At 55.5% G+C, this 57,671-nt stretch carries 52 protein-coding genes, 2 tRNA genes, 1 pseudogene and 1 other annotated feature (2 of these 56 only partly in view); of the genes and pseudogenes, 39 read left to right on the plus strand and 16 right to left on the minus strand.

Going from position 1 to position 57,671, the window contains the following annotated elements:
- The 19 genes from cpsB to ET34_RS0107600 all read left to right on the plus strand — a co-directional run.
- Positions 1 to 537: the final stretch of a mannose-1-phosphate guanyltransferase gene (gene cpsB / locus ET34_RS0107515; RefSeq protein WP_031520848.1), read on the plus strand. The gene continues 909 nt to the left of window position 1, outside the view; only the last 537 of its 1,446 coding nucleotides appear in the window; its start codon lies off the left edge, out of view; its stop codon occupies positions 535 to 537.
- Between the two features lie 41 nt (positions 538 to 578).
- Positions 579 to 1,949 carry a colanic acid biosynthesis phosphomannomutase CpsG gene (cpsG, locus tag ET34_RS0107520; RefSeq protein WP_031520849.1) on the plus strand — a complete coding sequence of 457 codons (1,371 nt, stop codon included), beginning with the start codon at positions 579 to 581 and terminating at the stop codon, positions 1,947 to 1,949.
- A 139-nt stretch (positions 1,950 to 2,088) separates the two neighbouring features.
- A complete protein-coding gene (wcaJ, locus tag ET34_RS0107525) occupies positions 2,089 to 3,483 on the plus strand; it encodes an undecaprenyl-phosphate glucose phosphotransferase (RefSeq protein WP_031520851.1) in 1,395 nt (464 codons plus the stop codon).
- Between the two features lie 11 nt (positions 3,484 to 3,494).
- Entirely contained in the window at positions 3,495 to 4,973 is a 1,479-nt protein-coding gene (wzxC, locus tag ET34_RS0107530) for a colanic acid undecaprenyl disphosphate flippase WzxC (RefSeq protein ID WP_031520853.1), read from the plus strand.
- 39 nt (positions 4,974 to 5,012) lie between these two features.
- Positions 5,013 to 6,293, plus strand: coding sequence for a colanic acid biosynthesis pyruvyl transferase WcaK (gene wcaK / locus ET34_RS0107535; RefSeq protein WP_031520854.1), 1,281 nt, complete (start codon positions 5,013 to 5,015; stop codon positions 6,291 to 6,293).
- Positions 6,290 to 7,510 (plus strand): colanic acid biosynthesis glycosyltransferase WcaL, encoded by a 1,221-nt coding sequence (wcaL, locus tag ET34_RS0107540; RefSeq protein ID WP_031520856.1) that lies wholly within the window; start codon positions 6,290 to 6,292, stop codon positions 7,508 to 7,510. Before wcaK ends, wcaL begins: the two co-directional genes overlap by 4 nt.
- A 15-nt stretch (positions 7,511 to 7,525) precedes the next feature.
- Complete coding sequence (wcaM, locus tag ET34_RS0107545; protein WP_031520858.1) at positions 7,526 to 8,950, plus strand: colanic acid biosynthesis protein WcaM; 1,425 nt, start codon at positions 7,526 to 7,528, stop codon at positions 8,948 to 8,950.
- Between the two features lie 228 nt (positions 8,951 to 9,178).
- Positions 9,179 to 10,174 (plus strand): NAD-dependent epimerase/dehydratase family protein, encoded by a 996-nt coding sequence (locus ET34_RS0107550; protein ID WP_031520860.1) that lies wholly within the window; start codon positions 9,179 to 9,181, stop codon positions 10,172 to 10,174.
- A 217-nt stretch (positions 10,175 to 10,391) separates the two neighbouring features.
- Entirely contained in the window at positions 10,392 to 11,285 is an 894-nt protein-coding gene (galF, locus tag ET34_RS0107555) for a UTP--glucose-1-phosphate uridylyltransferase GalF (protein ID WP_031520862.1), read from the plus strand.
- Positions 11,286 to 11,624: 339 nt separating this feature from the next.
- On the plus strand, positions 11,625 to 12,449 hold the full coding sequence (locus tag ET34_RS0107560) for an ATP-grasp fold amidoligase family protein (protein ID WP_236633819.1): 825 nt from the start codon (positions 11,625 to 11,627) through the stop codon (positions 12,447 to 12,449).
- Positions 12,437 to 13,762, plus strand: a complete 1,326-nt coding sequence (locus ET34_RS0107565; RefSeq protein WP_236633820.1) for a flippase — start codon at positions 12,437 to 12,439, stop codon at positions 13,760 to 13,762. Before ET34_RS0107560 ends, ET34_RS0107565 begins: the two co-directional genes overlap by 13 nt.
- The gene (locus ET34_RS0107570) at positions 13,759 to 14,661 is read left to right on the plus strand and encodes a glycosyltransferase family 2 protein (RefSeq protein WP_031520868.1); all 903 of its coding nucleotides are present in this window, start codon (positions 13,759 to 13,761) and stop codon (positions 14,659 to 14,661) included. Before ET34_RS0107565 ends, ET34_RS0107570 begins: the two co-directional genes overlap by 4 nt.
- Positions 14,658 to 15,779, plus strand: coding sequence for a hypothetical protein (locus tag ET34_RS20885; protein WP_081826911.1), 1,122 nt, complete (start codon positions 14,658 to 14,660; stop codon positions 15,777 to 15,779). The genes ET34_RS0107570 and ET34_RS20885 overlap by 4 nt, the downstream gene beginning before the upstream one ends.
- Entirely contained in the window at positions 15,776 to 16,612 is an 837-nt protein-coding gene (locus ET34_RS0107580; protein ID WP_031520872.1) for a beta-1,6-N-acetylglucosaminyltransferase, read from the plus strand. Before ET34_RS20885 ends, ET34_RS0107580 begins: the two co-directional genes overlap by 4 nt.
- Positions 16,612 to 17,349 (plus strand): glycosyltransferase family 2 protein, encoded by a 738-nt coding sequence (locus ET34_RS0107585; RefSeq protein ID WP_031520874.1) that lies wholly within the window; start codon positions 16,612 to 16,614, stop codon positions 17,347 to 17,349. The genes ET34_RS0107580 and ET34_RS0107585 overlap by 1 nt, the downstream gene beginning before the upstream one ends.
- Before the next feature lie 3 nt (positions 17,350 to 17,352).
- Positions 17,353 to 17,949, plus strand: coding sequence for an acyltransferase (locus ET34_RS21640; protein ID WP_072001986.1), 597 nt, complete (start codon positions 17,353 to 17,355; stop codon positions 17,947 to 17,949).
- A gap of 328 nt (positions 17,950 to 18,277) precedes the next feature.
- The gene (gene gndA / locus ET34_RS0107590; RefSeq protein ID WP_031520875.1) at positions 18,278 to 19,687 is read left to right on the plus strand and encodes an NADP-dependent phosphogluconate dehydrogenase; all 1,410 of its coding nucleotides are present in this window, start codon (positions 18,278 to 18,280) and stop codon (positions 19,685 to 19,687) included.
- 160 nt (positions 19,688 to 19,847) lie between these two features.
- Positions 19,848 to 20,837 carry an LPS O-antigen chain length determinant protein WzzB gene (gene wzzB, locus ET34_RS0107595; RefSeq protein ID WP_413783767.1) on the plus strand — a complete coding sequence of 330 codons (990 nt, stop codon included), beginning with the start codon at positions 19,848 to 19,850 and terminating at the stop codon, positions 20,835 to 20,837.
- A gap of 234 nt (positions 20,838 to 21,071) precedes the next feature.
- Entirely contained in the window at positions 21,072 to 22,079 is a 1,008-nt protein-coding gene (locus ET34_RS0107600) for a Wzz/FepE/Etk N-terminal domain-containing protein (RefSeq protein WP_031520877.1), read from the plus strand.
- 40 nt (positions 22,080 to 22,119) lie between these two features.
- Here ET34_RS0107600 and hisIE read toward each other — a convergent pair whose 3' ends face one another.
- From hisIE to hisL, 9 genes are all read right to left on the minus strand, one after another.
- Positions 22,120 to 22,728: a bifunctional phosphoribosyl-AMP cyclohydrolase/phosphoribosyl-ATP diphosphatase HisIE gene (gene hisIE / locus ET34_RS0107605; protein ID WP_031520878.1), complete on the minus strand. Its 609-nt coding sequence runs from the start codon at positions 22,726 to 22,728 to the stop codon at positions 22,120 to 22,122.
- Positions 22,722 to 23,498, minus strand: a complete 777-nt coding sequence (gene hisF / locus ET34_RS0107610) for an imidazole glycerol phosphate synthase subunit HisF (RefSeq protein ID WP_031520879.1) — start codon at positions 23,496 to 23,498, stop codon at positions 22,722 to 22,724. The genes hisIE and hisF overlap by 7 nt, the downstream gene beginning before the upstream one ends.
- The gene (gene hisA / locus ET34_RS0107615; protein WP_031520880.1) at positions 23,480 to 24,217 is read right to left on the minus strand and encodes a 1-(5-phosphoribosyl)-5-[(5-phosphoribosylamino)methylideneamino]imidazole-4-carboxamide isomerase; all 738 of its coding nucleotides are present in this window, start codon (positions 24,215 to 24,217) and stop codon (positions 23,480 to 23,482) included. The genes hisF and hisA overlap by 19 nt, the downstream gene beginning before the upstream one ends.
- Complete coding sequence (gene hisH / locus ET34_RS0107620) at positions 24,218 to 24,808, minus strand: imidazole glycerol phosphate synthase subunit HisH (protein ID WP_031520882.1); 591 nt, start codon at positions 24,806 to 24,808, stop codon at positions 24,218 to 24,220. It lies immediately after the preceding gene.
- Positions 24,808 to 25,875 (minus strand): bifunctional histidinol-phosphatase/imidazoleglycerol-phosphate dehydratase HisB, encoded by a 1,068-nt coding sequence (gene hisB / locus ET34_RS0107625; protein WP_031520884.1) that lies wholly within the window; start codon positions 25,873 to 25,875, stop codon positions 24,808 to 24,810. Before hisB ends, hisH begins: the two co-directional genes overlap by 1 nt.
- Positions 25,872 to 26,954 (minus strand): histidinol-phosphate transaminase, encoded by a 1,083-nt coding sequence (gene hisC / locus ET34_RS0107630; protein WP_031520885.1) that lies wholly within the window; start codon positions 26,952 to 26,954, stop codon positions 25,872 to 25,874. The genes hisB and hisC overlap by 4 nt, the downstream gene beginning before the upstream one ends.
- The gene (gene hisD / locus ET34_RS0107635) at positions 26,951 to 28,255 is read right to left on the minus strand and encodes a histidinol dehydrogenase (RefSeq protein WP_031520887.1); all 1,305 of its coding nucleotides are present in this window, start codon (positions 28,253 to 28,255) and stop codon (positions 26,951 to 26,953) included. Before hisD ends, hisC begins: the two co-directional genes overlap by 4 nt.
- 3 nt (positions 28,256 to 28,258) lie before the next feature.
- On the minus strand, positions 28,259 to 29,158 hold the full coding sequence (gene hisG, locus ET34_RS0107640; protein WP_031520889.1) for an ATP phosphoribosyltransferase: 900 nt from the start codon (positions 29,156 to 29,158) through the stop codon (positions 28,259 to 28,261).
- An 88-nt stretch (positions 29,159 to 29,246) separates the two neighbouring features.
- Positions 29,247 to 29,370: a sequence feature (His leader region), on the minus strand.
- A complete protein-coding gene (hisL, locus tag ET34_RS23125) occupies positions 29,346 to 29,480 on the minus strand; it encodes a his operon leader peptide (protein ID WP_330217959.1) in 135 nt (44 codons plus the stop codon). Its footprint overlaps the feature before it by 25 nt.
- 143 nt (positions 29,481 to 29,623) lie before the next feature.
- Between hisL and ET34_RS0107645 the strand changes: the two genes are divergently transcribed.
- The 5 genes from ET34_RS0107645 (at position 29,624) to tsuB (ending at position 34,987) form a co-directional block, all read left to right on the plus strand.
- The gene (locus tag ET34_RS0107645; protein ID WP_031520891.1) at positions 29,624 to 30,448 is read left to right on the plus strand and encodes an SDR family oxidoreductase; all 825 of its coding nucleotides are present in this window, start codon (positions 29,624 to 29,626) and stop codon (positions 30,446 to 30,448) included.
- Positions 30,449 to 30,651: 203 nt separating this feature from the next.
- Entirely contained in the window at positions 30,652 to 31,950 is a 1,299-nt protein-coding gene (gene gabT / locus ET34_RS0107655; RefSeq protein ID WP_031520893.1) for a 4-aminobutyrate--2-oxoglutarate transaminase, read from the plus strand.
- 186 nt (positions 31,951 to 32,136) lie between these two features.
- Positions 32,137 to 33,504 carry an APC family permease gene (locus ET34_RS0107660; protein ID WP_031520895.1) on the plus strand — a complete coding sequence of 456 codons (1,368 nt, stop codon included), beginning with the start codon at positions 32,137 to 32,139 and terminating at the stop codon, positions 33,502 to 33,504.
- 182 nt (positions 33,505 to 33,686) lie between these two features.
- Positions 33,687 to 34,742 (plus strand): thiosulfate utilization transporter TsuA/YeeE, encoded by a 1,056-nt coding sequence (gene tsuA, locus ET34_RS0107665; RefSeq protein ID WP_031520897.1) that lies wholly within the window; start codon positions 33,687 to 33,689, stop codon positions 34,740 to 34,742.
- Between the two features lie 17 nt (positions 34,743 to 34,759).
- Positions 34,760 to 34,987 (plus strand): thiosulfate utilization sulfurtransferase TsuB/YeeD, encoded by a 228-nt coding sequence (tsuB, locus tag ET34_RS0107670; protein WP_031520899.1) that lies wholly within the window; start codon positions 34,760 to 34,762, stop codon positions 34,985 to 34,987.
- A gap of 1,074 nt (positions 34,988 to 36,061) precedes the next feature.
- Here the strand turns inward: tsuB and sbcB are convergent.
- The gene (gene sbcB, locus ET34_RS0107675) at positions 36,062 to 37,498 is read right to left on the minus strand and encodes an exodeoxyribonuclease I (RefSeq protein ID WP_413783766.1); all 1,437 of its coding nucleotides are present in this window, start codon (positions 37,496 to 37,498) and stop codon (positions 36,062 to 36,064) included.
- Positions 37,499 to 37,693: 195 nt separating this feature from the next.
- On the opposite strand from sbcB, the gene sbmC reads away from it, so the two are divergent.
- From sbmC to ET34_RS0107690, 3 genes are all read left to right on the plus strand, one after another.
- A complete protein-coding gene (sbmC, locus tag ET34_RS0107680) occupies positions 37,694 to 38,167 on the plus strand; it encodes a DNA gyrase inhibitor SbmC (RefSeq protein WP_031520903.1) in 474 nt (157 codons plus the stop codon).
- A 222-nt stretch (positions 38,168 to 38,389) separates the two neighbouring features.
- Complete coding sequence (locus ET34_RS0107685; protein ID WP_031520904.1) at positions 38,390 to 39,448, plus strand: FUSC family protein; 1,059 nt, start codon at positions 38,390 to 38,392, stop codon at positions 39,446 to 39,448.
- Positions 39,449 to 39,626: 178 nt separating this feature from the next.
- Positions 39,627 to 39,965 carry a DUF496 family protein gene (locus tag ET34_RS0107690; RefSeq protein WP_031520906.1) on the plus strand — a complete coding sequence of 113 codons (339 nt, stop codon included), beginning with the start codon at positions 39,627 to 39,629 and terminating at the stop codon, positions 39,963 to 39,965.
- A 95-nt stretch (positions 39,966 to 40,060) separates the two neighbouring features.
- Here ET34_RS0107690 and ET34_RS0107695 read toward each other — a convergent pair.
- Positions 40,061 to 40,136 (minus strand) — tRNA-Asn (locus ET34_RS0107695).
- A gap of 220 nt (positions 40,137 to 40,356) precedes the next feature.
- Here ET34_RS0107695 and ET34_RS0107700 point away from each other — a divergent pair.
- Positions 40,357 to 41,814, plus strand: a complete 1,458-nt coding sequence (locus ET34_RS0107700; RefSeq protein ID WP_236633828.1) for an EmmdR/YeeO family multidrug/toxin efflux MATE transporter — start codon at positions 40,357 to 40,359, stop codon at positions 41,812 to 41,814.
- A 21-nt stretch (positions 41,815 to 41,835) separates the two neighbouring features.
- On the opposite strand, the gene ET34_RS0107705 is transcribed toward ET34_RS0107700, so the two are convergent.
- Complete coding sequence (locus ET34_RS0107705) at positions 41,836 to 43,083, minus strand: mechanosensitive ion channel family protein (protein WP_031520910.1); 1,248 nt, start codon at positions 43,081 to 43,083, stop codon at positions 41,836 to 41,838.
- Positions 43,084 to 43,242: 159 nt separating this feature from the next.
- Between ET34_RS0107705 and ldtA the strand changes: the two genes are divergently transcribed.
- The 4 genes from ldtA to ET34_RS0107725 all read left to right on the plus strand — a co-directional run bounded on the left by ldtA (position 43,243) and on the right by ET34_RS0107725 (position 45,583).
- Positions 43,243 to 44,193: a L,D-transpeptidase gene (ldtA, locus tag ET34_RS0107710; RefSeq protein WP_035890960.1), complete on the plus strand. Its 951-nt coding sequence runs from the start codon at positions 43,243 to 43,245 to the stop codon at positions 44,191 to 44,193.
- Positions 44,194 to 44,345: 152 nt separating this feature from the next.
- Positions 44,346 to 44,645, plus strand: coding sequence for a SymE family type I addiction module toxin (locus ET34_RS0107715; protein WP_051640491.1), 300 nt, complete (start codon positions 44,346 to 44,348; stop codon positions 44,643 to 44,645).
- Between the two features lie 84 nt (positions 44,646 to 44,729).
- On the plus strand, positions 44,730 to 45,212 hold the full coding sequence (locus ET34_RS0107720) for a cold-shock protein (RefSeq protein ID WP_031520916.1): 483 nt from the start codon (positions 44,730 to 44,732) through the stop codon (positions 45,210 to 45,212).
- Between the two features lie 125 nt (positions 45,213 to 45,337).
- Positions 45,338 to 45,583 carry a DUF2543 family protein gene (locus ET34_RS0107725; RefSeq protein WP_031520918.1) on the plus strand — a complete coding sequence of 82 codons (246 nt, stop codon included), beginning with the start codon at positions 45,338 to 45,340 and terminating at the stop codon, positions 45,581 to 45,583.
- Positions 45,584 to 45,728: 145 nt separating this feature from the next.
- On the opposite strand, the gene ET34_RS0107730 is transcribed toward ET34_RS0107725, so the two are convergent.
- The 3 genes from ET34_RS0107730 to ET34_RS0107740 form a co-directional block, all read right to left on the minus strand.
- Positions 45,729 to 45,804 (minus strand) — tRNA-Asn (locus ET34_RS0107730).
- Between the two features lie 115 nt (positions 45,805 to 45,919).
- The gene (locus ET34_RS0107735) at positions 45,920 to 47,707 is read right to left on the minus strand and encodes an aminopeptidase P family protein (RefSeq protein ID WP_031520919.1); all 1,788 of its coding nucleotides are present in this window, start codon (positions 47,705 to 47,707) and stop codon (positions 45,920 to 45,922) included.
- 22 nt (positions 47,708 to 47,729) lie between these two features.
- A complete protein-coding gene (locus ET34_RS0107740) occupies positions 47,730 to 49,184 on the minus strand; it encodes an AMP nucleosidase (protein ID WP_031520921.1) in 1,455 nt (484 codons plus the stop codon).
- 414 nt (positions 49,185 to 49,598) lie between these two features.
- Here ET34_RS0107740 and ET34_RS0107745 point away from each other — a divergent pair, with 414 nt between their 5' ends.
- Positions 49,599 to 50,807, plus strand: coding sequence for a diguanylate phosphodiesterase (locus ET34_RS0107745; protein ID WP_031520923.1), 1,209 nt, complete (start codon positions 49,599 to 49,601; stop codon positions 50,805 to 50,807).
- Between the two features lie 34 nt (positions 50,808 to 50,841).
- Here the strand turns inward: ET34_RS0107745 and ET34_RS0107750 are convergent, their stop codons facing one another.
- The gene (locus tag ET34_RS0107750; protein ID WP_413783768.1) at positions 50,842 to 51,705 is read right to left on the minus strand and encodes a glucose 1-dehydrogenase; all 864 of its coding nucleotides are present in this window, start codon (positions 51,703 to 51,705) and stop codon (positions 50,842 to 50,844) included.
- Between the two features lie 291 nt (positions 51,706 to 51,996).
- Here ET34_RS0107750 and hprR point away from each other — a divergent pair, with 291 nt between their 5' ends.
- The 6 genes and pseudogenes from hprR to ET34_RS21250 form a co-directional block, all read left to right on the plus strand.
- The gene (hprR, locus tag ET34_RS0107755) at positions 51,997 to 52,668 is read left to right on the plus strand and encodes a response regulator transcription factor HprR (RefSeq protein WP_031520927.1); all 672 of its coding nucleotides are present in this window, start codon (positions 51,997 to 51,999) and stop codon (positions 52,666 to 52,668) included.
- Entirely contained in the window at positions 52,669 to 54,030 is a 1,362-nt protein-coding gene (locus ET34_RS0107760) for a heavy metal sensor histidine kinase (protein ID WP_031520929.1), read from the plus strand.
- A gap of 285 nt (positions 54,031 to 54,315) precedes the next feature.
- A complete protein-coding gene (gene hcp1 / locus ET34_RS0107765) occupies positions 54,316 to 54,834 on the plus strand; it encodes a type VI secretion system effector Hcp1 (RefSeq protein ID WP_024550886.1) in 519 nt (172 codons plus the stop codon).
- Between the two features lie 144 nt (positions 54,835 to 54,978).
- Positions 54,979 to 57,015, plus strand: a complete 2,037-nt coding sequence (locus tag ET34_RS0107770) for a type VI secretion system Vgr family protein (RefSeq protein ID WP_031520931.1) — start codon at positions 54,979 to 54,981, stop codon at positions 57,013 to 57,015.
- A 9-nt stretch (positions 57,016 to 57,024) separates the two neighbouring features.
- Positions 57,025 to 57,414: pseudogene (locus tag ET34_RS21645) on the plus strand (PAAR domain-containing protein); the annotation flags it as partial.
- Positions 57,415 to 57,486: 72 nt separating this feature from the next.
- Positions 57,487 to 57,671, plus strand: the beginning of a protein-coding gene (locus ET34_RS21250; RefSeq protein WP_051640493.1) for a hypothetical protein. 2,191 nt of this gene lie beyond the right edge of the window; 185 of the gene's 2,376 nt are visible here — the first part of the coding sequence; the start codon lies at positions 57,487 to 57,489; the stop codon falls past the right edge of the window.

The raw sequence follows: 57,671 nt of genomic DNA on the forward strand, positions 1-57,671 counted from the left end.
GGCGACGTCATCAGCCATAAGACCGAAAACAGCTACGTCTACGCCGAATCCGGCCTCGTGACGACGGTTGGCGTAAAGGATCTGGTGGTGGTGCAGACCAAAGATGCGGTGCTGATTGCCGACCGTAATCACGTCCAGGACGTGAAAAAGGTGGTGGAGCAGATCAAAGCCGACGGTCGCCATGAGCATCACATCCACCGCGAAGTGTATCGCCCGTGGGGCAAGTATGACTCCATCGATTCCGGCGACCGCTATCAGGTGAAGCGTATCACCGTGAAGCCGGGTGAAGGGCTGTCGGTGCAGATGCACCATCACCGCGCCGAGCACTGGATTGTGGTGGCAGGCACCGCGAAGGTGACCATCGATGACGAGATCAAACTGCTGGGCGAGAACGAGTCGATCTACATCCCGCTCGGTGCCACCCACTGCCTGGAAAACCCCGGCAAGATCCCGCTCGACCTGATTGAAGTGCGTTCCGGCTCGTACCTCGAAGAGGACGACGTGGTGCGGTTTGCTGACCGCTACGGGCGCGTATAACTGACGTTTTTCCGATAAAAAACGACGTAAGAGATAAAAAAATGGAAAAGTTAACCTGTTTCAAAGCCTATGACATTCGTGGCCGTCTGGGCGAAGAGCTGAACGAAGATATTGCGTGGCGGATTGGCCGCGCCTACGGCGAGTTTCTGAAACCAAAAACCATCGTGCTGGGCGGCGACGTGCGCCTGACCAGTGAAGCCCTGAAGCTGGCGCTGGCGCGCGGTCTGCAGGATGCCGGCGTGGACGTGCTGGATATCGGCCTGTCCGGTACCGAAGAGATCTACTTTGCCACCTTCCACCTCGGCGTGGACGGCGGCATTGAAGTCACCGCCAGCCACAACCCGATGGACTATAACGGCATGAAGCTGGTGCGCGAAGGCGCGCGCCCGATCAGCGGCGACACCGGGCTGCGCGACGTGCAGCGCCTGGCCGAAGCCAACGACTTCCCGCCGGTGAACGAGGCTGCGCGCGGCAGCTATAAGCAGATTAACCTGCGTGACGCCTATATCGACCACCTGCTGGGTTATATCGACGTCAGCAACCTGACGCCGCTGAAGCTGGTGATCAACTCCGGGAACGGCGCGGCCGGCCCGGTGGTGGATGCCATCGAAGCGCGCTTCAAAACGCTGGGCGTGCCGGTGGAGTTCATCAAGGTGCACAACACCCCGGACGGTAACTTCCCGAACGGTATCCCTAACCCGCTGCTGCCGGAGTGCCGCGACGATACTCGCAACGCGGTGATCGAGCATGGGGCAGACATGGGCATCGCCTTCGACGGCGACTTTGACCGCTGCTTCCTGTTCGACGAAACCGGTCAGTTTATCGAGGGCTACTACATCGTTGGCCTGCTGGCCGAAGCGTTCCTCGAAAAACACCCTGGCGCGAAGATCATTCACGACCCGCGTCTCTCCTGGAATACCGTGGACGTGGTAAACGCCGCGGGCGGCACCCCGGTGATGTCGAAAACCGGCCACGCCTTCATTAAGGAGCGCATGCGCCAGGAAGACGCCATCTACGGCGGCGAAATGAGCGCCCATCACTACTTCCGTGATTTCGCTTACTGCGACAGCGGCATGATCCCGTGGCTGCTGGTGGCCGAGCTGCTGAGCCTGAAAGGCCAGTCGCTGGGCGAGCTGGTGCGCGACCGCATGGCGGCGTTCCCGGCCAGCGGCGAAATCAACAACAAGATTGCCGCGCCGGCAGAGGCGATTGCCCGCGTCGAGCAGCACTTTGCCTCCCAGGCGCTGTCGGTAGACCGCACCGATGGCATCAGCATGGCGTTCGTGGACTGGCGCTTTAACCTGCGCAGCTCGAATACCGAGCCGGTGGTGCGTCTCAACGTTGAGTCGCGCGGTAACACCGAACTGATGCAGGCGCGCACCAAAGAGATTCTGGCACTGCTGACGCAGTAATTACCTCGGGTCGGCGCTCCCGGCCCGTCGTAACACACGAATGGAAGGTGAGGCGAGACGCGTATGGCGTCCCTTACTGTGAAAAGGACCAGACGACGCCGACCGTCTACACTGCGCTTTGGCGCTTACAGGTACAACGATGACAAATCTAAAAAAACGCGAACGGGCGAAAACGAATGCATCGTTAATTTCAATGGTGCAACGATTCTCTGATATCACCATCATGTTCTTCGGACTGTGGCTGGTATGTAAGTTTTACGCGCTGCCGTTTTTCTACATCCATTTGCTGATGGCCCTGATGACGCTGGTGGTGTTCCAGATGATCGGGGGGATCACCGACTTCTACCGCTCCTGGCGCGGGGTGAAAATATCCACCGAACTGCTGTTGCTGCTGCAGAACTGGACGCTGAGCATCATCTTCAGCGCCGGGTTAATGGCCTTTAACAGCGATTTTGATGCCTCGTTTGGCCTGATTTTCGCCTGGTACTTCCTCAGCAGCGTCGGGCTGGTGGTGTGCCGTTCCTTTATCCGCTTCGGGGCGGGTTGCCTGCGTAATCTCGGGTATAACACGCGCCGCGTGGCCATCGCCGGTGCGCTGCCGGTGGGTAGCGAGCTGGCAGAAAGCTTCCGCAACCAGCCGTGGCTTGGTTTCGAGGTGGTCGGGGTGTATCAGGATCCCACCGAAGAGGGCGTGTCGGCTCAGTGGGCCGGTACCCTGGAGCAGCTGGTGGAAGATGCCCGCGCCGGGAAGATCCACAATATTTATATCGCCATGCCGATGTGTGACGAGCCGAAGATCAAGAAGCTGGTGCGTGCGCTTGCCGATACCACCTGCTCAGTGATCCTCATCCCGGATGTGTTTACCTTCAACATCCTGCACTCGCGCATCGAAGAGGTGAACGGCGTACCGGTGGTGCCGCTGTTCGATACTCCGCTGAGCGGTATCAACCGCATCCTGAAACGCGTTGAGGACATTATTCTCTCCTCGCTGATCCTGCTGCTGATCTCCCCGGTGCTGTGCTGCATCGCGGTGGCGGTGAAGATGAGCTCCCCTGGTCCGATTATTTTCCGTCAGACGCGCTACGGCATGGACGGTAAGCCGATCAAGGTGTGGAAGTTCCGCTCAATGCGCGTGATGGAAAACGACGCGGTGGTGACCCAGGCGACCCAGAACGACCCGCGGGTGACCCGGGTGGGCAACTTCCTGCGCCGCACCTCCCTCGACGAACTGCCGCAGTTTATCAACGTACTGACCGGTGGCATGTCTATCGTCGGTCCGCGCCCGCACGCTGTGGCGCACAACGAGCAGTACCGCACCCTGATTCAGGGCTACATGCTGCGTCATAAGGTGAAACCGGGTATTACCGGCTGGGCGCAGATTAACGGCTGGCGCGGCGAGACCGACACGCTGGAAAAAATGGAAAAACGCATCGAGTTCGATCTGGAATACATCCGCGAGTGGAGCGTCTGGTTCGATATCAAAATCGTCTTTCTGACCATCTTCAAAGGCTTTGTTAACAAAGCGGCCTATTAAGTGAGTACGCGATGAGCCTGAGAAATAAAACCATCAGCGGGGCGAAGTGGTCAGCCATGGCCACCGTCATCATCATTAGCCTCGGGCTGATCCAGATGACGGTGCTGGCGCGCATCATCGACAGTCACCAGTTCGGCCTGCTGACGGTGGCGCTGGTGATTATCGCCCTCGCCGATACCCTGTCTGACTTCGGCATCGCCAACTCGATTATCCAGCGCAAGGAGATCTCGAATCTCGAACTGACTACCCTCTACTGGCTCAACGTCGGGCTGGGGCTGGTGGTGTGCGTGGCGATGTTCCTGCTGGGCGACGTGATTGCCGATGCGCTGAATAACCCGGACCTGGCACCGCTGATCAAGACCCTGGCGTTTGCCTTCGTGGTGATCCCGCACGGGCAGCAGTTCCGCGCCCTGATGCAAAAAGAGCTGGAGTTCAGCAAGATCGGTTCGATTGAGACCTTTTCGGTGCTGGCGGGCTTTACCTTCACGGTAGTGACCGCCCAGTACTGGCCGGTAGCGATGACCGCTATCTGGGGCTATCTGGTTAACAGCCTGGTGCGCACGGCGCTGTTCGGCTTCTTCGGGCGGAAAATTTATCGTCCGGGGCTGCACTTCTCGCTGGCGTCGGTGGCATCAAACCTGCGTTTCGGGGCGTGGCTGACCGCCGACAGCCTGATCAACTACGTCAACACGAACCTTTCGACGCTGGTGCTGGCGCGTATTCTCGGGGCCAGCGTCGCCGGGGGTTACAACCTGGCTTACAACGTGGCGGTGGTACCGCCGATGAAGCTCAACCCGATCATTACCCGCGTGCTGTTCCCGGCGTTCGCCAAGATCCAGGACGACATCGATAAGCTGCGCGTGAACTTCTACAAGCTGCTGTCGGTGGTGGGGATCATCAACTTCCCGGCGCTGCTCGGCCTGATGGTGGTCGCCAATAACTTCGTGCCGCTGGTGTTTGGTGAGAAGTGGGTGAGCATTATCCCAATCCTGCAGCTGCTGTGCATCGTCGGCCTGCTGCGCTCCATCGGCAACCCCATCGGTTCGCTGCTGATGGCGAAAGCGCGCGTCGATATCAGCTTCAAGTTCAACGTGTTTAAAACCTTCCTGTTTATTCCGGCAATTATCATCGGCGGACACATGGCGGGTGCGCTGGGCGTCACGCTGGGCTTCCTGCTTGTGCAGATTATCAACACCGTGCTGAGCTACTTCGTGATGATTAAACCGGTGCTGGGCTCCAGCTACCGTCAGTACATCCAGAGCATCTGGCTGCCGTTTTACCTGTCGCTGCCCACCCTGGTGGTGAGCTGGGCGCTGGGCGTGGCGCTTAAAGGTCATCTGCCGCTGGCCTCACTGTTAGCCGTGCAGATTGCAGCCGGCGTGCTGGCCTTCGGCGTAATGATTGTGCTGTCGCGCAATGCGCTGGTGGTGGAGCTGAAGCGTCAGTTCTGCCGCAACGAAAAAATGAAAATGCTGCTTCGCGCTGGTTAAGCCGGACATCCATTATTAGAACCCCGTTTTGAGGTCAACATGAAGTTACTAATTTTAGGCAACCACACCTGTGGTAACCGCGGTGACAGCGCCATTTTGCGCGGATTGATTGATTCCATCTCCCTGCAGGACCCCACCGCCGAGGTGGACGTCATGAGCCGCTATCCGGTGAGCTCCGCCTGGCTGCTGGATCGCGAGGTGATGCCGGACCCGCTCTACAAGCAGATGAAGCAGTTTAACAACGCCGCGGGCGTAATGGGCCGGGTGAAGAAAGTGCTGCGCCGTCGCTACCAGCACCAGGTGCTGCTGTCGAAAGTGACCGGCAACGGCAAGCTGCGTAATATCTCCCTGCCGCAGGGCTTTACCGATTTCGTCAGCCTGCTGAGCGGCTACGATGCGATTATTCAGGTCGGCGGCTCGTTCTTTGTCGATCTCTACGGCACGCCGCAGTTCGAGCACGCCCTGTGTGCCTTTATGGCGAAAAAGCCGCTGTATATGATTGGTCACAGCGTCGGCCCGTTCCAGGAGCCGCAGTTTAACCAGCTGGCGAACTACGTGTTTGGCCACTGCGATGCGCTGATCCTGCGTGAAACCGTCAGCCTTGATCTGATGAAAAAAGGCCAGATCGACACCTCGAAAGTGGAGCTGGGGGTGGATACCGCCTGGCTGGTGGAGCATCACAACGATGACTTCGTTGCCAGCTACGCGGTGCAGCACTGGCTGGACGTGGCGGCGCGCGAAAAAACCGTGGCCATCACCCTGCGTGAGCTGGCCCCATTCGATAAGCGCCTCGGCACCACCCAGCAGGCTTACGAGCAGGCATTTGCCGATGTGGTAAACCGCATTATCGACGAAGGCTATCAGGTGCTGGCGCTCTCGACCTGTACCGGCATCGACAGTTACAACAAAGATGACCGCATGGTGGCGCTCAACCTCAGCAAGCGGGTGAAAGATCCGTCCCGCTTCCACGTGGTCATGGACGAGCTTAACGATCTGGAGATGGGCAAGATCCTCGGTGCCTGCGCACTGACCGTGGGTACGCGCCTGCACTCGGCGATCATCTCTATGAACTTTGCCACCCCGGCAATTGCTATCAACTATGAGCACAAGTCGGCGGGCATCATGCAGCAGCTCGGCATGCCGGAGATGGCGATTGAGATCCGCCATCTGCTGGACGGCTCGCTGCAGGCGATGGTGGCCGATACCCTCGGCCAGCTGCCGGAGATCAACCAGCGTCTGGCCGTGGCCGTGGCTGCCGAACGCGAGAAGGGCCAGCAGATGGTGAAATCCGTGCTGGCGCGCGCGGGAGGCCGCGCATGAAAGTCAGCTTCTTCCTGCTGAAATTCCCGGTCGCTTCTGAAACCTTCGTGCTCAATCAGATCGTGGCCTTCATTAACATGGGCTATGAGGTGGAGATTGTTTCCATCCACAAAGGCGACCTGCAGAACACCCATGCGGCGTGGCAGCAGTATAACCTGGCGCAGAAAACCACCTGGCTGCTCGACGAGCCGGAGGGCAAGGTCGATAAGCTGAAGTTCCGTGCCGGCAGCACCCTGAAGGGCATCACCAAAGGCCGCACCTGGCGGGCGCTGAACATGGCGCGCTACGGGGATGAAGCCCGCAACCTGATCCTCTCGGCTATCTGTGGCCGGGTGCAGGGGACCATCAGCGCCGACGTCTTCATCGCCCACTTTGGCCCGGCGGGTGTTACCGCCGCCAAACTGCGCGAGCTGGGAGTGCTGCGCGGGAAAATCGCTACCGTGTTCCACGGGATTGACGTGTCGCACCGCGAAGTGCTGGAGCACTATATCCCGGAATACAAAAAGCTGTTCGACCGCGGCGACCTGATGCTGCCAATCAGCGATCTCTGGGCCGGACGCCTGAAAGAGATGGGCTGTCCACCGCAGAAAATTGCCGTGTCGCGCATGGGCGTGGACATGGAGAAATTCTCCCGTCGCCCGACCAAAGCCCCCGGCTCGCCGCTGGAGATTATCTCCGTGGCGCGTCTCACAGAGAAAAAAGGGCTGCACGTTGCCATCGAAGCCTGCCGCCTGTTGAAAGGGCGCGGCGTTGATTTTCGTTACAACATACTGGGCATCGGTCCCTGGGAGCGGCGTCTGCGCACCCTGATCGAACAGTATCAGCTGGACGACGTCATTTTCATGCCGGGCTTTAAACCGAGCCACGAGGTGAAGGCGATGCTGGATCAGGCGGACCTGTTCCTGCTGCCGTCTGTGACCGGTATCGATGGCGATATGGAAGGTATTCCGGTGGCGCTGATGGAAGCGATGGCGGTCGGTATTCCGGTGGTGTCTACGGTCCATAGCGGTATTCCCGAGCTGATTGAAGCCGGGGAGTCCGGCTGGCTGGTGCCGGAAAACGACCCGCAGGCGCTGGCCCAGAGCCTGGAAGACTTTATCGCGCTGGATCGCGACGCGCTGGAACCAGTGCTCGCCCGCGCCCGCCAGAAGGTGGAAACCGACTTCAATCAGCAGGTGATTTACCAGAAACTCTCCGGACTGCTGAGCACACTCTGACTACGTTGAGGATTTATGCGCAACGACAGCCAAAAGACTGCGTTCTCCACACTCTCACGCCGTACTCTGCTTCAGGCCAGCTCGCTGCTGGCCGTCTCACCGCTGCTTCACTCCCCGCTGGCGCGCGCGGCCACCGGCGGCGATGCCGTCAACGTGCAGGACTATTTCCGTTCCGACTGGCCGGATGCCTTTAAGCGCGCCTTTCAGAGCGGGAAAACCGTTCATGTCCCGGCGGATCTGGTCTGCGACAACATTAACAGCGCGGTATGGATGCCGCCTGGTGCCACGCTGCGTATCGCCGGCGGCATGAAGGGCAACGGCAAAGGCCGTTTTATCCTGCAGGACGGCTGCAGCGTGCGCGGGGAGGGGAAAGGGCGCATCAATAACCTCGTACTGGACGTGCGCGGCTCCGACTGTACCATCCGCGATCTGGAGATGACCGGCCTCGCGCCGGTGGCGTTGATCTACATTGGCGGTAAGAAGAAGCGGGTGATGAACAACTTCCTGGTGGAAAACCTCAATGTGCACGACGCTAACTACGCCATTTTGCGTCAGGGCTTCCATAACCAGATGACCAACGTGCGCATCGTCCACTGTCAGTTCCGCCGCCTGCAGGGGGATGCCATCGAGTGGAACGTCGCCATCAATGACCGCGACCTGCTGATCTCCGATCACCTGCTGGAGGATATCAACTGCACCAACGGCAAAACCAACTGGGGTATCGGCATCGGGCTGGCGGGCAGTACCTATGATAACGACTACCCGGAAGACCAGGCGGTGAAGCATTTTGTGGTGGCCAACATCACCGGCCGCAACTGCCGCCAGCTGGTGCACGTGGAAAACGGTAAGCACTTTATCATTCGTAATATTCAGGCCGAGAATATTACCCCGGACTTCAGCAAAAAGGCGGGTATCGATAACGCCACGGTGGCGATCTACGGCTGCGATAACTTCATCATCGACCACGTGAAGATGAAAAACAGCGCCGGGATGCTGATTGGCTACGGCGTGGTAAGGGGCAAATACCTCTCTATCCCGCAGAACTTCAAGCTTAACGACGTCACGCTGGAGAACGGCGACCTGCCGTGGAAGCTGCGCGGCATTCAGATCTCCTCCGGGAATGCCACCTCGTTTGTGGCAATCACCAACCTGAAGATGAAGCGCGCCTCCCTTGAGCTGCACAACAAACCGCAGCACCTGTTTTTGCGCAATATCGACATCATGCAGGAAGCATCGCGCGGCCCGGCAATGCGGCTCCACTTCGACCTGCGCAAAGACGTGCGCGGCAAGTTCGCGGCGAAGCACGACACCCTGCTGTCGATGGCGAATATTAACGCGGTGAATGAAAAAGGGGAGAGTTCGGTGGATATCGACCGGCTGGATCATCAGCATCTGAATGCATCGACCATCAACTTCGCACTGCCGGCAAGGAAGGGGTGATGGGAAAAAATCTCAAATCGCGACCACAGTCCGCCGTACATCACTCATTTGTATCGTGAACTTTGACAGGGTTTGGGATTTTTTCTACTGGCGGTCCTGGGCGAAAGGGTTATACTTTTCGGTCTGACTTTAAGGGACGCAATTCAATTACTGAAAGTGGCTTCCTGATTGTGAAAGCGGGAGAACGCTTTCAGTTTTTTTTCGCATAAATAACGCATCGGACAGGACATGAAAGAGAAGGTCATTTTTATCGGCGCGTCCGGTTTTGTTGGCACCCGACTCATTGAAACCGCTATCTCTGATTTTGATATCAAAAACGTAGACAAGCAATCGAGTCACTTTTATCCAGACCTCACCGTCATCGGTGACGTGCGCGATCAGGCCTCTCTTGATAGTCAGCTCGCTTCCTGCTCAACCGTCGTACTGCTTGCAGCTGAACACCGTGATGACGTCAGCCCGACGTCGCTTTACTACGATGTGAACGTGCAGGGTACCCGTAATGTGCTGGCGGCGATGGATAAGCACAATATCAAAAACATCATCTTTACCAGCTCGGTTGCCGTTTACGGGCTGAACAAAACCAATCCCGATGAAAATCATCCTGTCGATCCATTCAACCACTACGGTAAAAGCAAATGGCAGGCTGAAGAAGTGCTGCGTGAGTGGTTTGAGCGTGCTCCGGAATCACGTTCACTGACTATCGTGCGCCCAACGGTGATTTTCGGCGAGCGTAACCGCGGTAACGTCTACAACTTGCTTAAACAGATTGCCAGCGGTCGTTTTGCGATGGTGGGAGCGGGTAACAACTACAAGTCGATGGCCTACGTCGGCAACATCGTTGAGTTTATAAAGTACAAACTGCACCACGCTGAGCCGGGCTATCAGGTCTATAACTATGTTGATAAGCCAGACCTGAATATGAACCAGCTGGTAGCGGAAGTTGAGCAAAGCCTGAACAAAAAGATCCCCTCCGTACATCTCCCCTATCCGGTGGGTATGATTGGCGGCCTCTGTTTCGATCTCCTGAGTAAGGTGACCGGTAAAAAATACGCGGTGAGTTCAGTGCGGGTAAAAAAATTCTGCGCGACTACGCAGTTTGATGCCACTAAAGTGCATCAGTCAGGTTTTGTAGCGCCCTATACTCTTTCTGAAGGGCTCGATCGCACGCTACAATATGAGTTTGTTGCGGTTAAAAAAGACGATATCACTTTCGTATCTGAATGATGGTAACAGGGCAGCCCATAACGGGCTGCGGTTGTTCCTGGAAACAGCATGGATGTTGGCTTTTCCGAATTCTCTGAGCCACATTGAACAGTAAGTCAGTTCTTATGTAGCAAGATGTTTTGATATAAGAACCGCGGTTTCTCGCTGAAATTAAACGATCTTTAGCGACCGCGCTTACGGCATTCTGGAATATCAACTATTTAGAGGTGGACGAGAAATGAGTAATTTGAAAGCGGTGATTCCGGTAGCGGGTCTGGGTATGCATATGCTGCCGGCAACCAAAGCGATCCCTAAAGAGATGCTGCCTATCGTTGATAAGCCGATGATTCAGTACATCGTCGATGAAATCGTCGCGGCGGGCATCAAAGAGATCGTTCTCGTAACCCACTCTTCCAAAAACGCCGTGGAAAACCACTTCGACACCTCCTACGAACTCGAAGCCCTGCTGGAGCAACGCGTTAAGCGTCAGCTGCTGGCAGAAGTGCAGTCCATCTGCCCGCCGGGCGTAACTATTATGAACGTGCGTCAGGGCCAGCCGCTGGGCCTGGGTCACTCCATCCTGTGTGCCCAGCACATCATCGGCAACAACCCGTTTGTGGTTGTACTCCCGGACATTATTCTCGACGACGCAACCGCCGATCCGCTGCGCTATAACCTTGCGGCGATGGTGGCTCGTTTTAACGAGACCGGCCGCAGCCAGGTGCTGGCAAAACGTATGGCGGGCGATCTCTCTGAGTACTCAGTGATTACCACTCAGGATCCGCTGGAGAACCCGGGCAAGATTGGCCGCATTGTCGATTTCATTGAGAAGCCGGATCAGCCGCAGACGCTGAACTCAGACCTAATGGCGGTAGGCCGCTATGTGCTTTCTGCCGATGTCTGGAATGAGCTGGAACATACCGAACCGGGTGCCTGGGGCCGTATCCAGCTGACCGACGCCATCGCCGAACTGGCGAAGAAACAGCCGGTTGAAGCGACGCTGATGACAGGCGAAAGCTACGACTGCGGTAAGAAAATGGGTTACATGCAGGCATTCGTAAACTATGGTCTGCGCAATATGAAAGAAGGGCAGAAGTTCCGCGAGAGCATTAAGAAGGTGCTGGCGGGTTAAGGCCTGACCTTTTAGCCAAAGTAATAACGAAACGGTAGTCGAGCATTCAGGTTGGTTGATTTTTACACACCGAATGACGCTGCCGTTTTGCATTTCTGAGAGATTAATTACAAAATACAGAGCATTAGCGGTCGGTGTAATGTGGGCTTTTCCCATATGACAGTAGCCAGAAGCGGTTCAGAAGTAAGTAAATACAATGCTTTCTGCCCGTGTTATCAATGACGTTTCGGATACAGAAGGCCTGGATAATAGTGCACTGGTAGCTGTTAAGCCAGGGGCGGTAGCATAACCTAATTCTTTTGACAATAAATGGTGCATAAATTGAATATCAGGAAATTTTTGAAAAATTTTTTAGGAGAAGATCTCTATTGGAGCTTAAAGTTCTATTCGAATTTAAAAAAATGGCCTGATATTAATAATCCACAATTCTTTAATGAGAAAGTGCGCTGGAGAATGAAATATGATCAAAATTATTTGTACATTAAATGCGCTGATAAAATAAAAGTTAGGGATTATATTAAAAATAAAATCGGTGAAAAATATCTTGTTCCACTCAGATATTGTATAGATGATGTAACAGATATTACGAATGAGATGGATTTTAAAAATAGCGTAATAAAAGCTAACCATGGCGCAGGAATGGTTATGTTTGTTAATGATCAAGCAAACATCACGGATATCAAGCAAAAATTAGGCCAATGGATGACTTATGATTACACTCAAGAATCAAACGAGAGGCATTATGCTAAAATTGTAAAAAAAATTCTTGTAGAAGAATCTTTATGTATAAATGGTAAGCCTCCGATAGATTATAAACTACATACATTCCAACAAAATGATGGAACATTTAAGTTTGTACTCCAATTGGTAAATGGCCGCTTTAATCAAGAATCAAGAGGTTATTATCTTGAAGAAATGGATGAATGCATTTGGTCTCATGGAGAAGGCCACCATCAACTTGACCCTGAGCTCAAACCTAAATTAAAAGAAGCTATGCAGTTATCAAAAAAATTATGTGAAGACTTTAACTATGTTAGAGCAGACTGGTATATTGTTAATAATAATATCTATTTTGGTGAATTAACGTTTACCCCAGGAGCAGCAGCTTCTTTTGAATTTGGATCTAAGCTTGAAAAAATCATGGCGAGCTATTGGCAAATATAAATCTAATGAAAATATTATATAATAGTTTATGGATGGTCCTCGAAAAAATAATATTGTCAGTTGCAATGCTTGCCATTAATATTTACGTTGCGCGATATCTTGGACCAACTGGATTTGGAGTTATCACTTATATAATAACATGGCTAAGCTTAGCTGTTGTTGCAAGTAATTTTGGTACTAACACCATTATATTTCAAAAAGTAAGCGCAAATCCTAAAAGTGCCAGAAGTATTGTTTCCTATGCTTTGTTTTTGCGATTCTTTATATATGCAGGCATCAGCTTAATAATTTATAATTATTTGTACTACACAAGCGGCGAAAATAATCGAACGTTATATATGCTGCTAGCGGTAAGTTTTTTGTTTCAATCAGTTGATTGTTACAGTTGGTATTTTGACGCTAAGCTTAAATCTAAATATAATAGCATAATTAATGTCTCAGCACTTGCAATTGCTCTTGTAATAAGATATCTCGTGGTTTATTTTTCTTTGTCCATCGAATGGCTAGCTCTACCCTATTTAGTTAATTTTGCAATTTCATTTTTACTTAAAAAATATTTTTTTGATAAAGCGGAGTGCTTACCTAATGATAATTTTAATGTCATAAAAAAAATAAAAGTTGCAAAAAGGTATTTACCGGCATTATTATGTCTCGGATTTCCTTTATTTCTAAGCGAAATGTCGATACTTATCTATACAAGGATGTCTAATCTTTATTTAGAGTACTTTGACGGGGTAGAAGCTGTAGGGCATTATAACGCGACATATACCATCTCGGTTGCCTGGACAGTCATCCCAATCGCATTAATTACAAGTTTATTTACGCTAATTTATAATGAAAAAGATAACGGGACCCAAATAAAATTGGGATCCGGGTTAATAGTAATGTGTATGTTTATAGGAATATTGATATCAGTAATTAGTGTTACTTATGGTAAGTATTTTATCTTGTTTTTGTATGGTGAAGAATATGAAGCTTCAGCTTCAATATTCCCTTATTTGATGATTAGCTCAATCTTTTCACTAATAGGTGTGATTTCATATAGAATGATAATTGCAAAAAATGGATATAAATACATTGCAAAAAAAATGTTATTCATGGGTGTGGTAAGCCTACCTCTCAACTTATGGTTGGTAAAAAGCTATGGCCTTTTGGGCGCAGCATACTCTGCTCTAATTATTGAGTTAATTTCTGCTACCATTGCTAACTATTTTTTCAAAAAAGGAAGTATAGCTGCGATGCATTTTATTGCACTTAGCAGTCCTTTAAAAATCTTAAAATTAACTTTAATAAAGGCAAGGTTAATTAAATGAATAATGAAGTGCTGGTTTCTGTTATCATTCCTACTTACAAGCGCGCAGACGGACTTGAAAAAGCTATTCAAAGTGTTTTAACACAAACATATAAAAATTTGCAGATCATCATCGTGAATGATAATGATGATGAATCATACATAGAGAAAGTACACTTCATAAAAAACAAGTTTCACGATGTGCGCATTAAATACTTTTCAGATAAAGTAAACAGAGGCGGAGCAGGAGCACGTAACCTAGGGATTGATATAGCTGACGGTGATTACATTACCTTCTTAGATGATGACGATATCTATCTTCCTAATAAAATTGAAAAACAAATAGAACATTTGGTAAAAGAAAACATTGACGTTAGCGTGTGCGATATGTTTTTTTTAAAGAATGAGAAGTTTATTTTAAATAATAGTTGCTTTGCAAATGCATCAACGTTGGCAGAATTCATAATCAGGGGTAACTGCTTCACTCCTATGATCTTAACAACTGCAAAAGTTTTGAAAAGCGTGAACGGTTTTACTAAGATTAGTCGCTACCAAGACCATGTTTTGATGCTTAAATTACTTGCCGCAGGGTTCAAAGTTGCTCGTTTACCTGAACAGTTATTTATTCATAATTTCCATGATGGTGAACGAATAACCTTTTCAAATAATTCTATTGAAGCTTATCGTTTAAGACAACAAATAGAGCAGCGATATTATCATATTTTAAATCCATGTCAAAAAAAGGAATATACATTCAAAAACTCGCTCATGGATTGTAAAATACAGCGTTATGAAAATAATTATCTTTCAACATTGAAGTTCTTATATCAAGCATTAAGAAGTGTGTCTGGTGCCAACGATTTAATATCTTTTTTTAAATGCCTTGTTAGAGTAACTTTTTTTGGTAAAAAGAACTTATGATTGAGCAAAGAAATATCAAGATAATCAAAGGGGAAATAACTTTATTTATCGTAACCTATTTTATCTATACCTTGAAAAGCATCATTATTTCTTTGGAGATTGATGAGGATTATATAACGATAGTGTCTTCAGTCTCAAATAGTATTATAATTACAATGGTTTGTTTAGGCTTCTTACTATTTGATAATAAAAAGAAAATACTGATAGCGTTTACTTCGATATTATTTGTTATTAATCTTTTGATATATAATAACCCTGTTTATTTTGGATATTTAGTACTAATGCATTTATTGATGTTGTCAAATGGGATGCCATGGAAAAATGTAATCTCAATACTATTTTTTGTTAATGTATTGGTAATTGTAGTATGTGTACCATTGCTTTTTCTTGCTGATAGTCACTATATGATTGATGACAGAACGGGGCAAAGGTTAACGCTTGGATTTCATAACCCTAATACCCTAAGCCAATATGCCTTAACCCTATTCAGTATTATTGTATTATGGGGAAGGGAACATATAAAATCAGTCTCAATTGAAACATTAAACCTCGTAATCGCATTTTCCGTTTTACTTTTAGTAACCTATATGAGCGGTTCAAGAACGTCGATATTATTATCGATTATTCTGTTATGTGGATATTTAATGAGCTTTACCTTACGTAAGCAGTACAAAAAGCGAAGTTGGTTTGTATTAAGTTATTTTAGTGTTGCGTTAGTTATTGCTTTTTTACAATTTTATTACTCGTCTATTTACATTACTTCGGACCTTGCGAAATTACTTAATGAACTCCTATCAAGTCGTATTTGGTATTCTTATTTGTTGATTACGGAAATGAGTTACCCTGCAATTTTTCACTCTATAAACATAGACATTTATATGCCTATAGACTTTTTCTTTTTATCCTATTTTTACAACCTTGGATGGTTGCCGGGTCTTGTTTTTATATTTATTTACTATAATAAAATGAAAGAACAAACCTTCACATTTGCCATGTGCGTGGCTCTTTGGGGCGCTTTAGCAATCTCTTTATCTGAAAATTACTATACTATAGCAATATATAATGTGGGACTTTTTGCAACTTTCTCCCAAAGGTTTTATACAGGTATCAGAAAATGAAGACAGCTGTTCTAATACAAGCACATAAAAATGAATGTTATATTAAAAGTCTCGCTGAGAATAATCAAGGTGTGCGGTTTTACGTACACTTTGACGCTAAATATCCTGAAAAAAGAAATTGGTTAATTTCTCAGGGATTATCAAATCTTAAAGTTATTGAGGACCCAGTAAAAGTTTATTGGGGAGGTAGTAGTCAAGTTGAGGCCACGATTAGGTTACTAAAAAGCGCTTATAAAGATGAAAGAAATTTTTTCTTTCACTTGATTAGCTCGGAATGCATGGTCCTAAAAAGTTTCGAAGATATTGAAAAAGAATGGATGCAATATCCTGACAAGCAATTTATTGAAAGTCATCGAGACAACAAAAATGAGTGGCGGTTAAGAACCCGGGTTCCTCATTCAAATACTCCATTCTTACGAACATTTTTTGGGAAATGTTTAAACAAATGCTTTAAATTTAAAGCCTTTTTTTATGATAGCGTTTCTTTCGGTAAAGAAAATTATTATTTTGGCTCACAGTGGTTTTCCGTAAATAGAGGCTTTGTGCACGAAGTACTTGATGCTTACACAACAAGTGGTTTTTTTAAAAAATTTCATAACATTACCTGCGCGGATGAGCACGCTTTTGCCATCTTTTCCAGAACACTTTACGGTAAACAGGAAAACATTGTAGATTGTAATAATCGATACATTAAATTTTCTGGAAAGTCCAGCCCTGATTACATTCACAAAGCTATGATTGAAAAATTAATAAATCAAAAAAAATATTGGTTTGCCAGAAAGATACAGGAAGATAAGTTAAAAAAATATATCAGCAATGGAAGTACTCAATAATGACCGCGATTTTTTCAGTTATTATGCCAGCTTTTAATGCTGGAAAAACAATATGCCGTAGTATCGAATCAGTATTAAATCAAAGCGTTAAATCTTTTGAGCTTATCATAATTGATGATTGCTCAACTGATGACACTGAAGAAAAAGTTTCTAAATATTTAAACGATAGTCGTATTATATATCTTAGAAATGAAAAAAATCTAGGTGTGGCTCTAAGTCGTAATAAAGGGATTAAGCATTGCAAAGGACGATACATTGCTTTTTTGGATAGTGATGATTACTGGATGGAGAATAAGTTACTACAACAGAAGAAATATTTTGACAAGGGTTATAAGGTTGTATGTTCAAATTACTATGCCGACGATGATTCTAAAAAAAAACGCATCCTCAGAGTATCGCCTGAAATAATAGATTTCAGAATGATGCTTAAAAGCAACTTCGTTGGTAATTTGACTGGGGCTTATGATTGCAGTGAGCTTGGGAAATTCCAACAGTGCAGACTAGGGCATGAAGATTATATAATGTGGTTGGACGTATTAAAAAAAGGTAATTTAGCTTACTGTATCCAGGAGCCTTTGGCAGTTTATAGTATCTCAACCTATTCTTTGTCGTCTAACAAAGTAACAGCAATGAAGTGGCAGTGGTTTATATATCGTAACTATTTAAAAATGGGGTTTATTAGATCTCTATATTACTTTGTGAATTATTTAGCGCTTGCACTTAAAAAAAGGATTTAAGCTATGAATTTCCTGCGAATTATAAATGAAAAAATAATAACACCATGCTATATTTTTTACTATAAGCTTAGCTCAAATATTAAGCTTGGTGCTAAAGTAAATTTCAATGGTAAACCTGATTTATCAATCGGCAAAGGATGTTCACTTAAAATTGGACATGATACTTTAATCAATTCTTCAAATAAATATTATCATGTGAATATGTTTACCCCAGTAAAAATATTTGCAGAGCGTGAAGGAACGGAAATCAGCATTGGCCATTCGACAAGAATACATGGTGCATGTATCCATGCAAGTAAAGGCATTAATATTGGCGATAGATGTCTTATAGCCGCCAATGTACAAATCTTTGATTTTAATGGCCATGCCGCTTCGTTCGATAATGTTGAAGACAGAATTAATACAACGAGTGAAGGTAAGGTTATAATAATCGAAGATGACGTATGGATAGGTACTGGAGCTATTATATTACCCGGTGTGCGAATAGGTAAGGGATCCATAATTGGGGCCGGAAGCGTCGTGACTAAAGATATTCCTTCATATTGTGTTGCGAGTGGGAATCCAGCTAAAGTTAAAATGATTTTTAATCAGGAAGATTGATTCTTTAACTATACCACTCGTAAGAATTTTGGCTCACAAAAAATATGACTAAGCAATTTTATTTCAGTATCATATAAACAATGGATGCGTTAGAGCTAAGTATCTACTATATGGAGAAGCCTTTTTTTAAGTTGAATATATCTTGTATTTTTCGCAAGTAATGCATTGCTATAAAATAACTGGTCAAATTGCAAGTATTACCTCGTTTTATTCATATCTCTTTTTGAAAAAAATATCAATACCTACCACCACCTTTGATTATGCGATAACATTGCAATAACAACCTACTGCGCTAATCCGCAGTGACCAAACCTGACAGGAGTATGTAATGTCCAAGCAACAGATCGGCGTCGTCGGTATGGCAGTGATGGGGCGCAACCTGGCGCTCAACATCGAAAGCCGTGGTTATACCGTCTCCGTATTCAACCGCTCCCGTGAAAAAACCGAAGAAGTGATTGCCGAAAATCCGGGCAAGAAACTGGTTCCTTATTACACCGTTCAGGAGTTTGTCGAGTCGCTGGAAACCCCGCGTCGCATCCTGCTGATGGTGAAAGCGGGCGAGGGTACCGACAAGGCGATTGAGTCCCTGAAGCCGTATCTGGAGAAAGGCGACATCATCATTGATGGCGGCAACACCTACTACCACGACACTATCCGCCGTAACCGCGAACTCTCTGCGGAAGGTTTTAACTTCATCGGTACCGGTGTGTCCGGTGGGGAAGAGGGCGCGCTGAAAGGCCCGTCTATCATGCCTGGCGGTCAGAAAGAAGCTTATGAACTGGTTGCCCCGATCCTGAAACAGATCGCTGCGGTTGCTGAAGACGGCGAGCCGTGCGTCACCTATATCGGCGCAGACGGCGCGGGCCACTACGTGAAGATGGTGCATAACGGCATCGAATACGGCGACATGCAGCTCATCGCGGAAGCCTACTCCCTGCTGAAGCATGGTCTGAACCTCTCTAACGAAGAGCTGGCAACCACCTTCACCGAGTGGAACGACGGCGAGCTGAGCAGCTACCTGATCGACATAACCAAAGATATCTTCACTAAGAAAGATGAAGAGGGTAAATACCTGGTTGATGTGATTCTGGACGAAGCCGCCAACAAAGGTACCGGTAAGTGGACCAGCCAGAGCTCGCTGGATCTTGGCGAGCCGCTGTCGCTGATCACCGAGTCCGTATTTGCCCGCTACATCTCGTCGCTGAAAGAGCAGCGCGTTGCCGCCTCTAAAGTCCTGAGTGGCCCGCAGGCCAAACCGTTTACCGGTGACAAAACTGAGTTCAGCGAAAAAGTGCGTCGCGCACTCTACCTGGGCAAAATCGTCTCTTACGCGCAGGGCTTCTCCCAGCTGCGTGCGGCCTCGGATGAGAACAACTGGGATCTTAATTACGGCGAAATCGCGAAGATTTTCCGCGCTGGTTGCATCATTCGTGCCCAGTTCCTGCAGAAAATCACCGATGCGTATGCCGAGAACCCGGCGATCGCTAACCTGCTGCTGGCCCCTTACTTCAAGCAGATTGCTGATGATTACCAGCAGGCACTGCGCGACGTTGTGGCCTATGCGGTACAAAACGGTATCCCGACCCCGACTTTCTCTGCTGCCATTGCCTACTACGACAGCTATCGCTCCGCTGTACTGCCTGCCAACCTGATTCAGGCGCAGCGCGACTACTTCGGCGCACACACTTACAAGCGTATCGATAAAGAAGGCGTATTCCACACCGAGTGGATGGAATAACTGCTCAGGCCCTCTACGGAGGGCCTTTTTACTGCCTTAAACGCCCGTAGTTTCGGGCTATTCTTAGCGTACCGCGTCAAATATTAACAGGCAGAGTCACGGAAACCCGCTACACTTAGCTCCGGCGCTTCGCTTGTTTTTCTACTTTATACTTAAGGTAATCATGACAACGCACACGTATAAAACAGTGGAACGGAACCACGACAATTCAGAAACCATCGATCTCATCGATATTTTTTTCCAGCTCTGGCGTGGAAAAGTCATCATCATTGCTTTTGTTATTTTTGCCGTTATTTTAGCCAGTCTTTATCTGGTGTTTGCTAAAGAGAAGTGGACATCGTCAGCAATCATCACCACCCCCGATTCCGGCCAGGTTTCCAGCTACACCAATGCCATGAATACGCTTTATCCGGGTAACGCACCGTTGGTATCGGATATCCAACAGCAATTCTTCTCGCGCCTCAATGCTGCGCTGTCGGCTCGTTCATTACAGTTGAACAATCAGGAAGAGCCAGAAAAACTCTCTATCGAACCGACGGTGAAAGGGCAGCCAGCACCCCTGGCTATCAGCTATGTATCCGATACGCCTGAGAAAGCCACCAAAACGCTTGAGAAGTACATCACCGAGCTCAACCGCGCCATCGCTGGCGAAATGGAAAAAGACCTCACCAAAAATATCGATTCCCGCGCTAAAGAGCTGACCTCCTCCCTGCAGGCGATGGAACACGTTGCCAAAGAGAAGCAGGAAGAGCGCGCGAAAGTCCTGAACCAGGCACTGCTGATTGCCGAGCAGTCAGGTATTACCAAGCCGCAGGTGCAGCAGTCAGAGGGCATCTCAGACGACACGCTGTTCGTGCTGGGCAGCGATGCGCTTAAAGCGATGATCCAGAACCATGCCACCAGCCCGCTGCCGCTGACGGTAGACTATTATGAGCTGCGTCAGAACCTGCTGGCGGTCACTGCCCTGAAAGCGCAGCCGGATACCCTTTATGCCTTCCGCTACGTGATGCAACCGGACAAGCCAATCCGTCGCGACAGCCCGAAACGTGCTCTGACCCTGGTGCTTGCCGCGCTGCTGGGTGGCATGATCGGTGCTGCGGCGGTACTGGGGCGTAACGCCATTCGCGAATATAACATGCGCAAGCAGTAATAATCGTCGTGCTGAGTACGTCAGTTCCCGGACGTATTCAGCATGTTCTTACCTGTCAGCCCCGAATCTCATCCCGCCTTCTTGCTTCTCGCCCTGGCACGCTATTCCCGTCATCGTTTTACTATTTCAGGTAGTTGAAATAAAAGTATCTGCTGATATGTTAGCGCCACTAAATAATTCTCTATAACGGACGATAAATTATCGTCCGTTTTTTTGTGAGCGATGAAATAAACCATGTCTGCACGTCATGCCCAACCGCATTCCGGTCCGTCTAACGAACCAGATTTACTGCACCTTCTGCTGGCACTCTGGCAGGGTAGAATAACTATCCTTATCTGCGCTACGCTGGCTGCCGTGCTTGCAGCGGGCTATCTCTGGTTCGATAAACCCAGCTGGACCGCTTCCGCGCTGATAACCTTACCCGGGGATGCGGATATGGCGGGATATACCAGTCTGACAAACATTCTTACGCCGGTTATTGCTTCTAAAGTGGTGAATAACGCGACGGATGACAAAAAACCAGTCAGCAATGGCGATATCAAAGAGATGAATTTCAGCCGTGCCATGGCCATGCTTGACGCTCAGGGCACCGGCATTGCGGGTTTCAGGGCAGAAGCGCAGGATAAAAAAATGCCCTGGCCGGTGAAGATCAGTGTTTCAGCAGACGATGCCCAGTCAGCGGCGCGTGAACTTAATTCTGTTCTGATGGAGACTGACATGCAGCTGCGTCAGGCCGTAAAAGAAGAGCTGAATTATCTGATTGATACCCGTATCACGCAGCTGAACACGTTCATTAGCGCCCAGGAAACTGTGGCGGAAGAAAAGAAAGCCGACAGGTTGAACAACCTCAAACAGGCGCTTCTCGTCGCGCGCGAGGCGAACGTGGCGCAACTGAGTGTGCAGCAGGTGTCTACTCTGAATAATGACGCTCTGTTCGTGCTGGGCAGCGATGCGCTGAGCGCCATGATCGACAATGAGCGTTCACGTCCGCTTCAGCTTTCAGACAGCTACTATCAGCTTCGTCAGGAGTTGCTTGAGTTAAAAACCTTCAGGCAACAGCCTTTCCAGTATTCTGCTTTTAGCTACATCGTCAAACCGACGGTGCCGTTGCAGCCCGATGACCGGCGTTCAGCGTTACTGATCGTGCTGGCGTTACTGGCAGGCGTTATTACAGGTGCTGCGATAACGATAGCGCGAAAAGGGTTGCAGCACGCGCTATCTCAACAGACGCAGCTTGCCTGAGGAATGATATCCGGGGGATCCCGGATATCAGGGCACCTCATCAATGCCGCTTACGCAAATTCTCAATCACCGTGGTCAAATCGAGATCCTGATCCTGGAGCAGCACCAGCAGGTGATACATCAGGTCTGAAGCCTCGTTGGTCAGCTCGTGGCGGTCGTTCACCGTAGCGGCCAGCGCGGTCTCGACACCTTCTTCCCCGACCTTTTGCGCGATACGCTTGGTGCCGCTGGCGTAGAGCTTCGCGGTGTAGGAGCTCTCCGGATCGGCGGTCTTGCGTGACGCCAACAGCTGCTCCAGCTCCCACAGGAAGTGCCACTGATGATGCGCCTCGCCAAAGCAGCTGGAAGTGCCGAGGTGGCAGGTCGGCCCGACAGGATTGACCAGAATCAGCAGGGTGTCGTTATCGCAGTCCGGGGTGATGCTGACCACGTTAAGAAAATGCCCCGAGGACTCGCCCTTGGTCCACAGCCGCTGTTTGGTACGCGACCAGAAAGTCACTTTCCCGCTCTGTTCGGTGACGCGCAGCGCCTCGTCGTTCATGTAGCCCAGCATCAGTACTTCACCGGACACCGCGTGCTGGATCACCGCCGGCAGCAGGCCGTCGGTTTTTTCGAAGTCCAGCTGCGTGCGTTGTTGCTCTGTTAACATACCCGAATCTCCACGCCCTGCAGTGCCAGGTACGCTTTTAGCTCGCCAATATTGATAATCTGCTTGTGGAACACCGATGCCGCCAGCGCGCCGTCCACGTCCGCATCGCGAAACGCCTCGTGGAAGTGTTCCATGGTCCCGGCACCGCCGGAGGCGATGAGCGGAACGTGGCACACCTCTCGCACTTTTTTTAGCTGAACCAGGTCATAGCCGTTGCGTACGCCGTCCTGGTTCATCATGTTCAGCACAATTTCCCCTGCGCCGCGCTTCTGTACTTCCTGCACCCAGTCGAGGGTCTCCCACTGGGTCACACGGGTGCGGCTTTCGTCGCCGGTATATTGATTAACGTGATATTTCCCGCTGGTTTCGTCAAACCAGGTATCAATCCCCACCACGATGCACTGCACGCCGAAACGGTCGGCAAGGCGGGTGATAAGCTCGGGGTCGGCCAGCGCCGGGGAATTAATGGAGATTTTGTCAGCCCCGAAGGTGAGAATTTTCGCCGCGTCTTCCGCGGATTTGATCCCGCCAGCGACGCAGAACGGAATGTCGATCACTTCCGCCACGCGTGAGACCCAGCTCTTGTCCACCACGCGGCCATCGCTGGATGCGGTGATATCGTAGAACACCAGTTCGTCGGCGCCTTCTTCGGCGTAGCGTTTCGCCAGCGGCACGATGTCGCCGATGATCTCATGGTTGCGGAACTGCACGCCTTTCACAACCTGACCGTCGCGCACGTCGAGGCAGGGGATTATCCGTTTTGCCAGCATTGAATTGCCTCCGTTACCGTAAATTTACCTTCCAGCAGCGCGCGACCCACGATCACACCGCTGACGCCGCTGTCGGTGAGCGCCGCAATGTCTGCCAGACCACCAATACCACCGGACGCCTGGAATGCCACCTGGGGGTAGCGGGCGCACACTTCTCTGTAAAGTTCGACGTTTGAACCAGCAAGCGTGCCGTCGCGCGAAATATCCGTGCACAGCACGTGCTTCAGGCCGAAGGGGAGATACTGCTCCACCAGCGCTTCCAGCGTGACGCCGGAGTTCTCCTGCCAGCCGCTTACCGCCACCTGTTTGTTGCCCGCCGCGTCAATGCGCACGTCGAGCGCCAGCACCAGCTGGTCGGCGCCGAAGCGGGTAAACCACTGCTGAACCTGCTCCGGCGACTTCACCGCCGTGGAGCCAACTACCACCCGCGCCACGCCTGCGTCCAGCAGGGCCGCGACGTCCTCTGCGCTGCGTACGCCGCCGCCAACCTGTACCGGCACGCTGACGCCCGCTACCAGGGTTTTCAGCAACGGGATCTGGCGCTGCGCCGGATCTTTCGCCCCGGTTAAATCCACCAGGTGCAGCACCTCTGCGCCCTGCGCCTGGTAATCCTGCAGGCGCGGGAGCGGATCGCTGCCGTAGTCGCGCTGCTGCCCGTAGTCGCCCTGATGGAGACGCACCACCGTTCCGTCTATCAAATCCAGTGCCGGAATAATCATTTACATCTCCAGGAAGTTTTTCAGCAGCTGCGCGCCCGCCGCGCCGGAGCGCTCCGGGTGGAACTGCACGCCGTAGAAGTTATCTTTCTGCACCGCGGCGGTAAACGGCTCGCCGTAGCTGCACTGGGCGATGGTGCAGGGATTCACCGGCATCGCGTAGCTGTGCACGAAGTAGAAGTACGCCCCGTCCTCGATCCCGCGGAACAGGTGGTTGCCCGCTTTCGGGTAGACGCGGTTCCAGCCCATGTGCGGCAGCGGCAGGCCGACGTCGGTCATGTGCGGCACCGGCTCGTCGATAATGCCCAGCAGCTCAACGCCGCCACTTTCATCGCTGTGACTGCCAAGCAGCTGCATACCGAGGCAAATTCCCAGCACCGGCTGGGTACAGGCTTTAATCAGGTCCACCAGCTCGCGCTCGTGCAGCTGGTCCATCGCCGCGCGGGCAGTACCGACACCGGGCAGCAGCAGCTTGTCGGCGCGCAGCACCACGTCCGGATCGCGGCTGACCAGCGGCTCATAGCCGAGACGCTCGATGGCCCATTTGACGGATGAGAGGTTGGCGCAGCCGGTATCAAGGATCACCACGCTCATTACAGCACTCCTTTCGACGAGGGAAGGGTGTCGCCTTCCACGCGGATCGCCTGGCGCAGCGTACGGCCAAAGGCTTTAAACAGGCTCTCAACGCGGTGGTGATCGTTTTTACCTTTGGTTTTCAGGTGCAGCGTCACCGCCATAGTGTAGGAGAGGGAGCGGAAGAAGTGCTCAACCATCTCGGTGCTGAGATCGCCCACGCGCTGATAGGTGAATTCCGCCTTGTATTCGAGGTGCGGGCGGCCGGAGATATCCAGCGCACAGCGCGCCAGACACTCGTCCATCGGCAGCACGAAGCCGAAACGGTTGATGCCGCGCTTGTCGCCCAGCGCCAGCTTCAGCGCCTCGCCCAGCGCCAGGCCGGTATCTTCCACGGTGTGGTGGTCGTCGATATAGAGGTCGCCTTTCACCGCAATCTCCATGCGGAAACCGCCGTGGGTGGCAATCTGGTCCAGCATGTGGTCGAAGAAGCCGACGCCGGTATTGATCTTGCTGCCGCCTTCGCGATCCAGCCACACCTTAACGTCAATCTGCGTCTCTTTGGTGTTGCGCTCAACGTGGGCGTAGCGGTCACGCTTCGTCAGCTGTTCGCCGATAGCCGCCCAGCCGAGGGTGTCGCGCTGATAGCGCAGCCCCTGGATACCCATGTTTTCCGCCAGCGTTACGTCGGTAGCGCGGTCGCCGATGACGTAGCTGTTGGCACGATCCATCACGCCATCTTCAAGATAGCCAGTGACCATCGCCAGCTTCGGCTTGCGGCAGTCGCACGCGTCGGCAGGCAGGTGCGGGCAGATAAGCACTTGGTCGAACGCCACGCCCTGAGAGGTAAAAATCTGCATCATCAGGTTATGCGGACCGTCAAAATCCGCCTGCGGGAAACTGGCAGTACCCAGCCCGTCCTGATTGGTGATCATCACCAGCCGGTAGCCGGCTTTCTGCAGCTGCAGCAGCACCGGAATGGCGTCCGGTTCGAACGCCAGCTTCTCCATGCGGTCTACCTGGAAATCCTCTGGCGGTTCAGAGATCAGGGTGCCGTCGCGGTCAATAAAAAGGATCTTCTGGCTCATTGCTTCTCCGTGGCGGTCAGGCCGGGTTGGTCACGCAGCGCATCCAGGACGCGCTGGCACTCGTCGCGGGTGCCGACGGTAATGCGCAGGCAGCCGCTGAGCGACGGTTGTTTGTTCTGGTCACGCAAGATAATGCCCTGATCCCACAGCGATTTAAACACCGCGCTGGAGGTGGTGATGCGCGCCAGCACGTAGTTGGTTTCCGACGGGAACACCGCTTCCACACAGGGCAGGCTTTGCAGGCCGTCAATCAGCCGCTGGCGGTTCTCAAGAATTGCCGCCACGCGGGCGCGCATGGCCTCAATGCCCTGCGGGCTTAGCGCCTGAGCGGCGATGTCCGCCACCGGGGTAGAGAGCGGGTAAGGGGCGATCACCTTCATCAGCAGGGCGATAACCTCTTCGCTGGCGAGGGTAAACCCGCAGCGCAGCCCGGCCAGGGCAAAGGCTTTGGAGAGCGTACGCAGCACCATCAGGTGAGGGTACTCTTCAATCCAGCTGGCCAGCGAGGCCTGCGGGCAAAATTCAATATAGGCTTCGTCCGCCACAACCAGCGCTTTGCCGCGGGTTATCTCCAGCAGGTCACGGATATCCTGCGGGTTAATCAACTGGCCGGTAGGGTTGTTGGGGCTGCACACGAAGACCACTTTCACGCCGTCGAGCCGGGCGGCAATGCCCTCCAGATCGAGCTGCCAGCCGTCAAGCGTCGGCACGGTACGGCATTCGATGCCGATAGTTTCCGCGCTGACGCTGTACATGCCATAGGTAGGCGGGCAGTAGAGAACGGCATCCTGGCCCGGTTCGCAGAAGGCGCGCATCACCAGTTCGATGCCTTCGTCCGCGCCGCGGCTCACCAGCACCTGCTCCGGTTTGACCCCGGCGTACTGCGCATAGCGTTCGATCACCGCTTTTGGCTGGCACTCGGGATAGCGGTTGAGCGTCTGCTGCGTCAGCTCGAATGGCACCGCGGTCGGGTATTCGTTGGCGTTAAGCCAGACGTCGCCGTTGCCGCCAAGACGGCGCGCAGACTGATACGGGGTCAGGGCACGCACATTGGCGCGGGCTAAATCTTCGCTGCTCATACCTTCTCCTTCAGGGCGGCCACACGCAGGGTGACGGCGTTTTTGTGGGCGGTAAGCTGTTCAGCCGCGGCCAGGGTTTCGATGGTTTGCGCCAGGGCGGAGAAGCCCGCTGGGGTCAGTTCCTGCACCGTCATGCGCTTCTGGAAATCAGCCAGCCCGAGGCTGGAGCAGGTCGAGGTGTAACCGTAGGTCGGCAGCACGTGGTTGGTGCCAGAGGCATAATCTCCCGCCGACTCCGGCGACCAGTCACCGAGAAACACCGACCCGGCGCTGGTGATGCTATCCACCAGCTCGCGAGCGTTGCGGGTCTGAATGATCAGGTGCTCCGGGCCGTACTGGTTAGAGATGGCGATACACTGCGCCAGATCCCGGGCCACGATCAGGCGGCTGGACGCCAGCGCCTGGCGGGCAGTTTCAGCGCGCGGCAGGTCGGCGAGCTGCTGTTCCACAGCGTCGGCCACGGCACGCGCCATGTTTTCATCCGGGGTCAGCAACACCACCTGCGAATCCGGCCCGTGTTCCGCCTGGGAAAGCAGATCGGAGGCGACAAATGCTGGCGTGGCGCCGCTGTCTGCAATGACCAGCACTTCCGACGGCCCGGCGGGCATATCAATCGCCGCACCGTCCAGACGCTGGCTCACCTGGCGTTTGGCTTCGGTAACAAAGGCGTTACCAGGGCCAAAGATTTTGTCTACTTTCGGCACGCTGTCGGTGCCAAAAGCCATAGCGGCAATGGCCTGCGCACCACCCACCCGGAACACCTGCTGTACACCGCACAGCTTTGCAGCATAGAGAATTTCGTCAGCAATCGGCGGCGGCGAGCAGAGCACCACCTGCTGGCAAGCAGCGATACGCGCCGGGGTCGCCAGCATCAGCACCGTGGAGAACAGCGGCGCGGAGCCGCCGGGGATATAGAGGCCCACCGAGGCGATGGGGCGCGTCACCTGCTGGCAGCGCACGCCGGGCATGGTTTCGATATCCACCGCCGGCAGCTGCTGGGCGCGGTGGAAGGTCTCGATATTGCTGGCGGCCACCGCCATCGCGGCTTTGATGTCATCCCCCAGGCGCGCGCAGGCAGCATCGATCTCCGCTGCGCTCACCGGGAGAGCCGCCACCTCGGTTTTATCGAACTTTGCGCTGTAGGCTTTCAACGCTGCATCGCCGTCGCGTTTGACGTTATCCAGGATCTCGCTGACGGTACGAGCGATGCTGTCAGACGCCGATACTGCCGGACGGGTCAGGAGCTGACGCTGCTCGGCGTCGCTACAGGCATTCCAGTCAATCAGAGTGGTAAAGGCCATGATTTACTCCATCATCTTCTCAATCGGCAGCACCAGAATGGAGCTGGCCCCCAGCGCTTTCAGTTTTTCCATGGTTTCCCAGAACAGGGTTTCACTGCTCACCATGTGCATCGCCACGCGCTGCTGATCCCCGGCCAGCGGCAGAATGGTCGGGCGCTCAGCGCCTGGCAGCAGGGCGATGACTTCATCAAGGCGCTCGGTCGGCGCGTGCATCATGATGTACTTGGATTCGCGTGCCTGGATCACGCCCTGGATGCGGGTCAACAGCTTGTCGATGAGCTGCTGTTTGGCATCCGGCATGTCGCCGTCGCGCTGGATCAGGCAGGCTTTGGAGCGGTAGATAACTTCCACTTCGCGCAGGCCGTTGGCTTCAAGCGTCGCGCCGGTAGAGACCAGATCGCAGATGGCATCGGCCAGACCGGCACGCGGTGCCACTTCCACCGAGCCGTTGAGCAGGCAGGATTTAAACTGCACGCCTTTCTGGTCGAGATAGCGTTTCAGCAGGTGCGGATAGGAGGTGGCGATGCGTTTTCCGTTGAGCGCCGCCGGGCCGTCCCAGGCTTCGTCAACCGCGGTTGCCAGCGACAGGCGGCAGCCGCCGAAATCGAGACGACGCAGGGTGAAGTAGCGCGGATCTTCGCCCTGAGCGCGGCGCGTCAGCAGCTCCTCTTCCAGCACGTTCTCACCAATGATCCCCAGATCCACCACGCCATCCATCACCAGCCCCGGAATGTCGTCGTCACGCACGCGCAGAATATCGATCGGCATATTCTCTGCCAGAGCAATCAGGCGCTGGGTGTGCAGATTAATTTTGATGCCGCAGCGGGCCAGCAGTTCGCGTGAATCGTCGCTCAGGCGCCCTGATTTCTGAATAGCTATGCGTAAACGGGTGTTATCTAACATTCTCGGTTCCTCGTAATCCTGTCGTGGTCGGTCTGCAATCATCGTAAAGGTTTTATTTTTATCCGCGGCTTTCGGCTGGTGTAAGCACAAAAAAAAGCCCCCGGAAGGCGATCTTCCGGGGGCTTTCTGTTGCGTTCTGCACCACTGGAAGATCCTGAATGTCTCCCAGCACACATCGCCTGAAAGACTAGTCAGGGTGATGGTGATGATGGTGGTTTTTAATCTGAACGCAGTTCATAAAATTCTCTGATGAATGAGTATTCACAATGGGTCTTACCGTAAACCAGGTATGTGCAGGAAGGCAAGGGCTTTTTTTCATCATGAGTGCGTTTCATCCTGCGCCTGCCGATTGCCACCGTCACCGGGCAGAGGTAGCCTTACCCCGCGGCAGCCGTGCAGGCCGTGCCGTTGTCGGTTACGCTTTAACGATGCGCATCGCGTCGCTTCAGGATCCAGGAGAAAGGTATGAAAAAGGTGGCTATTGTCGGTTTGGGGTGGCTGGGAATGCCGCTGGCGCTCGCGCTGAATGCGCGCGGCTGGCAGGTTACCGGCAGCAAGACCACGCCGGACGGCGTAGAGGCGGCGCGCATGTGCGGCATTGAGAGCTATCCGCTTGAGCTCACGCCGGAGCTGGTGTGCGACAGCGATGAACTGGATGCGCTGCTGAACGTTGATGCGCTGGTGGTGACGCTTCCCGCCCGTCGCACCGGGGAGGGCGATACCTTTTATCAGCAGGCGGTGCAGGAGATAGTCGACAGCGCGCTGGCGCACCGTATCCCGCGCATCATCTTCACCAGCTCCACGTCGGTGTACGGTGACGTGGACGGCACGGTAAAAGAGAGCACCCCACTGCAGCCGGTTACCCACAGCGGTCGCGTGCTGAAGGAGCTGGAGGCGTGGCTGCATCAGCTACCGGGCACCTCGGTGGACATTCTGCGCCTCGCCGGGCTGGTCGGGCCTGGGCGGCATCCCGGCCGCTTCTTCGCTGGCAAAACAGCCCCCAACGGCAGTCACGGCGTGAATATGGTTCATCTCGAAGACGTGGTGTCAGCCATTACGCTGCTGCTGGAAACCCCAAAGGGGGGCCGCACCTATAACCTTTGTGCACCGCACCATCCGGCCCGCGCCGAATTCTATCCGCTGATGGCGCGCCAGCTGGGCCTTGAACCGCCGCAGTTCAGTAACAGTGAAGCCGGCACGCAGGGCAAGCGCGTTGACGGCAACCGCATCTGCAACGAGCTTGGTTTCGAATACCGCTATCCCGACCCGCTGGTGATGCCGATGGCATAACCCCCGCGCCCCCGCTTCGACGGCCTGCGCCGGAGCGGGATCTCATGCTGTTCCTGCTGCATTTTCCCTGTTTTTTTATCGCCTCTCCCGCCTCCTGCGGCGGCTTTCTGCGCTTCGTCTCACTTCTCTGGTAAAGCCTTTACCCTCGTCTATGTTTAAGAAGGGCGGGCATGCGCCGGATATTTTTCTCGCAAGGAGAAGGTATGAGTCAGACCAATCAGCAGTGGCAGACGCGGCGTGAGGCGGCGGTGGCGCAGGGGGTAGGAAACGCGCTGCCGGTCTATATTGCGCGCGCGCGCAACGCCGAACTTTGGGACGTAGAGGGCAAGCGCTACATCGACTTTGCCTCCGGGATTGCGGTGTTGAATACCGGGCATAACCATCCAGCGGTAATCGACGCGGTGAAAGCGCAGCTGGAGTACTTCACCCATCCCTGTTTTCAGGTGACGCCGTATGGCAACTATATTGAACTGGCGGAGCGGCTCAACGCCCTGGTGCCGATCGAGGCTGCCTGCCAGACGCTGTTTCTTTCTACTGGTGCCGAGGCGGTAGAGAACGCGATTAAGGTCGCGCGCATCGCTACCGGACGCTCAGCGGTGATCGCGTTTCGCGGTGCCTTCCACGGACGAACGCTGCTTGGTATGGCGTTGACCGGTAAAGTTCAGCCCTATAAGAAAGGTTACGGCCCGTTCCCGGCGGGTATCTACCACGCCCCCTATCCGGCAGCCTATCTCGGCGTGAGCGATACTCAGGCACTGGCCTCGCTGGCGGGCATTTTTGCCGCCGACGTCGCCCCGGAAGAGGTCGCAGCGATCATCATCGAACCGGTGCAGGGAGAGGGCGGTTTTTATCCTGCCTCCACGCACTTCATGCAGCAGCTGCGCGCCCTGTGTGACCGGCACGGCATTGTACTGATTGTTGATGAGATCCAGAGCGGCTTCTGCCGCACCGGGAAAACCTTCGCCATTGAACACACCGGCGTGGAGCCGGATCTGATCACCATGGCGAAAAGCCTGGCGGGCGGCTTCCCGCTGGCGGCGCTGGTGGGGCGTAAGGCGCTGTTCGATAAAGCCCTGCCGGGCGGGCTGGGCGGAACCTACGCCGGCTCGCCGATAGCCATTGCCGCCGCGCTGGCGGTGACCGATCTGATCGAGCGCGCGCAGCTGAATGAGAAAGCCCAGGCGGTGGGCGAGCAGATCGTGACGCGCCTGACCCGGCTGGCTGAGGAGTATGACTGCATCGGCGACGTGCGCGGCGTTGGAGCAATGGTGGCGATGGAGCTGGTAGAGGGGCGCGACAGCCAGAAGCCAGATAAAGAATTGACCCAGTTATTGATACAGGAAGCGGGGCGGCAGGGGCTGGTGTTGCTCTCCTGCGGCGTGCGTGCCAACGTAATCCGTTTCCTGGTTCCGCTGACGGCGGAAAAAGAAATTGTCGATGAGGGGCTCAACATCTTGTCATCGTGCCTGAAAGTGTTGCAAAATACGCGCCCTGCAAAATGAGAATTAGCCGACGTGAATAACGTCGGTTATTTTTTTGCAATTAAGAAACGTCATTTTAAAACAAGAGGCCGGGCTTCGTACCGGATAGATACTTACTAAAGATCGACAGTCGTGTCGCCGAGGAAATAAGAAAGATGGGGCAATTTTTTGCATTTGCGACGGCACACGCCGTAATGGAGATCAGCCATGTCGCATAACGTTACTCCAGGTACTACCACCTCTCGCGTGGAATTGCGTAAGACCCTTACGCTGATTCCGGTTGTAATGATGGGCCTTGCCTATATGCAGCCGATGACGCTGTTCGATACGTTCGGTATCGTATCCGGCCTGACCAGTGGTCACGTCGCAACAGCCTATGCCTTCGCGCTGGTCGCGATCCTCTTTACCGCTATCAGCTACGGTAAACTGGTGCGCCGCTTCCCGTCGGCTGGCTCCGCTTATACCTACGCCCAGAAATCCATCAGCCCGGCTGTTGGCTTTATGGTTGGCTGGTCATCCCTGCTGGACTATCTGTTCATGCCGATGATCAACATCCTGCTGGCGAAAATTTACTTCGAAGCGCTGGTACCTAACGTACCGTCGTGGATGTTCGTAGTCGCGCTGGTCGCGTTTATGACCATCTCCAACCTGCGCAGCCTGAAAACCGTGGCTAACTTCAACACCGTTATCGTGGTGCTGCAGATGGGCATCGTAGCGGCTATCGTCGGTCTCATCATTTATGGTGTTTCCCACGGTGAAGGCGCTGGTACGCTGGTCAGCTCACAGCCGTTCTGGAGTGCGGATGCGCACGTTGTGCCGATGATTACCGGTGCAACCATTCTGTGCTTCTCGTTCCTCGGCTTTGACGGCATCAGCTCGCTGTCTGAAGAGACCAAAGACGCAGAGCGCGTGATCCCGCGTGCGATTTTCCTGACTGCCCTGATTGGCGGCCTGGTATTTATCGCGGCGTCCTACTTCTTGCAGCTCTACTTCCCGGACATCTCACGCTTTAAAGATCCGGAAGCGTCTCAGCCGGAAATCATGCTCTACGTGGCGGGTAAAACCTTCCAGTACGGCGTGCTGATCTTCTCCACCATTACCGTGCTGGCTTCCGGTATGGCAGCACACGCGGGCGTTTCGCGTTTGATGTACGTGATGGGCCGTGACGGCGTGTTCCCGCGCAGCTTCTTTGGCTACGTGCATCCGAAATGGCGTACCCCGGCATTTAACGTGCTGCTGGTTGGCGCCATCGCACTGCTGGCGATTAACTTCGACCTGGTGACGGCGACGGCCCTGATTAACTTCGGTGCGCTGGTGGCGTTCACTTTCGTTAACCTGTCGGTGATCTCGCAGTTCTGGATCCGTGAGAAGCGCAACAAAACGCTAAAAGATCACTTCCAGTACCTGATCCTGCCGCTGTGCGGTGCTCTGACCGTAGGCGCGCTGTGGCTCAACCTGGAAGAGAGCTCGATGGTGCTGGGCCTGATCTGGGGTGCTATCGGTATCGTCTATCTGGCATGTGTGACCCGCAGCTTCCGCAACCCGGTGCCGCAGTACGAAGACGTTGCCCAGTAATTTCTGACACCTGCATCGCATCAATCCGGAGGCCTGGCCTCCGGATTTTTTTTGCCCGTAATCTGGCTGGCAGAATCATCTATAACCTTTCGCTATATGCTAGTGAGTTTGGTTATTGGTCACGCTGGCGCAGGCGTGAATAATGGCCGTTTTGATTTTCTGACCTGGAAACGGGTGGTGCTATGTTACAGATGATTTTAACCGGCCTGGTATGCGGCGGGCTGCTGGGCTTCGTTATGCAGCGCGGCCGTTTCTGCCTCACCGGCGGCTTCCGCGATATGTATATCGCAAAGAATAACCGCATGTTTTACGCCCTGCTGATTGCCATTGCCATCCAGTGCGTCGGCGTATTCGCCATGATCCAGGCCGGCATTGTGCGCTATGACGCGGGCGCGTTCCCGTGGCTGGGCACCGTGGTGGGCGGCTACATCTTCGGGCTGGGTATCGTTTTTGCTGGCGGCTGCGCCACCGGCACCTGGTATCGCGCCGGGGAAGGGCTTATTGGCAGCTGGATTGCGCTGTTTACCTATATGCTGATGAGCGCCATCATGCGCTCCCCGCACGCCGCCGGGCTGAACGAGACGCTGAAGCACTACAGCACAACACACAACTCGATTCCGGAAACTTTCAACCTGCCGGCCTGGCCGCTGATTGTGCTGCTGGTGGCCGTCACCCTGTGGCTGGTACGTAAAGAGCTGGCGAAGCCAAAGCTGAAGGTGGCCAGCCTGCCGCCACGTCGCACCGGGCTGGCGCATATCCTGTTTGAAAAGCGCTGGCACCCGTTCGTTACCGCGATCCTGATTGGTCTGATCGCGACCCTTGCCTGGCCGCTGAGTGAAGCCACCGGTCGCCTGTTTGGTCTCGGCATCACCTCGCCAACGGCGAACATTCTGCAGTACCTGGTGGTCGGCGACAGCAAATACATCAACTGGGGCGTGTTCCTGGTGTTGGGGATTTTCCTCGGCTCGTATATCGCCGCTAAAGCCAGCCGCGAATTTCGCGTGCGCGCCGCCGATGCCACCACCACGCTGCGCAGCGTTGCTGGCGGCCTGCTGATGGGCTTCGGCGCCAGTATGGCGGGTGGCTGCTCTATTGGTAACGGTCTGGTGATGACCGCGATGCTGACCTGGCAGGGCTGGATTGGCCTGGTATTTATGATCCTTGGCGTATGGACCGCCTCGTGGTTCCTGTTTATCCGTCCGCAGCGCAAAGCGAAACTGACTGCCGCTGCGGCCTGAGCACGTGGAGAAAGAGAATGACGATTAAGAAATTAGACGTAGTAAATCAGGTATGCCCTTTCCCGCTGATCGAAGCGAAGGCGGCGATGGCTGAGATGACTAAAGGCGATGAGCTGGTCATTGAGTTTGACTGCACCCAGGCAACCGAAGCTATCCCCCAGTGGGCAGCAGAAGAGGGCCACAGCGTCACTGACTACCAGCAGGTCGGCGATGCCTCCTGGACCATCACGGTAATGAAAGGGTGATGTTGTTGTTCGTATAAGTTGTAGAAAAGGCCGCGCTTGCGGCCTTTCTTATTGGCGGGAAGGTGAGTTTGGGTCGGTTTGTAGGGTGGGTAAGCGCAGTGTAACCACCGTTTATCTGCGGGGTATGCGGATGTGATTCCAGGGTGGGTAAGCGCAGTGCACCGACCGTTTATTTGCGGATGTATGGATGTGATTGTAGGGTGGGTAAACGAAGTGCACCCACCGTTTACCGTGCGCCCCCGTTCTGGCATGAGGACTATGGCAGGGCGGCAAAGGTTCCGTTCACCGTGGCGCCGCGCTCACATGCAAACACGGCCGCACGTGAACGGGTGAAGGGGGTTCACCGCCACCCCCTTCACAATCCCGGCTCCCGGCCACTAAAACCGGCCCTGCGGGCTGCCCTTGCCTCCGGCGTTTCGCTTCCGGTCGGACGCGATACCCCATCCCGGGGCTCGCGCCCTCTGGCGGTTCCCGACCGCCAGCCCGGACTCAACGCCTGCGCCGCGGCGGTTTTGATGCCGGTTGGGGCCATCGCTCGGGCATTGGATGATTTGTTTTTTGTGGTGGGTGCGCAGGCTTACCCACCCTACGGGAAGGGCAGGTGTAAGGGGGATTGTAGGGTGGGTAAGCGCAGCGCACCCACCGTTTACCGCACATCCGCCGTTTGTGGCGTGAGGTCTATGGAATTACGGCAAAGGTTCCGTTCACCGTGGCACCGCGCTCACATGCAAACGCTGCCGCACGTGAACGGGTGAAGGGGGTTCGCCGCCACCCCCTTCACCATCCCGGCTCCCGGCCAGTAAAACCGGCCCTACGGGCTGCCCTTGCCTCCGGCGTTTCGCTTCCGGTCGGGCGCGATACCCCATCCCGGGGCTCGCGCCCTCTGGCGGTTCCCGACCGCCAGCCCGGACTCAACACCTGTGGCGCGGCGGTTTTGATGCCGGACGGGGCCATGCCTCCGGCATGGGTTATTTGATTTTTTGGTGGGTGCGCTGCGCTTACCCACCCTACGGGATGGGGAATTTGTAGGGTGGGTAAACGAAGTGCACCCGCCATTTACCGGTGCACCCGCCTTTACCCGACGATCTCCTGCGCATACTGATACAGCGCTTTAATGAGGGCGGTTTTCTCTTTATCGCCTTCGTACTGGTTGTAGAGCATTTCCAGCTCTTGCGCCCAGCGCTGCAGATAGTCCGCGCTGAACACTTCGCGGCGATGATTGAGCCAGCGCTGCTGCTCTGCCTCATCCAGCGTACCTGGGTAGTTGCGCGCCCGGTAGTTGAACAGTAGCTTCTCAATACGCGGATCAACAAAGCTGATATCCAGCGCAGGCAGGTTCTGTGGATCGGTCTGCAGGACAATTTTCATGGCCGCCCGATCGGCGTCGCTAAAGAAGCCGTTATACAGCTGCGCGTCCACGTTGTCCGACGGCACGAACGGCTCCGCTTCGGCGTAAATTGCCACCACTTTTTCCCGCACCTGCGGATTGTCGCGAAGCAGCTTGAGGTTGTTGAGACAGTGCTGACGGTCGATTCCCAGCCGCTCGGCATCCTCCGGACGCAGCGTATTCGCCTGCGCCAGCACCGGGCACTTATTCAGATGCACCAGCTTCACCGGCACCGCGGCATCGGTGAGCTGCGCTTTAGGCGTATAGAGGCGTTCGCGCAATGCGTCGGCATCCAGTTCCAGCAGCGGCGACACATCTCCCGCGAGGTCTACCATTATTACTGCATTACGGTTTTCCGGATGCCACGCAAGCGGCGCAATCCAGCTGGTATTTCCGCGCAGCGCGCCGAACATGCCGGAGACATGCACCAGTGGCTTCATCTGCGGCACGTCAATCAGGGTGATCAGTTTCTGCTTATGGCGGAAGCTGTACAGGTAATCGAACAGCTTCGGCTGCCGGGTGCGCACCAGCTGCGCCATCGCAATGGTGGCATACACGTCAGCCATCGCATCGTGAGCATTAGCGTGCTCAATCCCGTTGGCTTTGGTCAGATGCTCCAGCCGGAAGCTCGGCAGACCATCGTCGTTTTCCGGCCAGACGATACCGTCCGGGCGCAGCGCATAGCAGGCGCGCATTACATCCAGCAGATCCCAGCGCGAGTTATCGTGCTGCCAGCTCCAGGCATAAGGGTCGTAGAAGTTGCGATAAAAGATGTTGCGCGTGACTTCGTCATCGAACCGCACGTTGTTGTAGCCCACCACACAGGTCTTCGGCACGCTGAATAAACCGTGAATACGCTTTGCGAAATCAGCTTCATTCATGCCCTGCGCCAGCGCGTGCTGCGGCGTGATTCCGGTGATCATGACCGCTTCCGGCTGGGGCAAATAGTCATCAGCAGGTTTACAGAAAAACACCTCCGGCTCGCCGATGATGTTGAATTCAGCATCGGTACGAATGGCCGCAAACTGAGCGGGGCGGTCGAGCGACGGACTTTTGCCGAAAGTTTCGTAATCGTGAAACAGAAATGTGGGTTGCGCCGGGGAGTCAGACACCAGGAAAACCATCCTTATCAGTTTTGTTAACCACCGTATGGTAAATCAATTCCGACAAAGATGCGTGCCCGGCGCGCGCATTTTTCCTGCCGCCTGGCAGCTTCTCGAGGCTGCTCGCATAATGAACATATTCACCGTTCTGCATCTCGCATTATCGCCTCGGTGGTGTATATATATACAGTCATCTTGATTAACAGGAGTGGGAGCATGGAATACAACGTTACCGCAGTGCCAGCCCGTAACGTGGCCGGGTTTCATCTGGTCGGGCCGTGGGAAAAGACCGTTCCACAAGGGTTCGAACAGTTGCTTATGTGGGTTGAAACGCACCATCTTCGCCCGGACGAATGGATCGCGGTCTACTACGATAACCCGGACTGTACCCCGCCTGAAAAACTGCGTGCAGCCACGGTGGTGTCAGTGCCGGAGGGTTTTGCCATTCCGGAAAACAGCGTGGGCGTTATCCACACGGAAATCACCGGTGGGCAGTATGCGGTCGCGCGCGCAAGGGTACAGGACGGTGATTTTGGTAAACCCTGGCTGTTGTTCTTCAACAGCCTGCTCGGGGATGCCAGCGTTATGCCAGCCCCGTTGCCGTGCTTTGAAATCTACCTCAATGACGGCAAGGCAGATGGTTTCTGGGATATTGAAATGCATATTCCGGTGACGGAGAAGGTGGACTGAACGAATCAGGGCTGACTCTTACTTTTCCGCCTTTAACCCGCAGGTCATGTTAAAAGGTAGATAATGATATGTTAACGCAGCGGTTAAATATGGTTTACGGGGTGCTAATTTGCAGCCGTTGATAAAAAATAGCCAGTGGAGAAGGGCGGATTTACCGGGCAAACCGATACCACCGCAGCAAAAACGAGTACAATCCGCTCTTTTCATCACCGGAGAGCGGGTGTGCGTCCCGATAAGCCCTTAAGCCCTTTTGAAATTCGTATTTATCAGCACTACCGGATTGTCCATGGTCTGCGTATTGCGCTGGCGTTCGTCCTGACGTTTTTACTGGTTCGTCTGCTGGAAGTGCCGGAAGGGTCGTGGCCGCTGATCACGCTGGTGGTAGTAATGGGGCCGATCTCGTTCTGGGGAAATGTCATTCCCCGCGCCTTCGAACGTATCGGCGGCACTATTTTTGGCTCGGCGCTCGGCCTGGTGGCGCTGCGTCTGGAGCTGTGGTCATTACCGGCGATGCTGCTGTGGTGCGCGCTGGCGATGTTCCTGTGCGGCTGGCTGGCGCTCGGCAAGCGGCCCTATCAGGCGCTGCTTATCGGCATTACGCTCGGTGTGGTGGTGGGTGCCCCGCAGGGCGATATGGTTACCGCACTGTGGCGAAGCGGCGACGTTATCCTCGGCTCGCTGTTGGCGATGCTGTTTACCAGCATCTGGCCCCAGCGTGCATTTGTTCACTGGCGTATCCAGATGGCAAGCTTTATGAAGGCCTTTGGCCGGGTTTATAACGCCGGTTTCTCACCTAATCTGGTGGAGCGTCCGCGGCTTGAGAAGCCGCTGCAACAGGTGCTGAACGACGTAGTAAAAATGCGCGGTTTGATCACGCCCGCCTGCAAAGAGACCCACATCCAGAAAAGTATCTTTGAAGCGATTCAGACAACCTGTCGCAACATGGTCTGTACGCTGGAGCTGCAAATCAACGCGCACTGGGCGTCGCGAGAAAGTCATTTCGTGATGATTAACGCCCGTACACTGCGTGACACCCAGCACATGACCCAGCGCACGCTGGCGAACCTCTCTCAGGCGCTGTATGAGGGCAACCCGACGCCGGCCATCGCCAGCCGCGAGAAACTGAATGAGATTATCGGTGAGCTGGATCAGCTCATTCGCGAGAGTCAAGGCGATCGCCTGCAGGAGACGCCGATCCATGGCTACGTCTGGCTTAGCCTTGAACTGGCCCGTCAGCTGGAGCTGCTGTCTCAGCTGGTTTGCCGGGCGCTGCGTAAATAAGCACCGGATGCACCGCTCGCGCCAGGTGGCGGTGTCGATTAAACCTGAAATAAGAGTATGATAGCGGCAGGCCGCCCGTAAGGGATAAAACCATTGTCTTGAATAGCCGCTACCATTACTGTTGACCGGTGATGGTTGTAGTAACGAATCCAAGTCTCAAATTAGCAGGGGTGTAAAAATGGAAAATACCAGACCTTCATTCCAGGACGTACTGGAGTTTGTCCGTCTGTTCCGTCGTAAGAATAAACTTCAGCGTGAAATCCAGGACGTTGAGAAAAAGATCCGTGACAACCAGAAGCGCGTGCTGCTGCTCGACAACCTGAGCGATTACATCAAGCCGGGTATGAGCGTGGAAGCGATTCAGGGCATCATCGCCAGCATGAAAACCGACTATGAAGATCGCGTTGATGACTACATCATCAAAAACGCCGAGATCTCAAAAGAACGTCGTGAGATTTCTAAAAAGCTGAAAGCGATGGGCGAACTGAAAGCGCCAACCGAGCCTAAAGCCGAGTAATAAAAAAACCGCCGTCAGGGCGGTTTTTTTATGCCTGCAGAACACAGGCTGACGCTGGACAGCAAAAAGCCCGCACGCGGCGGGCTTTTTAAATCTGGCTCCTCTGACTGGACTCGAACCAGTGACATACGGATTAACAGTCCGCCGTTCTACCGACTGAACTACAGAGGAATTGTGGAGGCCTATCTTAGCGGCCAAAAAAGTTTTGTCAAACGCCAATGCGGGGAACCGCGTGCGTCTGGCGAAACTCTCGCCGCCCTGTCGCTAAAACCAACAATTCGCAGGGAAATGCTTTGCAGGATCGGTTTCTCTGTCTCATTATTGAAATGAAGTTTTATCTTTCTTCCCTGGAGCAAACGTGAACCTGACTGCCACGCTACGTCAGGCGGTGATGCGTACCCCGTGGTATGCAAAAAGAAAGAGCTATCGCGTGTTGTTCTGGCGCGAAATCACCCCGCTGGCCGTGCCTATTTTTCTGGAAAATACCTGCGTCATGCTGATGGGGGTGCTCAGCACCTTCCTTGTGAGCTGGCTGGGTAAAGAGGCCATGGCGGGCGTCGGACTGGCAGACAGCTTCAACATGGTGATCCTCTCCTTTATCGCGGCGGTGGATCTCGGCACCACGGTAGTGGTGGCCTACAGCATTGGCAAGCGCGATCCTGCCAGGGCGCGCGCTGCGGCGCGTCAGTCGCTGGTGTTGATGACGATCTTCTCAGTATTTCTTGCGGGTCTGATTCACGTGACCGGCGAGCAAATCATCGATTTTGTCGCCGGGGAAGCGACCGCCGAGGTGAAGCGCCTGGCGCTTATCTATCTGCAACTTACGGCCTGGAGCTATCCGGCGGCGGCCATTGCGCTGATCGGTAGCGGGGCGCTGCGCGGGGCTGGTAACACCAAAATTCCGCTGCTGATTAACGGCGGGATGAATATCCTCAACATCATCATCAGTACCATCCTGATCTACGGCCTGTTTTCATGGGACGGGTTAGGGTTTATCGGTGCCGGGCTCGGCATCACCATTTCACGCTATATCGGCGCGGTGGCGATTATCTGGGTGCTGGTGATTGGTATTAATCCCACTCTGCGCATCTCGCTCAAAAGCTACTTCACCAGGCTTCAGGGCAACATTCTCTGGGAAGTGCTGGCGATCGGCATTCCGGCCAGTATCGAGTCGGTGCTGTTTAACGGCGGGAAGCTGCTGACCCAGATGTTTGTCGCCGGGATGGGCACCAACGTTATCGCCGGTAACTTTATTGCGTTCTCAGTGGCGGGGCTGATTAACCTGCCGGGGAACGCCCTCGGTTCTGCGTCCACCATTATTACCGGTAAGCGGCTCGGCAAAGGACAGATTGGTCAGGCGGAGCGCCAGCTGCGCCATGTGTTCTGGCTCTCAACCATTGGCCTGACCTTTATCGCCTGGTTTACCGCGCCCTTCGCCGGAGTTTTCGCCTCGTTCTATACCCGGGAGGAGGACGTGAAAGAGGTAGTGAAGATCCTGCTCTGGCTTAACGCCGCCTTTATGCCGATCTGGGCCGCCTCCTGGGTACTGCCGGCGGGGCTGAAAGGCGCGCGCGACGCCCGTTTCGCCATGTGGGTATCCATGCTCGGCATGTGGGGCTGCCGCGTGGTGGCGGGCTACATTCTGGGGATTGAACTTGGAATGGGCGTGGTCGGCGTCTGGCTGGGAATGTTCATGGACTGGGCGGTTCGCGGCGCGCTGTTCTACTGGCGCATGGTGAGCGGACGCTGGCTGTGGAAATACCCGCGCCCGGAAAAACAGCCGGTGAGCGTAGCCCCGGCGGCGGGCTATACCCCCGGCGGTGGCGATTCACCTACTTCGCCACCCTGATGCCTTCAGCGGCGCGACGAATCAGTCGCGCTGTACCACGCCTGCCAGCGCCCGCATGTCACTCCCGGTGGGCGACTGGTGGAGACGCAGCCCGAACTCTTCCGTGACGGCAAAAATATGGTCAAAGATATCCGCCTGAATCCCCTCGTACTCCATCCAGACCACCGTATTGGTGAAAGCATAGATCTCCAGCGGAAGCCCGTCCGGGCCTGGCGCGAGCTGGCGCACCATCAGCATCATGTCCTTGCGCAGCCGCGGATGATTGCGCAGATACTCATTGAGCCAGGCGCGGAACGTGCCGATATTGGTCATGCTGCGCCGGTTCAGCACCGACTCATCGCCGCTGTTTTCCTGATTCCATTCGCTGATTTCCGCGCTGCGGCTGTCCATATAGGGCTTCAGCAGCCGGGCGCGAATAAGTCGCGCCTGTTCCTCTTCGGAGAGGAAATGAATGCTGGTGATATCAATATTGATGCTGCGTTTGATGCGTCGCCCACCGGACGCCTGCATTCCGCTCCAGTTTTTAAACGCGTCCGAGACCAGCGCATAGGTGGGAATAGTGGTGATGGTGTTATCCCAGTTGCGCACTTTGACGGTGGTCAGGCCGATATCGGTCACTGCTCCGTCAGCGCCATATTTTGGCATCTCCAGCCAGTCGCCGAGTTTGAGCATGGTATTGGCCGACAGCTGAATGCCCGCCACCAGCCCAAGTATCGGGTCTTTAAAGATCAGCATCAGCACCGCGGCCATCGCACCGAGACCGCTTATCAGGATGGCCGGGGATTTGCCAATCAGCGCCGAGATCATCAGGATGCCAATCACCAGGGCGCTAATCAGCTTCACCCCCTGAAAAATACCCTTCAGCGGCAGCTGGGTGGCGAGCGTGGAATTCCCGGAGAGCTCAAACACCACGTCCAACAGCGAGAAAAACGACAGCAGGGCATAGAGCATCACCCACAGCTGGGCGCAGGTACTGAGCACCAGCGCCGCATCGCCGCCTTTGGGCAACAACAGCACCGCCTGCACATTAAGAATGATGCCCTGTAGCGTAAAAGCGAGGCGGTGAAACAGCTTGTTCTGGGTGATGATCTGCAGCCACAAACGCGAACTGGATCCGGCGCGCTTCTCAAAGGTGCGCAGCACGACCCGGTGAAGAATAAAATGCACAATCAGCGCGGTGAGCAGGATCACCAGCGATGCCATCGCCAGCGAGCCCGGATGATGCAGCCCAAAACCGTAGGCTTTAAGCGTGGATAACAGTTCCTGCATAACAACTCCTTTACTAACAGCCGGGTATGATGCCCAGCGAAGCGGGAGGGTGCAATGTCTGAGGGGAAAAGCTGTGTAAAGAGTCGCGCTGCGGCGGCACGTTGAATCGATAAAAAGCAGCTATGCTTAGCGAAACGTCAGCCTTCAGGAACCGGCATTATGTCTCGTCTTATTCCGCTTTGTAGTCTGCTTATGCTTATCGCCAGCCACAGCGCGCTGGCCGTAACCTATACGCTGCCGCCGGAAGGCAGCCGGCTGGTGGGGAGCGTGCGCACCATTACCGTGCCGCAGGACAACCGCTATCCGCTGGAAGCGTTCGCGGCACAGCACGGGCAGGGGCTCAGCAACCTGCTGGAGGCCAACCCCGATGTCGATCCTTTCCTGCCGAGAGCGGGGTCCACGCTGACCATCCCGGAGCAGCTGATCCTGCCGGATACCGTGCGTGAAGGCATCGTGGTGAACGTGGCGGAGATGCGCCTCTATTACTATCCGAAAGAGGGCGGCACGGTGGAAGTGCTGCCGATTGGTATCGGCCAGGCGGGACGCGAGACGCCGCGCAACTGGGTGACGCGCGTGGAGCGTAAGCAGGCCGGCCCGACCTGGACGCCAACTGCCAATACACGGCGTGAATATGCCAAAGAGGGCAAAACCCTGCCGGCAATGGTGCCTGCCGGGCCGGATAACCCGATGGGGCTGTATGCCATTTACATTGGCCGGCTGTACGCTATTCACGGCACCAATGCGAATTTCGGTATTGGGCTGCGCGTCAGCCAGGGCTGCATTCGCCTGCGTAATGACGACATCAAATTCCTGTTTGATAACGTACCTGAAGGCACTCGCGTACAGCTTATCGATCAGCCGGTAAAAATGACCACCGAGCCGGACGGCAGCCGCTGGCTGGAGGTGCATGAACCGCTGTCGCGCAACCGCGCCGAATTTGAATCCGATAACAAAGTACCGCTGCCGATCACGCCGGTGATGCGCGCTGCGCTAAAAGGCAGCGATGTGGACGTGTTGCGCGTTGACGAGGTGCTGGAGCGGCGCTCCGGGATGCCGGTGAAGGTTAACGGCACGACAACACATCGCCCTGATGCCATTGAACGGATGTAGCCGCAAAAGGTGCCCAAAAGTTACATTCGGTTCTGCGAGTCGCCTTCTAGATAGCCGCATTCACAGTGCGGGTTTGCGGCGCTATGCTGTCTTCCCCCGCCAGCATTACCTGACAAGCGGGGCGTCGTCGCGTCTTTACGGGAGAACCCTCTATGACTACCTCTTTGCAGTACCAGCAGCAAACCTCCGCCCCTGGCAAAAATCAGCGTCGTTGCACCGTGGGCTATCTGCCCAACGCGGGCGACACCACTACGCCAGCGATACGGTTGAGCGGGAAGTGGCTGCGCGATGCCGGATTTGAAACCGGTAAAGGTGTGACTATCAAAATCGCGGCGGACTGTATCGTGCTGATCCCCGACAACGATGATGTCTGTGAACTCAACCGGCAGCTGAAACAGGCAAACCAGCTTCTTGCAGTGGTAAAAGAAGGGGCGGTTCACGTTCTTAAGTGAATCACCAGACATGGCCTGCGCAGCCATTGTGCATTACACTGCGCGCTGCAAAATTTGCACAGATAAACGATTAATCAGGCGGTAATGGCGATGAACGGTACGATCACAACATGGTTTAAAGATAAAGGTTTTGGATTTATCAAAGATGAAAACGGCGATAACCGCTATTTTCACGTGATTAAGGTCGCCAACCCTGATCTTATCAAGAAAGATGCGGCGGTGACGTTCGAACCGACCACCAACAATAAAGGCTTGTCGGCCTACGCGGTCAAGGTCGTGCCGGACAGCAAATACATCTACATTGCAGGCGAACGTCTGAAGCTCACCTCCATCAAGTCTTACCTGGTCTACAGCGAGGAAGTACCTGCTGACGCCCGCATCGATAAAGAAAACGCGGTGCTGTCTGTGGGTGGGCTGATGAACAGCATCCGACCAAAATCATCCATAAAGCCGGGTGAAATGCGCTCGCTGAAAAAACTGGCTATCACGACCTTTCAGGGAACCACCCTGATCTTCTCGGAAGAGGAGATAGACATTGATGCCACGGTGAAAATGCTCAAGGTGTGAAATTGTCATACTTAAGCGCTGCCGACTCGCCAGGCTACAGGCAGGCCGCGCCGACCGGGCATTACGCAGCCAGTAAATTGTGTAGCCAGACACTACAGAACAGATTTATCCTCAGAGGACAACGTATGAACAAAGAGATACCGCTGAAGTATTATGACATCGCCGATGAGTATGCGACGGAAACGGAAAAGGCGGTGGGCGAAGCGGAGCGCGACGCGCTGGCGCACTACTTCCAGCTGCTGATTGAGCGCCTGATGAATAACGAAGAGATCAGCGAACAGGCGCAGCAAGAGATGGCCGTCGAAGCCGGTATCGATGAAGCCCGTATCGATGAGATCGCCATGTTCCTGAACCAGTGGGGCAACGAGTAACGCTGGTTGCAGGTGCGAAAAAGTCCGTAGGGTGGGTAAGCGCAGCGCACCCACCACTAAAAAAGTGATAATGACGGATGTACGTTCTGCATATACACCAAAGCAAAAAACCCGCTTAAGTTTCCTTAAGCGGGTTTCTTAAATGTGGCTCCTCTGACTGGACTCGAACCAGTGACATACGGATTAACAGTCCGCCGTTCTACCGACTGAACTACAGAGGAATCGTGTGAACGGGGCGCATAGTAACGAGGGTAAAAGGGCTTGTCAAAGCCCTTTTTTCACATACCTGCTCGGTTGCTGATTAATTCCGCAAAACAGCGCAAAAATAACCACTTTTCAGGCCTGCACACCTGTCTGAACCCGGAGCGGAGCGGTGGCGGCGAACAGCCACGCCCGTGCGTCACTGTTTATCAGCGGTGCCAGCGTGTCCCGCACCTGCTGGTGATAATCATCTATCCACGCCTTCTCCTGAGCGCTCAGCAGGCCCGTTTCCACCTGGTTGAGGTCGATGGGGATCAGCGTCAGGGAAGAAAACCGGCAGAAGCCTGGCGCGCCCGCAACCACTTCCACTTGGTTTTCAATGCGGATGCCGTACTGGTCCGCCAGATAGTAGCCCGGTTCGATGGTCATGATACTACCCGGCAGCAGCGGCCACGGATTGACCTTCTTCGCGATGCGCTGTGGCTGCTCGTGGATCAGCATACGGTGACCGACCCCGTGCCCGGTTCCGTGGTCGAAATCCAGCCCCAGCTCCCACAGCGGACGCCGGGCGACAGCGTCGAGCTGGTGGCCGCAGGTGCCGTTGGGGAACGGGAGTGTGATTAGCGCCAGGAAACCTTTCAGTACCGCGGTGTAGTGCAGGCGGCGCGCAGCGGTAAGCGGGCCAAATGCCAGGGTGCGGGTGGCATCGGTGGTGCCATTCACATATTGCCCGCCGGAGTCATTGAGGTAGAACTCGCTGCGGGTCAGCGGTTTGTTGGTCTCAGGGGACGCGTGATAGTGACACATCGCCGCATTGCTGCCCGCTGCCGAAATGGTGTTGAAGCTCGGCTCGATAAAGGTCTCACGCTGCTGACGAAACGCCAGCTGCTTTTGCTGAGCCTCCAGCTCGGTGATCGGATCGCCCGCCGCGTCACGCAGCGGCGCTTCATGATGCAGCCAGGCAAGGAAGTTGACCCACGCCGCGCCGTCTTCCCGATGACTGGCGCGGTATCCTTCCAGCTCTACCGGGTTTTTCAGGGCTTTCATCCAGGTAATCGGGTCGCTCTGCCAGCGCACGCTGCCGCCGGCTTGCTCCACCGCGAAGCGCAGCGCCACCGGGGAGAAGTCCGCATCCAGCGCGATGACGTTACCGGCAGCGCACGCACGGCAGCGCGTAAGAAACGCCCCGGGCGCAGAGAGGGTGATATTCCGGGTAACCTCAGGGGCGAGCTGCGCGAGTTTCTCCTCGTCCACAAACCATTCGACATCGCCCTGCTGGTTAATCAGTAAAAATGAGTGCGGGACGGGATTCATCGCCACATCGCTGCCGCGCACGTTAAGCAGCCAGGCGATGTTGTCCGGCAGCGTCACCGCCAGATAATCCAGGCCCGCCTCGCGCAGTGCCGCTGCCACCCGCAGGCGTTTATCGGCTGAGGACTCACCCGCGATCTCAGGCGGCATCGCGGTGATTACTCCGTACGGCGCCGCGGGTCGGTCTTCCCATACCGCATCGAACGGATCGTCATCCAGCGCCACCGGCTGGCAGTGGCTGGCACGCAGCGCCTCGTACTGGCTGTTGGTCATCAGCATCGGCTCAAAACCGATGCGCTGGCCCGGCGGTAGATGGTTATCAATCCACTGCGCTACCGGTTCGTTATGCAGGTGGTGAACAGTAAACGCGGTGGTATCGACCTGATGCTGCACCTGAACCTGATAGCGACCATCAACAAACAGCAGGGCGCGGTCGGCAAGAACCAGCGCCAGCCCGGCGGATCCGGTGAATCCGGTCAGCCAGGCGAGTTTATTATCGTGCGGGGCGCAGTCTTCGCTCTGGTGCGCGTCGGCGCGCGGGACCAGCAGGCCATCCAGCCCGCGGGCCTGCATCAGCGCGCGCAGCGCGCCGAGCGGTGTAATGGGGTGCATCCTGTTTCCTTCTGATGAGCGATCAACGGAACGGCGGTTCGTTGAAGGTACGCAGCTTACGCGAATGCAGACGTTCCCCTTCAGCGCGCAGCAGGTCGATGGCGCGAATACCAATCTGTAGATGCTCGGAAATCGCCCCTTCATAGAAGCGGTTCGCCTGGCCGGGGAGTTTGATTTCACCGTGCAGCGGTTTATCCGAGACGCACAGCAGCGTGCCATACGGAACGCGGAAGCGATAGCCCTGGGCTGCGATAGTTGCGCTCTCCATGTCGATGGCCACGGCGCGGCTCAGGTTGAAGCGCAGCGCGGAGGCGGAGTAGCGCAGCTCCCAGTTACGGTCATCGGTAGTAACCACGGTACCGGTGCGCAAGCGCTGTTTCACCGCTTCGCCCGGCATATCGCTCACCTCTTTGGTGGCGTCGTACAGCGCGCGCTGCACCTCGGCGATACTCGGGATCGGGATATCCGGCGGCAGCACCGCGTCGAGGACGTGGTCGTCGCGCAGATAGGCGTGGGCCAGCACGTAGTCGCCAATCGCCTGGCTCTCGCGCAGCCCGCCGCAGTGGCCAATCATCAGCCAGACGTCAGGGCGCAGCACCGCCAGATGATCGCAGATGGTTTTCGCGTTCGACGGGCCGACGCCGATATTAATGAGCGTGATGCCCTGGCCGTCGGCGGTGATCAGGTGCCACGCCGGCATCTGGTGTTTTTTCCACGCCAGGTCGGAGATCGCCTGCTCCGGCGCTTCGGTATCGGCGGTGATCCAGATCCCGCCCGCGCAGGAGAGGGCGATGTACGGGCTGTCCGGGTCGAGGATCTGGCTGCAGCCCCAGCTGACGAATTCGTCCACGTAGCGGGTGTAGTTAGTGAACAGCACGAACGGCTGGAAGTGTTCCGCCGGGGTGCCGGTGTAGTGCCGCAGGCGCGCCAGCGAGAAATCGACGCGGCGGGCATCAAAGTGCGACAGCGGATAGAACTCCGTGGGGTGGAACAGGCCATCGGCGGTCTCATCGCCAATCTGCGCCAGCTCGGTGGTCGGGAAGTGGCGCGTCAGCCCGGCGCTCATGGAGCGGTCAAGGATCAGCGTCGAACCGTCAATCACGTACGGATAGGGGATCTCGTGGCGCGACGGCCCCACTTCAATGCGCGCCCCGTAGTCCTCCACCAGCATGGTGAGCTGCTCCAGCAGATACGGGCTGAACAGCGCCGGGCGTGTAATGGTGGTGGTGTAGCACCCGGGATGGGTAAAGCGGGCGTAGGCGCGGGTTTTCTTTTCCTGACGGGCGATGCCGTCCCAGCTCACCGACAGCTCGGGATAGACAAACAGCCCCTGTGCGCGGGCGGTCTCATCGGGCAGCGTGCCGTTTTCGATAAAAGCGCCAATGGCCTCGCGCAGGGCAGTGACGGCAGCGTTATAGCATTCGTGTAGTTTATCGATCGCCTGTTCCGGCGTCAGGGTTGTTGCGGTGTTGTTCATCATTTCTCCTTGTCCCGCATGGCACGGCGGGGAGAGGTGCCATGTCCGAAGTATGTCACAGAATTATGAAACGAAAGGGACGGACGCAATGGCATAAATCCGTAATCGAACCGTCAGAAAGAGATTTTTTTACACGGCGACGCAGGTGCTGCTTTTTTATCCCTCTGTCCGTGAAGGAATATAAGAGAATATATTGAGCATCAAGGGCTGTCCGTTTTCATCTCTTCGCGCCTCAGCACACTTCTTAATTCATTCACGTCATCTATAATTATTTTCCCTCCTAGCCGCCTGTTTTAATTGATGAAAATCCCGTCAGGCGTTGAACCGCGCGGTCTCCAGCTGGATAAGCGACTCGTATAAAAAGTGAGTCAGGGTATACTGCCCGGCTTAATGACCTAAAAATGCAGGAAAATGATGCTATCTACCCTGATTTACCGTAGTCGCCTGCGCGGCGATATTGACGATGTCGGGCTGGCAGCAATCCTGGCGCGCGCGCAGCAGCGCAATGCTGAACTGCAGGTGAGCGGCATTCTGCTTTATGACGGCAGTCAGTTTTTGCAGGTGCTGGAAGGCCCGCTGGAGTCGGTACAAACGCTGTTCAACATTATCGGTAAGGATCCGCGCCACGATTTTGTGGTGGAGATGATGCGCGACTATGCCCCCAAACGCCATTTTGAAGCGGTTGGCATGACGCTGTTCGATCTGCGCCGCGTCAGAGCGCACACGGTGCTGAAGTCAGTGATCAAATCCAGCGTCGTTCCCTTCAACCTGGCGCGCGAGGAGCGGGTGTATAAATTTATTCGCTCCTTTCTGCGGCGCCCGGCACAGCCGCACATCTCGCAGCAGTTTCAGCCGGATGCGTGGCGCGTCACGCACAGCCAAGCCCGCATTCCCTGCAAGGTTCCCTCCGTGGTGCGCGATGACTGCCAGTTTGCGCTGCAGCCTATCGTGGAGCCGCTGACCGGTAAAATCAAAGCCTTCGAAGCGCTGATCCGCACGCCCGACGGCGGTTCGCCCGCCGCCTGGTTCGCCTCGGTCTCCACCGACGAGCTGTATGAAGTGGATATTCACTCGAAAGAAAAAGCCTTTGCGCTGGCGAAAGAGGTGAATATCGGCAGCCACATGATCTCGGTTAACCTGCTGCCCGGTTCGCTGGTGCAGGTTCCGAACGCGGTGGAGATCCTGCTGGCGCAGATTAAACGTCAGGGGCTGGTGCCGCAGCAGGTGATCGTCGAGGTCACCGAGAGCGAAGTGATCTCCAGTTTTGACGAGTTTGAGCACGTTATTCGCCAGCTGCGCGCAGCGGGCATTAACCTGGCTATCGATGATTTCGGCGCGGGCTTTGCCGGGCTGTCGCTGCTCACGCGCTTCCAGCCGGGACGCATCAAAATCGACCGCAGCATCGTCACCGATATTCATCTCTACGGCCCGAAACAGGCCATCGTGCACGGCATCGTGCGCTGCTGCTCGGAGCTGGAGATCACCGTGGTGGCGGAAGGGGTAGAGAAAGTGGAGGAGTGGTGCTGGCTGGAAGCGGCGGGCATCAAGTACTTCCAGGGCTATCTGTTCGCGAAACCGGTACTCAACGACACGCCGGCGGTGTCGTGGCCGGTGGCGGATTAAGTTAACCCCACGGGCGCACCCGTGAGGTCATGGCTCAGATCACCGCCACGCCGCCGGTGACGGCAACCGTCGCACCGGAGATGTAGCTGGCTTCGTCGCTGGCGAGCATCACGTAGCTCGGGGCCAGCTCGGCGGGCTGTCCGGCACGCTGCAGCGGCACCTGGCTGCCGAACTCTTTAACCTGTTCAGGCGGCATGGTGCTGGGGATGAGCGGCGTCCAGATCGGACCCGGTGCCACCACGTTCGAGCGAATGCCTTTCTCAGCCAGCAGCGCGGCCAGGCTACCCGAGAAGTTAACGATCGCCGCTTTAGTCGCGGAATAGGCGATTAGCTTCGGTTTTGGCTGATCGGCATTCACCGACGCGGTATGAATAATTGACCCACCCGCCGGCATGTGCGGCACCGCGCCTTTACAGATGCGGAACATCGCATAGATGTTGGTTTTCATGGTGCGGTCGAACTCGTCATCGTCGATCTCATCCAGCGACTCGCGGGTCATCTGGAACGCGGCGTTGTTCACCACGATATCGATTTTGCCAAAGGCTTCTACCGCTTTATCAACCACTTCCTGGCAGTGACGGGCTTCCACCAGGTCCCCGGCAACCAGCACCGCTTTGCGCCCGGCTTCTTCCACCAGTCGCGCCGTCTCTTTAGCATCATCGTGTTCGTTGTAATAGGAAATCAGCACGTCTGCCCCTTCACGGGCATAGGCGATGGCCACCGCGCGGCCAATCCCGGAGTCGCCGCCGGTAATAATCGCCGCCTTGCCGGTTAAACGCCCGGAGCCTTTGTAGCTGGTTTCACCGTGATCCGGCACCGGCTGCATATCGCGCGTAGCGCCAGGCCATTCGAGCTGCTGTTCAGGGAAGGGAGGATTTGGTCGTTGTTCGGACATTATGCGTTCTCCTCTGGTAACCGCAAAATAACGGCAAAGTGACAGCGCGCAGCGGAAGTGCCGCGCTCACGCGGATGGAAACCATCCTTAACAGAGACTAAGGGTAGTAGAAAAATCAGCGTGATTCGGCGCAAGGCGCGATTTTATGCTGTTTTTAAGCCAACGAATGAACGGGCGAAGCGGGTAAGCGAAACGGGGCAGTGCGTTGTCCGGTTCGCGACAGAAGTATTACAATCTTGTCATGTTGCGCCCCCGCGCTGGGCGACGCCGCCAGACTCTGCGAGAATGCTCCCCATGAAAGTATTACTGATTGAAGACAACGACAAAACCCGCGAGTGGCTGGTGAAAGGTCTGCGTGAGGCCGGCATCATCGTGGACGCGGTGGCGGACGGGCGCGACGGCCTGCACCTGGCGCTGGAGCACGACTACGGCCTGATTATCCTCGACATCATGCTGCCGGGCATGGACGGCTGGCAGGTGCTGCAGACGCTGCGCACCGCCAAAGCCACCCCGGTGCTGTGCCTGACCGCCCGCGATGCGGTCAGCGATCGCGTTAAGGGGCTGGAGCTGGGCGCGGACGATTATCTGGTAAAACCCTTCTCCTTTGCTGAACTGCTGGCCCGGGTGCGGGCGCAGCTGCGTCGTCATCCCGCTGCCTCCCACCAGCTACGCATTGCCGACCTTGAGCTTGACGCGGTGCGCCATCAGGTTACCCGCGGCGGCGAGATCGTCAGCCTGACGCAGCAGGAGTTCACGCTGCTGTGGTTCCTCGCCAGCCGCGCCGGGGAGATCCTGCCGCGCACCCTTATCGCCAGCGAAGTGTGGGGTATTAACTTCGACAGCGAAACCAACGTGGTGGACGTGGCGATCCGCCGTCTGCGCCGCAAAATCGACGATCCCTGGCCGCTGAAGCTGGTGGAGACGGTGCGCGGCATGGGTTATCGCCTTAATACGGCGGAGGAGTAGATGTTTCGTCCCTCTCTCACGCTGCGCCTGACGCTGGCGTTTATTCTGCTGGTGGCCGCCACCAGCGCGCTGGTCAGCGTCTCGCTCTACCGCTCGCTGTATACCGAGCTGGTGTGGCGCGATAACCAGACGCTGGTAAACCGCGGGGCCCAGCTGCGCCAGCTGCTGCTGGACGGGGCCGAGCCGCGTTCGCTGCCGCTCTACTTCAACCGCATGATGAACACCCGGCTTGATATTGTGCGTATCGCCCGCCCCGGGCAGGGCATCATTGTCGAGGTGAATCAGGCGGGCATTACGCTGCCGGTGATGGATGAGGTGCCCGCCGGCATGACGCCGTCGGCGGCGCTGCTCCACCACTGGCGCACCGCCAGCGGTGCGGATGCCGCCGGGCTGACACTGCGCGGTGCCGACGGGCAGGGGGATGTGATGATCACCGTTGCCCGACTGTCTGAGGATCGCGAGCAGGTGCTGGCCCGCTATCGCCAGCACAGCCTGGTGATCTCCCTGACGGCGATCCTGCTGGCGGCGATTGTCAGCCCGCTGCTGATCCGCCGCAGCCTGCGCGCTATCCGGGCGCTGAGCCGCCAGACCGCCCGCACCGACAGCCAGCAGCTGGCCACGCCCCTGGCGCTCGACACCCTGCCCGCCGAGCTGCTGCCGCTCGGGCGCTCGCTGAACGTGATGCGCCAGCGGCTGGCGGAGGACTTCTCGCGCCTGACGCAGTTCGCCGACGATCTGGCCCACGAGCTGCGCACGCCGGTGAATATTCTGCTCGGCCAGACCCAGGTAATGCTCCAGCAGCCGCGCAGCAGCGAAGAGTATCAGGCGCTGCTGGCGAGCAATATCGAAGAGCTGGAGCATCTGACGCGGCTGATTGAGAATATCCTGTTCCTCTCCCGGGCCGATCACCGCAACGTTGCCCTTGACCGCCAGCCCGTAGCGCTGGCGAGCTTTATCGCCTCGGTGGTGGATTTCCTGGAGCCGCTGGCGGAAGAGCGCGAGCAGCAGTTTGTGGTGGAAGCGGAGGGCGAGGTGCTGGCCGACAGGCTGCTGCTCCAGCGCCTGCTGACGAACCTGATGACCAACGCGCTGCGTCACTCCCCGCCAGGGGCGCAGATCCGTATCAGCGCCGCAGTGAACGACGACGAGGTCATCATCACCGTCGCTAACCCCGGCGAGCCGATTGCCGAACCGGAGAAGATCTTCACCCGCTTCTGGCGTGGAGATGATGCCCGCCATACGCCGGGCACCGGGCTTGGGCTGGCGCTCTCACAGGCTATCGCCACGCTGCACCGCGGCACGCTCAGCGTCAGCCATCGCGACGGCGGGAACCACTTCACCCTGCGCATGCCGCGCTTTTAAGCCCGGTTTTACCCCGCACCGGCTCGAATCCGAGCCGGTCACAGGCGCTAAACGATATTTCTGCGCATTCTGCGCAACTTCTTGCTTTGATTTCCGAATAAAAAACTTTTTGCGCAATGTCTGCAAACGATGTGCGCAGTTTCGGCAAGATCTTGCTTGATTTTGTCTGTCGGATTACTCCGGAAAATATAATATCCTTAAATTACAGCAACTTAAAAACTGGCACGCAAATTGCTATGTATTTTGTGAAGTTCTTTCACTCATACACAAGCAAGGAGCATTACCATGCCAACCCCATGTTATATCAGCATCGAAGGCAAGACCCAGGGCAACATCACCGCGGGCGCGTTCACCTCTGACTCCGTCGGCAACATCTACGTCCAGGGCCACGAGGACGAGATGCTGGTTCAGGAGTTCAACCATGTGGTTACCGTCCCGACCGACCCGCAATCCGGCCAGCCGTCCGGCCAGCGCGTGCACAAGCCGTTCAAATTCACCGTTGCCCTGAACAAGGCCGTGCCGCTGATGTACAACGCCCTGGCCTCCGGGGAGATGCTGCCGACCGTGACCCTGAAGTGGTACCGCACCTCAGTGGAAGGCAAGCAGGAGCACTTCTTCTCCACCACCCTGACCGACGCCACCATCGTGGACATCGACTGCCAGATGCCGCACTGCCAGGACCCGGCGAAGTCGGACTTCACCCAGCTGATTGAAGTCTCACTGGCCTACCGCAAAATCGACTGGGAGCACACCGTCGCCGGCACCTCCGGCTCGGACGACTGGCGCGCGCCTGTCGAGGCGTAAGCCCCGTAACCCGGCTGCGGCCGGGTTTTTGCGTTTGTGCTGAGGTGTGGCGAAACCAGACCTGAGCACAACTTCATTTTATGGCCCCCCGCACGGTGAAAACCGGGCGTGCGGTAGCTATGGGCGTTCACAGGAGAAGGGAAGATGGCAAACAGTACGGGACTCCAGTTCACGGTCAGCATCGGGTCGCTGCCGGAGAGCACGTTTGCGGTGGTGGATTTTGAGCTGGACGAGGCGCTTAACCGCCCGTTCGCGCTGAGCCTGAACCTGGCCAGCCACCTGCCGGGGATTGATTTCGGCGAGGTGCTCGACCAGCCGTGCGAGCTGAAGGTGTGGTACGAGGGGCAGCTGCAGCGCAGCGTCAGCGGGATTGTCAGCCGCTTCGCCCAGGGCGAGACCGGGTTTCGCCGCACCCGCTACCAGGCGCAGGTGCGCCCGGCGCTGTGGCGCACCGGGCTGCGCACCAACGCCCGCATCTTCCAGGCGAAAAAGCCCGACGCCATCATCACCACGCTGCTCACCGAGGCGGGCATCACCGACTTCGCCTTCGCCCTGCGCCACGACCACCCGGAGCGGGAGTACTGCGTCCAGTACCGCGAGAGCGATTTAGCCTTTATCACACGCATTGCCGCCGAAGAGGGGATGTTCTTCTTCCACGAGTTTGAGGCCGGCACCCACCGGGTGGTGTTCGCCGACGACGCAGGCGCGGTGGCGAAGGGCGAGCCGCTGTTCTTCAACCTGGCAAACCAGGGGCTGTCCCAGGGGGCCTACGTCCGGCGTTTCCACTACGCCGAGGCGGTGAGCACCGCCGGGGTGGAGCTGAAGGACTACAGCTTCAAAACCCCGGCTTACGGCCTGTCGCACAAAAAGATGAGCGGCGAGCTGGAGCACCAGGGCGAGCAGTACGAGCACTACGACTACCCCGGCCGCTACAAGGGGGACCCGAACGGGAAGGCCTTCGCCGGGTTCCGGCTGGACGCCCTGCGCGCCGGGGCGGTGACCGGAAGCGGGGAGTCGAACTGCGCCGGGCTGCGTCCGGGGCAGAGTTTTGTGCTGAGCGAGCACCCGAACCCGCAGCTGAACATCGCCTGGCAGACCGTGGGGGTGACCCACACCGGCCGCCAGCCACAGGCGCTGGAAGAGGAGGGCGGCGGCGAGCCGACCACCTTCAGCAACAGCTTTACGGTGGTGAAGGCGTCAACCACCTGGCGCGCGGTGATGCCGCACAAGCCGATGGTGGACGGCCCGCAGATAGCCACCGTCACTGGCCCGTCGGGCGAGGAGATTTACTGCGACAAATACGGACGCATCAAGGTGCAGTTCCCGTGGGACCGGTACGGCACGCGCAACGACCAGAGCTCGTGCTGGGTGCGGGTGAGCCAGGGCTGGGCCGGGGGACAGTACGGGATGGTGGCCATCCCGCGCATCGGGCATGAAGTGGTGGTGAGCTTCCTCGAAGGCGACCCGGACCAGCCGATCGTCACCGGGCGCACGTATCATGCAACTAACCAGACGCCGTATGTATTACCGGAACACAAGACCCGCACCACCCTGCGTACCGATACCCATAAAGGGACGGGCTTCAATGAGATCCGTTTTGAAGATGAAGCGACGCGCGAGCAGATCTACACCCATGCCCAGAAGGATATGGACACTGAAATTAACCACATCCATCGTCAGAGCGTGGGCTGCGACCAGCACCTGAGCGTGAAGCAGGATCAGTACCAGCGGGTCGATCGCCACAGTCACCGCACCATCGGGCAGGACGATATTGAGCAGATTGGTCAGGATCATCACCAGTCCATCGGGCGCAGCTTCTTCCAGAATATCGGTCAGTCGTTAAAACGCTTCATCGGCGGCGGGGAAATCACCGCCATCAGCGGTAGCCGTCAGAGCACGATTTCAGGCTCGGAAGAGCTGCTGATCGGCGCGCACCAGCGGGTGCTGGTCAACACCGACAGCTACCTGAAAGCCACCGATATCGTGCTGGAAGCCGGGCAGTCCCTGACCATCAAAGCGCCGGGCGGCTTTATTAAAATTGATGGCGCCGGCATCACGATGGTTGGTGCGGTAGTGAAAATTAACGACGGTGGCGCAGGCGGAGCCGGCACCGCGCCGGTCTCGATCGAACCGGAAGCCCCGGCGAAACCTACCCTCCCGGATGCGCCGGACAGACGCTAAGGATACATCATGCCAGGAGCAGCACGATTAAATGACACGGGAAAGGGGCATGAGTGTTTTCCGGATACGCCCGTTATCGCGGGCAGCCCGGATATCATTATCAATGGCCAGCCAGCCGCGCGGGTAGGGGATGCCCTCGCCCCGCACGGCTGCCCCTGTTCCGGTAGCCCTCATGGTTTGCACGGGCGTGCGATAGCCGCGGGCTCGTCCAATGTCATTTTCAACGGTAAGGCCGCGGCACGTATTGGTGACGCCATCGACTGCGGCGGCAAAATCATCACCGGCAGCGGCGATGTGATTATCGGCAATACCCCGTGGCAATCTCCCGCCCACGACTGCGGCAAACAGACCGTGCTGCGCGGTGCCCCGCTGCTTGCGTTGACGCCAGCACTCAACCCGGAAGAACTCAACGATACCGTAGCACTGCTTTCACGCTGACAGGAAAACGGAACGTCGCCTTAAGGAATCATTATGGAAACGCGCTACCCGATAAGGAAAGCGGACGGCAAGGATTTTGCCGGCCCGGATGAAATACTGGCTCTGCTACGCAATGAAAGACACGGCCAGTGGCTGGCAGGCAATAATGGTATGTGGCATGGCGGGATACATATCAGCCGTGAATCCGCCCCGCTGGCCGTTATCTCAGCGGAGAGCGC

The sequence above is a fragment of the Siccibacter colletis genome, assembly GCF_000696575.1.
In the GTDB taxonomy this organism is placed as follows: domain Bacteria; phylum Pseudomonadota; class Gammaproteobacteria; order Enterobacterales; family Enterobacteriaceae; genus Siccibacter; species Siccibacter colletis.

Coding starts and splice junctions, on each gene's coding strand:
- cpsG (WP_031520849.1), top strand. CDS start 579: ATGGAAAAGTTAACCTGTTTCAAAGCCTATGACATTCGTGGCCGTCTG.
- wcaJ (WP_031520851.1), top strand. CDS start 2,089: ATGACAAATCTAAAAAAACGCGAACGGGCGAAAACGAATGCATCGTTA.
- wzxC (WP_031520853.1), top strand. CDS start 3,495: ATGAGCCTGAGAAATAAAACCATCAGCGGGGCGAAGTGGTCAGCCATG.
- wcaK (WP_031520854.1), top strand. CDS start 5,013: ATGAAGTTACTAATTTTAGGCAACCACACCTGTGGTAACCGCGGTGAC.
- wcaL (WP_031520856.1), top strand. CDS start 6,290: ATGAAAGTCAGCTTCTTCCTGCTGAAATTCCCGGTCGCTTCTGAAACC.
- wcaM (WP_031520858.1), top strand. CDS start 7,526: ATGCGCAACGACAGCCAAAAGACTGCGTTCTCCACACTCTCACGCCGT.
- ET34_RS0107550 (WP_031520860.1), top strand. CDS start 9,179: ATGAAAGAGAAGGTCATTTTTATCGGCGCGTCCGGTTTTGTTGGCACC.
- galF (WP_031520862.1), top strand. CDS start 10,392: ATGAGTAATTTGAAAGCGGTGATTCCGGTAGCGGGTCTGGGTATGCAT.
- ET34_RS0107570 (WP_031520868.1), top strand. CDS start 13,759: ATGAATAATGAAGTGCTGGTTTCTGTTATCATTCCTACTTACAAGCGC.
- ET34_RS20885 (WP_081826911.1), top strand. CDS start 14,658: ATGATTGAGCAAAGAAATATCAAGATAATCAAAGGGGAAATAACTTTA.
- ET34_RS0107580 (WP_031520872.1), top strand. CDS start 15,776: ATGAAGACAGCTGTTCTAATACAAGCACATAAAAATGAATGTTATATT.
- ET34_RS0107585 (WP_031520874.1), top strand. CDS start 16,612: ATGACCGCGATTTTTTCAGTTATTATGCCAGCTTTTAATGCTGGAAAA.
- ET34_RS21640 (WP_072001986.1), top strand. CDS start 17,353: ATGAATTTCCTGCGAATTATAAATGAAAAAATAATAACACCATGCTAT.
- gndA (WP_031520875.1), top strand. CDS start 18,278: ATGTCCAAGCAACAGATCGGCGTCGTCGGTATGGCAGTGATGGGGCGC.
- ET34_RS0107600 (WP_031520877.1), top strand. CDS start 21,072: ATGTCTGCACGTCATGCCCAACCGCATTCCGGTCCGTCTAACGAACCA.
- hisIE (WP_031520878.1), bottom strand. CDS start 22,728: ATGTTAACAGAGCAACAACGCACGCAGCTGGACTTCGAAAAAACCGAC.
- hisF (WP_031520879.1), bottom strand. CDS start 23,498: ATGCTGGCAAAACGGATAATCCCCTGCCTCGACGTGCGCGACGGTCAG.
- hisA (WP_031520880.1), bottom strand. CDS start 24,217: ATGATTATTCCGGCACTGGATTTGATAGACGGAACGGTGGTGCGTCTC.
- hisH (WP_031520882.1), bottom strand. CDS start 24,808: ATGAGCGTGGTGATCCTTGATACCGGCTGCGCCAACCTCTCATCCGTC.
- hisB (WP_031520884.1), bottom strand. CDS start 25,875: ATGAGCCAGAAGATCCTTTTTATTGACCGCGACGGCACCCTGATCTCT.
- hisC (WP_031520885.1), bottom strand. CDS start 26,954: ATGAGCAGCGAAGATTTAGCCCGCGCCAATGTGCGTGCCCTGACCCCG.
- hisD (WP_031520887.1), bottom strand. CDS start 28,255: ATGGCCTTTACCACTCTGATTGACTGGAATGCCTGTAGCGACGCCGAG.
- hisG (WP_031520889.1), bottom strand. CDS start 29,158: ATGTTAGATAACACCCGTTTACGCATAGCTATTCAGAAATCAGGGCGC.
- hisL (WP_330217959.1), bottom strand. CDS start 29,480: ATGATGAAAAAAAGCCCTTGCCTTCCTGCACATACCTGGTTTACGGTA.
- ET34_RS0107645 (WP_031520891.1), top strand. CDS start 29,624: ATGAAAAAGGTGGCTATTGTCGGTTTGGGGTGGCTGGGAATGCCGCTG.
- gabT (WP_031520893.1), top strand. CDS start 30,652: ATGAGTCAGACCAATCAGCAGTGGCAGACGCGGCGTGAGGCGGCGGTG.
- ET34_RS0107660 (WP_031520895.1), top strand. CDS start 32,137: ATGTCGCATAACGTTACTCCAGGTACTACCACCTCTCGCGTGGAATTG.
- tsuA (WP_031520897.1), top strand. CDS start 33,687: ATGTTACAGATGATTTTAACCGGCCTGGTATGCGGCGGGCTGCTGGGC.
- tsuB (WP_031520899.1), top strand. CDS start 34,760: ATGACGATTAAGAAATTAGACGTAGTAAATCAGGTATGCCCTTTCCCG.
- sbcB (WP_413783766.1), bottom strand. CDS start 37,498: ATGGTTTTCCTGGTGTCTGACTCCCCGGCGCAACCCACATTTCTGTTT.
- sbmC (WP_031520903.1), top strand. CDS start 37,694: ATGGAATACAACGTTACCGCAGTGCCAGCCCGTAACGTGGCCGGGTTT.
- ET34_RS0107690 (WP_031520906.1), top strand. CDS start 39,627: ATGGAAAATACCAGACCTTCATTCCAGGACGTACTGGAGTTTGTCCGT.
- ET34_RS0107700 (WP_236633828.1), top strand. CDS start 40,357: ATGCGTACCCCGTGGTATGCAAAAAGAAAGAGCTATCGCGTGTTGTTC.
- ET34_RS0107705 (WP_031520910.1), bottom strand. CDS start 43,083: ATGCAGGAACTGTTATCCACGCTTAAAGCCTACGGTTTTGGGCTGCAT.
- ldtA (WP_035890960.1), top strand. CDS start 43,243: ATGTCTCGTCTTATTCCGCTTTGTAGTCTGCTTATGCTTATCGCCAGC.
- ET34_RS0107715 (WP_051640491.1), top strand. CDS start 44,346: ATGACTACCTCTTTGCAGTACCAGCAGCAAACCTCCGCCCCTGGCAAA.
- ET34_RS0107720 (WP_031520916.1), top strand. CDS start 44,730: ATGGCGATGAACGGTACGATCACAACATGGTTTAAAGATAAAGGTTTT.
- ET34_RS0107725 (WP_031520918.1), top strand. CDS start 45,338: ATGAACAAAGAGATACCGCTGAAGTATTATGACATCGCCGATGAGTAT.
- ET34_RS0107735 (WP_031520919.1), bottom strand. CDS start 47,707: ATGCACCCCATTACACCGCTCGGCGCGCTGCGCGCGCTGATGCAGGCC.
- ET34_RS0107740 (WP_031520921.1), bottom strand. CDS start 49,184: ATGAACAACACCGCAACAACCCTGACGCCGGAACAGGCGATCGATAAA.
- ET34_RS0107745 (WP_031520923.1), top strand. CDS start 49,599: ATGCTATCTACCCTGATTTACCGTAGTCGCCTGCGCGGCGATATTGAC.
- hprR (WP_031520927.1), top strand. CDS start 51,997: ATGAAAGTATTACTGATTGAAGACAACGACAAAACCCGCGAGTGGCTG.
- ET34_RS0107760 (WP_031520929.1), top strand. CDS start 52,669: ATGTTTCGTCCCTCTCTCACGCTGCGCCTGACGCTGGCGTTTATTCTG.
- hcp1 (WP_024550886.1), top strand. CDS start 54,316: ATGCCAACCCCATGTTATATCAGCATCGAAGGCAAGACCCAGGGCAAC.
- ET34_RS0107770 (WP_031520931.1), top strand. CDS start 54,979: ATGGCAAACAGTACGGGACTCCAGTTCACGGTCAGCATCGGGTCGCTG.